General features: G+C 69.7%; 50 protein-coding genes (2 of these 50 running past the window's edge). 31 read left to right on the top strand and 19 right to left on the bottom strand.

What is annotated here, in order from left to right; translation table 11 throughout:
• From rplQ to H4F98_RS03760, 3 genes are all read left to right on the top strand, one after another.
• Positions 1-298, top strand: the 3' portion of a protein-coding gene (gene rplQ, locus H4F98_RS03750) for a 50S ribosomal protein L17 (RefSeq protein WP_182685298.1). Its footprint begins 80 nt before the window's first position; only the last 298 of its 378 coding nucleotides appear in the window; its start codon lies beyond the left edge, outside the window; the stop codon is at positions 296-298.
• Positions 299-460: 162 nt separating this feature from the next.
• Entirely contained in the window at positions 461-979 is a 519-nt protein-coding gene (locus tag H4F98_RS03755) for a disulfide bond formation protein B (RefSeq protein ID WP_182685299.1), read from the top strand.
• An 87-nt stretch (positions 980-1,066) separates the two neighbouring features.
• Positions 1,067-2,461: a class II 3-deoxy-7-phosphoheptulonate synthase gene (locus H4F98_RS03760; protein WP_182685300.1), complete on the top strand. Its 1,395-nt coding sequence runs from the start codon at positions 1,067-1,069 to the stop codon at positions 2,459-2,461.
• 39 nt (positions 2,462-2,500) lie between these two features.
• Here H4F98_RS03760 and H4F98_RS03765 read toward each other — a convergent pair whose 3' ends face one another.
• The 3 genes from H4F98_RS03765 to typA all read right to left on the bottom strand — a co-directional run bounded on the left by H4F98_RS03765 (position 2,501) and on the right by typA (position 7,230).
• Positions 2,501-4,192: an amidase gene (locus H4F98_RS03765; RefSeq protein ID WP_182685301.1), complete on the bottom strand. Its 1,692-nt coding sequence runs from the start codon at positions 4,190-4,192 to the stop codon at positions 2,501-2,503.
• 108 nt (positions 4,193-4,300) lie between these two features.
• The gene (locus H4F98_RS03770; RefSeq protein WP_182685302.1) at positions 4,301-5,356 is read right to left on the bottom strand and encodes a sodium:calcium antiporter; all 1,056 of its coding nucleotides are present in this window, start codon (positions 5,354-5,356) and stop codon (positions 4,301-4,303) included.
• A 32-nt stretch (positions 5,357-5,388) separates the two neighbouring features.
• Positions 5,389-7,230, bottom strand: coding sequence for a translational GTPase TypA (typA, locus tag H4F98_RS03775; protein ID WP_182685303.1), 1,842 nt, complete (start codon positions 7,228-7,230; stop codon positions 5,389-5,391).
• Positions 7,231-7,444: 214 nt separating this feature from the next.
• Here typA and H4F98_RS03780 point away from each other — a divergent pair, with 214 nt between their 5' ends.
• The 9 genes from H4F98_RS03780 (at position 7,445) to H4F98_RS03820 (ending at position 17,452) form a co-directional block, all read left to right on the top strand.
• Positions 7,445-7,951, top strand: a complete 507-nt coding sequence (locus H4F98_RS03780) for a peptidylprolyl isomerase (RefSeq protein WP_182685304.1) — start codon at positions 7,445-7,447, stop codon at positions 7,949-7,951.
• A 241-nt stretch (positions 7,952-8,192) separates the two neighbouring features.
• Positions 8,193-9,398: an aminotransferase class I/II-fold pyridoxal phosphate-dependent enzyme gene (locus H4F98_RS03785; protein ID WP_182685305.1), complete on the top strand. Its 1,206-nt coding sequence runs from the start codon at positions 8,193-8,195 to the stop codon at positions 9,396-9,398.
• Between the two features lie 105 nt (positions 9,399-9,503).
• Entirely contained in the window at positions 9,504-10,490 is a 987-nt protein-coding gene (locus H4F98_RS03790; protein WP_182685306.1) for a malate dehydrogenase, read from the top strand.
• A gap of 88 nt (positions 10,491-10,578) precedes the next feature.
• Positions 10,579-11,820, top strand: a complete 1,242-nt coding sequence (locus tag H4F98_RS03795; RefSeq protein WP_182685307.1) for a hypothetical protein — start codon at positions 10,579-10,581, stop codon at positions 11,818-11,820.
• Positions 11,821-11,836: 16 nt separating this feature from the next.
• Positions 11,837-12,466 carry an RluA family pseudouridine synthase gene (locus H4F98_RS03800; protein WP_182685308.1) on the top strand — a complete coding sequence of 210 codons (630 nt, stop codon included), beginning with the start codon at positions 11,837-11,839 and terminating at the stop codon, positions 12,464-12,466.
• Between the two features lie 101 nt (positions 12,467-12,567).
• The gene (gene prpE / locus H4F98_RS03805; RefSeq protein WP_182685309.1) at positions 12,568-14,460 is read left to right on the top strand and encodes a propionate--CoA ligase; all 1,893 of its coding nucleotides are present in this window, start codon (positions 12,568-12,570) and stop codon (positions 14,458-14,460) included.
• Positions 14,461-14,573: 113 nt separating this feature from the next.
• Positions 14,574-15,461, top strand: a complete 888-nt coding sequence (gene prpB / locus H4F98_RS03810) for a methylisocitrate lyase (RefSeq protein ID WP_220479080.1) — start codon at positions 14,574-14,576, stop codon at positions 15,459-15,461.
• A gap of 279 nt (positions 15,462-15,740) precedes the next feature.
• Positions 15,741-16,895 carry a bifunctional 2-methylcitrate synthase/citrate synthase gene (gene prpC / locus H4F98_RS03815; protein WP_182685311.1) on the top strand — a complete coding sequence of 385 codons (1,155 nt, stop codon included), beginning with the start codon at positions 15,741-15,743 and terminating at the stop codon, positions 16,893-16,895.
• Between the two features lie 68 nt (positions 16,896-16,963).
• Positions 16,964-17,452, top strand: a complete 489-nt coding sequence (locus tag H4F98_RS03820; RefSeq protein ID WP_343064721.1) for a potassium channel family protein — start codon at positions 16,964-16,966, stop codon at positions 17,450-17,452.
• A gap of 25 nt (positions 17,453-17,477) precedes the next feature.
• Here H4F98_RS03820 and H4F98_RS03825 read toward each other — a convergent pair whose 3' ends face one another.
• From H4F98_RS03825 to H4F98_RS03835, 3 genes are all read right to left on the bottom strand, one after another.
• Positions 17,478-18,089, bottom strand: a complete 612-nt coding sequence (locus H4F98_RS03825; protein WP_182685312.1) for a glutathione S-transferase N-terminal domain-containing protein — start codon at positions 18,087-18,089, stop codon at positions 17,478-17,480.
• Between the two features lie 88 nt (positions 18,090-18,177).
• The gene (locus H4F98_RS03830) at positions 18,178-18,657 is read right to left on the bottom strand and encodes a cell wall hydrolase (protein WP_182685313.1); all 480 of its coding nucleotides are present in this window, start codon (positions 18,655-18,657) and stop codon (positions 18,178-18,180) included.
• A gap of 444 nt (positions 18,658-19,101) precedes the next feature.
• Complete coding sequence (locus H4F98_RS03835; RefSeq protein WP_182685314.1) at positions 19,102-21,153, bottom strand: NADPH-dependent 2,4-dienoyl-CoA reductase; 2,052 nt, start codon at positions 21,151-21,153, stop codon at positions 19,102-19,104.
• 637 nt (positions 21,154-21,790) lie between these two features.
• Between H4F98_RS03835 and H4F98_RS03840 the strand changes: the two genes are divergently transcribed.
• From H4F98_RS03840 to H4F98_RS17010, 5 genes are all read left to right on the top strand, one after another.
• On the top strand, positions 21,791-22,900 hold the full coding sequence (locus tag H4F98_RS03840; RefSeq protein ID WP_182685315.1) for an OmpA family protein: 1,110 nt from the start codon (positions 21,791-21,793) through the stop codon (positions 22,898-22,900).
• 286 nt (positions 22,901-23,186) lie between these two features.
• Entirely contained in the window at positions 23,187-24,272 is a 1,086-nt protein-coding gene (locus tag H4F98_RS03845) for an OmpA family protein (RefSeq protein ID WP_182685316.1), read from the top strand.
• A 216-nt stretch (positions 24,273-24,488) separates the two neighbouring features.
• On the top strand, positions 24,489-24,998 hold the full coding sequence (locus tag H4F98_RS03850; protein WP_425487569.1) for a hypothetical protein: 510 nt from the start codon (positions 24,489-24,491) through the stop codon (positions 24,996-24,998).
• A gap of 71 nt (positions 24,999-25,069) precedes the next feature.
• Entirely contained in the window at positions 25,070-25,801 is a 732-nt protein-coding gene (locus tag H4F98_RS03855) for a pseudouridine synthase (protein WP_182685318.1), read from the top strand.
• A 133-nt stretch (positions 25,802-25,934) separates the two neighbouring features.
• On the top strand, positions 25,935-26,273 hold the full coding sequence (locus H4F98_RS17010) for a hypothetical protein (RefSeq protein ID WP_425487565.1): 339 nt from the start codon (positions 25,935-25,937) through the stop codon (positions 26,271-26,273).
• 80 nt (positions 26,274-26,353) lie between these two features.
• Here H4F98_RS17010 and kbl read toward each other — a convergent pair whose 3' ends face one another.
• Positions 26,354-27,556, bottom strand: a complete 1,203-nt coding sequence (gene kbl / locus H4F98_RS03865) for a glycine C-acetyltransferase (RefSeq protein ID WP_182685319.1) — start codon at positions 27,554-27,556, stop codon at positions 26,354-26,356.
• A 116-nt stretch (positions 27,557-27,672) separates the two neighbouring features.
• Here kbl and H4F98_RS03870 point away from each other — a divergent pair, with 116 nt between their 5' ends.
• Positions 27,673-28,368: a hypothetical protein gene (locus H4F98_RS03870; RefSeq protein WP_182685320.1), complete on the top strand. Its 696-nt coding sequence runs from the start codon at positions 27,673-27,675 to the stop codon at positions 28,366-28,368.
• Here the strand turns inward: H4F98_RS03870 and H4F98_RS16905 are convergent.
• From H4F98_RS16905 to H4F98_RS03880, 3 genes are all read right to left on the bottom strand, one after another.
• Positions 28,342-28,473, bottom strand: a complete 132-nt coding sequence (locus H4F98_RS16905; RefSeq protein WP_281368121.1) for a hypothetical protein — start codon at positions 28,471-28,473, stop codon at positions 28,342-28,344. The genes H4F98_RS03870 and H4F98_RS16905 overlap by 27 nt on opposite strands.
• A gap of 7 nt (positions 28,474-28,480) precedes the next feature.
• A complete protein-coding gene (gene tdh / locus H4F98_RS03875) occupies positions 28,481-29,515 on the bottom strand; it encodes an L-threonine 3-dehydrogenase (RefSeq protein WP_182685321.1) in 1,035 nt (344 codons plus the stop codon).
• An 82-nt stretch (positions 29,516-29,597) separates the two neighbouring features.
• Positions 29,598-32,447, bottom strand: a complete 2,850-nt coding sequence (locus tag H4F98_RS03880) for a winged helix-turn-helix domain-containing protein (protein WP_182685322.1) — start codon at positions 32,445-32,447, stop codon at positions 29,598-29,600.
• A 686-nt stretch (positions 32,448-33,133) separates the two neighbouring features.
• On the opposite strand from H4F98_RS03880, the gene H4F98_RS03885 reads away from it, so the two are divergent.
• The gene (locus H4F98_RS03885; protein WP_182685464.1) at positions 33,134-35,224 is read left to right on the top strand and encodes a S46 family peptidase; all 2,091 of its coding nucleotides are present in this window, start codon (positions 33,134-33,136) and stop codon (positions 35,222-35,224) included.
• Positions 35,225-35,329: 105 nt separating this feature from the next.
• Here the strand turns inward: H4F98_RS03885 and H4F98_RS03890 are convergent, their stop codons facing one another.
• On the bottom strand, positions 35,330-35,497 hold the full coding sequence (locus H4F98_RS03890) for a hypothetical protein (RefSeq protein WP_182685323.1): 168 nt from the start codon (positions 35,495-35,497) through the stop codon (positions 35,330-35,332).
• A gap of 294 nt (positions 35,498-35,791) precedes the next feature.
• Between H4F98_RS03890 and serA the strand changes: the two genes are divergently transcribed.
• Entirely contained in the window at positions 35,792-37,357 is a 1,566-nt protein-coding gene (gene serA, locus H4F98_RS03895) for a phosphoglycerate dehydrogenase (protein WP_182685324.1), read from the top strand.
• Positions 37,357-38,004, top strand: a complete 648-nt coding sequence (locus H4F98_RS03900) for a histidine phosphatase family protein (protein WP_182685325.1) — start codon at positions 37,357-37,359, stop codon at positions 38,002-38,004. The genes serA and H4F98_RS03900 overlap by 1 nt, the downstream gene beginning before the upstream one ends.
• A gap of 57 nt (positions 38,005-38,061) precedes the next feature.
• Here H4F98_RS03900 and H4F98_RS03905 read toward each other — a convergent pair whose 3' ends face one another.
• A complete protein-coding gene (locus H4F98_RS03905) occupies positions 38,062-38,280 on the bottom strand; it encodes a DUF6289 family protein (protein ID WP_182685326.1) in 219 nt (72 codons plus the stop codon).
• A gap of 215 nt (positions 38,281-38,495) precedes the next feature.
• Between H4F98_RS03905 and folC the strand changes: the two genes are divergently transcribed.
• The 5 genes from folC (at position 38,496) to H4F98_RS03930 (ending at position 43,775) form a co-directional block, all read left to right on the top strand.
• Positions 38,496-39,764 carry a bifunctional tetrahydrofolate synthase/dihydrofolate synthase gene (gene folC / locus H4F98_RS03910; protein ID WP_246372831.1) on the top strand — a complete coding sequence of 423 codons (1,269 nt, stop codon included), beginning with the start codon at positions 38,496-38,498 and terminating at the stop codon, positions 39,762-39,764.
• A gap of 106 nt (positions 39,765-39,870) precedes the next feature.
• Entirely contained in the window at positions 39,871-40,800 is a 930-nt protein-coding gene (locus H4F98_RS03915) for an SPOR domain-containing protein (protein ID WP_182685328.1), read from the top strand.
• A 43-nt stretch (positions 40,801-40,843) separates the two neighbouring features.
• Positions 40,844-41,467 carry a CvpA family protein gene (locus H4F98_RS03920; RefSeq protein ID WP_182685329.1) on the top strand — a complete coding sequence of 208 codons (624 nt, stop codon included), beginning with the start codon at positions 40,844-40,846 and terminating at the stop codon, positions 41,465-41,467.
• A 2-nt stretch (positions 41,468-41,469) separates the two neighbouring features.
• Entirely contained in the window at positions 41,470-42,939 is a 1,470-nt protein-coding gene (purF, locus tag H4F98_RS03925; RefSeq protein WP_182685330.1) for an amidophosphoribosyltransferase, read from the top strand.
• A gap of 32 nt (positions 42,940-42,971) precedes the next feature.
• Entirely contained in the window at positions 42,972-43,775 is an 804-nt protein-coding gene (locus H4F98_RS03930) for a ferritin-like domain-containing protein (RefSeq protein ID WP_182685331.1), read from the top strand.
• Positions 43,776-43,805: 30 nt separating this feature from the next.
• Here H4F98_RS03930 and lpxH read toward each other — a convergent pair whose 3' ends face one another.
• Positions 43,806-44,546: a UDP-2,3-diacylglucosamine diphosphatase gene (lpxH, locus tag H4F98_RS03935; protein ID WP_182685332.1), complete on the bottom strand. Its 741-nt coding sequence runs from the start codon at positions 44,544-44,546 to the stop codon at positions 43,806-43,808.
• Between the two features lie 110 nt (positions 44,547-44,656).
• Here lpxH and gltX point away from each other — a divergent pair, with 110 nt between their 5' ends.
• Positions 44,657-46,054: a glutamate--tRNA ligase gene (gltX, locus tag H4F98_RS03940; protein ID WP_182685465.1), complete on the top strand. Its 1,398-nt coding sequence runs from the start codon at positions 44,657-44,659 to the stop codon at positions 46,052-46,054.
• A gap of 21 nt (positions 46,055-46,075) precedes the next feature.
• Here the strand turns inward: gltX and H4F98_RS03945 are convergent, their stop codons facing one another.
• Positions 46,076-47,143 carry a linear amide C-N hydrolase gene (locus H4F98_RS03945; RefSeq protein ID WP_182685333.1) on the bottom strand — a complete coding sequence of 356 codons (1,068 nt, stop codon included), beginning with the start codon at positions 47,141-47,143 and terminating at the stop codon, positions 46,076-46,078.
• Between the two features lie 120 nt (positions 47,144-47,263).
• Between H4F98_RS03945 and H4F98_RS03950 the strand changes: the two genes are divergently transcribed.
• On the top strand, positions 47,264-47,761 hold the full coding sequence (locus tag H4F98_RS03950) for a transcriptional repressor (RefSeq protein ID WP_182685334.1): 498 nt from the start codon (positions 47,264-47,266) through the stop codon (positions 47,759-47,761).
• 34 nt (positions 47,762-47,795) lie between these two features.
• Here H4F98_RS03950 and H4F98_RS03955 read toward each other — a convergent pair whose 3' ends face one another.
• From H4F98_RS03955 to H4F98_RS03965, 3 genes are all read right to left on the bottom strand, one after another.
• A complete protein-coding gene (locus tag H4F98_RS03955) occupies positions 47,796-48,416 on the bottom strand; it encodes a hypothetical protein (RefSeq protein WP_182685335.1) in 621 nt (206 codons plus the stop codon).
• An 87-nt stretch (positions 48,417-48,503) separates the two neighbouring features.
• Positions 48,504-49,010: a DUF2938 domain-containing protein gene (locus H4F98_RS03960; RefSeq protein ID WP_182685336.1), complete on the bottom strand. Its 507-nt coding sequence runs from the start codon at positions 49,008-49,010 to the stop codon at positions 48,504-48,506.
• 12 nt (positions 49,011-49,022) lie between these two features.
• On the bottom strand, positions 49,023-51,200 hold the full coding sequence (locus tag H4F98_RS03965) for a TonB-dependent receptor (protein ID WP_246372833.1): 2,178 nt from the start codon (positions 51,198-51,200) through the stop codon (positions 49,023-49,025).
• A gap of 97 nt (positions 51,201-51,297) precedes the next feature.
• Between H4F98_RS03965 and H4F98_RS03970 the strand changes: the two genes are divergently transcribed.
• The gene (locus H4F98_RS03970) at positions 51,298-51,711 is read left to right on the top strand and encodes a MerC domain-containing protein (protein WP_182685338.1); all 414 of its coding nucleotides are present in this window, start codon (positions 51,298-51,300) and stop codon (positions 51,709-51,711) included.
• Between the two features lie 142 nt (positions 51,712-51,853).
• Positions 51,854-52,042: a 30S ribosomal protein THX gene (locus H4F98_RS03975; protein ID WP_141517330.1), complete on the top strand. Its 189-nt coding sequence runs from the start codon at positions 51,854-51,856 to the stop codon at positions 52,040-52,042.
• 959 nt (positions 52,043-53,001) lie between these two features.
• On the opposite strand, the gene hutI is transcribed toward H4F98_RS03975, so the two are convergent.
• Entirely contained in the window at positions 53,002-54,243 is a 1,242-nt protein-coding gene (gene hutI, locus H4F98_RS03980) for an imidazolonepropionase (protein WP_182685339.1), read from the bottom strand.
• The gene (locus tag H4F98_RS03985; RefSeq protein ID WP_182685340.1) at positions 54,240-55,592 is read right to left on the bottom strand and encodes a chloride channel protein; all 1,353 of its coding nucleotides are present in this window, start codon (positions 55,590-55,592) and stop codon (positions 54,240-54,242) included. The genes hutI and H4F98_RS03985 overlap by 4 nt, the downstream gene beginning before the upstream one ends.
• Positions 55,593-55,695: 103 nt before the next feature.
• Between H4F98_RS03985 and H4F98_RS03990 the strand changes: the two genes are divergently transcribed.
• Positions 55,696-56,744, top strand: partial view of a formimidoylglutamate deiminase gene (locus tag H4F98_RS03990; RefSeq protein ID WP_182685341.1) — the 5' portion only. The gene runs 301 nt beyond the window's last position; 1,049 of the gene's 1,350 nt are visible here — the first part of the coding sequence; the start codon lies at positions 55,696-55,698; its stop codon lies off the right edge, out of view.

Consider the following 56,744-nt stretch of genomic DNA (forward strand, 5'->3'; position numbering starts at 1 on the left):
GCTGATCAAGCACGGCCTGATCCGCACCACGCTGCCGAAGGCGAAGGAGCTGCGCCGCGTCGCCGAGCCGCTCATCACCCTCGCCAAGACCGATGGCGTCGCCAACCGCCGCCTCGCGTTCTCCCGCCTGCGCGACAAGGAAGCCGTCGGCACCCTGTTCGTCGAGCTGGGCCCGCGTTACCGCGAGCGTCCGGGCGGCTACCTGCGCATCCTCAAGTGCGGCTTCCGCGCTGGCGACAATGCGCCGATGGCCTACGTCGAGCTGGTCGACCGCCCGGAGGCGGCCGCCGCCGAATAAGTCGCGCGTGCCGGCGCGCCATGCCAGCGGCATGGCAGCGCGAAGCGCGTGACCGCGGAACCCCGGGAAACCCCCGGGGTTTCTTGCGTCTGGCGACAGGCGCGGCTGATCCGCCCGCTTGGGTGCTAGGCAGCCGCGCCGGCAGACCTTAAGCTGTCGGCCATGACGCGAACCTCACGCTTGGCCGCCGCTTCGTTCCGGACCCGTTTCCTGCTGGGCATGCTTGCCTGCGCCGCACTGCTGGCGTTTGCGCTCCATACCCAGTTCCGCGACATCAATCCGCTTGAGCCATGCCCGCTGTGCATCTTCCAGCGCGTGGCTTTCGTCGCGCTGGGCCTGGTGTTTCTGGTCGGCGGGCTGCATGCGCCCGGCTCGGTGTCGGGGCGCCGTGCCTACGGCGTGCTGGCCTTCCTCGCCGGTGCGGCCGGCATCGCGGTCGCCGGCAACCACGTCCGCCTGCAGCACCTGCCGCCGGACCAGGTCCCGGCCTGTGGCCCGGGGCTGGACTACATGCTCGATGCGATGCCGCTGACCGGCGTGATCCGCAAGGTCATGACCGGCTCGGGCGAGTGCGCGAACGTCGACTGGGCGTTCCTCGGCCTGTCGATGCCTGCGTGGAGCCTGCTGTGCTTCGTGGTATTGACGCTCTGGGCGCTGTATTCGGCGTTCCGCAAAGCCTGAACGCGCTCCTCGGTTGCGCACGCAACCGTTGCAGGGGGTGGACGCTTGGTCGATGATGTCGTGTCGCAACGCATCATTTCCCCCGACATGAACACTCAAGACCGCAAACTCCGTGCCGTGAAGCTTCCCAAGGACTGGGCGCCCTCCGGGTGGCGCAACCTCACCGCGCTGCAGCAGCCGACGTATCCGGATGCCGCCGCGCTGGAAGGGGTGCTGGAAGAGTTGCGGGCCCTGCCGCCCCTGGTCACGTCCTGGGAGATCCTGGCGCTCAAGCAGCAGCTGGCCGACGCGCAGGAAGGCAAGCGCTTCCTGCTGCAGGGCGGCGACTGCGCCGAGACCTTCGACGCCTGCACGCCCGACGTCATTTCCAACCGCCTCAAGGTGCTGCTGCAGATGAGCCTGGTGCTCGTCCATGGCATGCGCAAGCCGGTGGTGAGGGTGGGGCGCTTCGCCGGCCAGTACGCCAAGCCGCGCTCGGCGGACATGGAAACCATCGACGGCGTGAGCTTGCCGAGCTATCGCGGCGACCTGGTCAATGCGCCGGAATTCACCGAGGCCGCGCGGGTCCCGGACCCGCGACGGATGATCAAGGGGCACGCCCGTTCGGCGATGACGATGAACTTCGTCCGTTCGCTGATCGACGGTGGTTTCGCCGACCTCCACCATCCCGAATACTGGAACCTGGGCTGGGTCGGGCACTCGCCGCTGGCCGACGAGTACCGCCACATGGTGGCGGCGATCGGCGACGCCGTGCGTTTCATGGAGACCCTGTCCGGCCAGGAAGTGCACAACCTCAACCGGGTCGATTTCTACACCTCCCACGAGGCGCTGCTGCTGCCCTACGAGGAATCGCAGACACGGCAGGTGCCGCGCCACTGGGGCTGGTTCAACCTGAGCACCCATTACCCCTGGATCGGCATGCGCACCGCGGCGCTTGATGGTGCGCATACGGAGTACTTCCGTGGAATCCGCAATCCCATCGCGGTCAAGGTCGGTCCATCGGTCGAGCCCGACCAGCTGCTGAAGCTGATGGACGTGCTCAATCCCGAGGACGAGCCGGGACGCCTGACCTTCATCCACCGCATGGGGGCGAAGGCGATCGCCGAGAAGCTGCCGCCGCTGCTCAATGCAGTGCAGCGCGACGGCCGCCGGGTGCTGTGGGTCTGCGATCCGATGCACGGCAATACCGAAGCCACCAGCAACGGCTACAAGACGCGCCGCTTCCGCAACATCCGCAGCGAGCTGGAAGACGCCTTCGAGCTGCACGCAGCGGCCGGCACGCGCCTGGGCGGCGTGCACCTGGAGCTCACCGGCGAGGATGTCACCGAGTGCCTGGGCGGTGCCCGCGAATTGACCGAGAGCGATCTCGAGCGCGCGTACCACTCCACCGTGGATCCGCGCCTGAACTACGAACAGGCGCTGGAAGTGGCGATGCTCATCGTCCGCAAGCAGGCCCAGATCGGCGCCCCTTCCAAGGCCTGATGCCAGCGCCGCCGCCGACGCGGCGCCTTCGATCGGATGTCAGCGGCCGGCGCCCTGTGCGCCGGCCGTTTCGTTTTCGCCGACCCGTGGCTGGAGCGCGGCGGTCGACAGGAAGCGCGGCGGCGTGCGCGCCTTCGACAGTTGCTCGTAGGCGTGTCCCAGCGCGATCAGGCGCGGTTCGCTCCAGGCGGTGCCCATGAAGACCAGGCCGATCGGCAGGCCATGGCTCTGGCCCATCGGCACGGTCAGGCTGGGGTAGCCGGCGACAGCCGCGGCGCCGTATCCCGCGCCGGTGAAGTGATCGCCCAGCACCGGGTCGATGGGCCAGGCCGGCGAGGTCGCCGGAACGAGCAGGGCGTCGAGTTCCTGCGCCTGCAGCGCGGCATCGATGCCCGCCTCACCGGCCAGGCGACGCGCTTCGCGTCGCGCGTCCAGGTAAGCCTCTTCGTTCAGGGGACCCTTGGCGCGGGCCTGCTCGAACAGTTCCTGGCCGAACCACGGCATCTCGGTGTCGGCGTGCGCCTGGTTGTAGGCCATGAGCGCGTCAAGGGTCTTGACCGGGGCGTCGTGGCTGCGCAGGTAGTGCTCGAGGCCGTTCTTGAATTCGTAAAGCAGCACTTCGAACTCGGCCTGCCGCCATTCGCCGGCGGTGGGGATCTCGGCATCGACGACGGTGGCGCCGGCGGCCCGCATTGCCTCCACGGCGCGCTCAAGGGCGGCGTCGACGTCGGGATGGAAGCCCATGCTGCCGCGAAGCAGGCCGATGCGCGCGCCGCGCAGGGCATCGGGATCCAGGTGGGCGGGATAGTCGAAGACGGCGCGGCCGACACTGTTGCCGGTGGCGGCGTCGGCATCGTCGCGACCGGCCATCGCGGCCAGCAGGATCGCCGCATCGGCGACGCTGCGGGTCATCGGGCCGGCCGTGTCCTGGCTGCTGGAGATCGGGATGATGCCGTTGCGGCTGACCAGCCCGACCGTCGGCTTGAGTCCCACGAGCCCGGCGACCGCCGACGGACAGATGATGCTGCCGTCGGTCTCGGTCCCGATGCCCACCGCGGCAAGGTTGGCGCTGATCGCGCTTCCGGTGCCGGCGCTGGAGCCGCAGGGACTGCGGTCGAGCGCGTAGGGATTGAGCGTCTGCCCACCCCGGCCACTCCATCCCGAGCTGGAGCGGGTGGAGCGGAAGTTGGCCCACTCGCTCAGGTTGGTCTTGCCCAGGATCACCGCGCCCGCGGCCCTCAGCCGTTCGACCAGGAAGGCATCGCGCGAGGGCCGGTGTTCGGCGAGCGCGAGCGAACCGGCCGAGTTGACCATGGGCGTCGCGTCGATGTTGTCCTTGACCAGGACCGGAATCCCGTGCAGGGGGCCCAGTACCGGACCGGCCTTGCGCTGAGCGTCGCGGGCGGCGGCTTCTTCAAGGGCGTCGGGATTGATCTCGATCACCGCGTTGAGCGTGGGGCCGGCGTCGTCGATCGCGGCGATGCGGTCGAGGTAGGCCTGGGTGAGGGCCTGGCTGCTGGTCTCGCCACGCGCCATGCGCGCCTGCAGGGCCTGGATGTCGAGTTCGGCGAAGACGAAGCCATCCATGCCCGCGGCGGCTGCCGGCGTCGTGGCGACTGGCGCCGGCGATGCGTCCGCCGGCGGCGTCGCGGCCTGGACGTTGCCCGGTTCGCTGGCGGGTTGGCAGGCGGCCAGCAGGAGCAGGCCGGCGGTGGCAAGCATGGAGCGCATGGGCGATTCCCCGTCGCGGATGGCTGCCGTCGAGCATAGCGAGCCCCTGTCGCGACGGGTCCGGCGGATGGCGTGAGCGGTCGCTGGGGATGTCCCTGCGGCGCGGGCTCAGCTGCCCAGGCCCAGGGCGAGGGCGCCGATGCCGGCGATGTACGCCAGCAGCACCGTCCATGAGTCGAGGCCCAGGCCGGCAAAGCGTCGCCGCGGTCCCGATCGCATGCCGACGAGGTACGCGACGGTGAGTATCACCCCGAGCCCGGCAAGATAGGCGTCGCTGTCGCCCAGGCTCCCGAGCACCGGGGTGCCGGCGAGCACGGTAGCCAGCACCAGCAGGATCGGCAGGAAGGCATTGCCGCCGAAGATGTCGCTCATCGCCAGTTGCCATCGACGCATGCGGATGGACTCCAGCCCGCTGGAGACTTCCGGCAACGCGGTCGCGGCTGCAAGGACGGTGGCGGCGAAGACCACGCCGTCCATGCCGATGCGCCCGGCGATCGCGTCGCCGCACAGTTCCAGGCCGACGCCGGCGACCAGGGTAGCCAGGGACGCGAACGCGAAGTGGAAGAGGGTGCGCGCAGTGCCCGGCCCGGCGCTGGACTCCGGGTTTTCGACGCCGACCGCATCCGCACCGGGCGCATCCGGACCGGCGACACCGGCCTGCGGCGGCGTGGCGACCGGCAGGAAACGCATGGCCAGCAGTGCGCCCAGCCAGGCGAGCGCGAGCAACACCTCGGCCGCGGTCAGCCCCCTGGCGAATGGGGCGCTGTCCCAGCGTCGCCCCAGGATCACGATCCCCAGCATGACGACGACCAGCGCGGCTTCGAGCCGCAGTTGCGGCGAGTCGGCGAGCCGGGCCAGGGGAGCTTCCTCGCGCCGGCTGGCCGCGTCGAGCACGACCAGCACCAGGGTCTGGATGGCCACGCCGCCGAGCAGGTTGCCGACGGCCACCTCGATGCGACCCTGCAGCGAGGCGCTGGCGACGATGGCGATCTCGGGCAGGTTGGTGACGATCGCCAGCAGCACCATGCCGCCGACCGCCTGGCCCCAGCCGAAACGCCGGTCGAGCCGATCGGTGCTTCGCGACAGCACGATGCCGGCGCGCCAGACCACGCTGGCCGCCAGCGCGAACACCAGGCAAAGAAATGGCAGCGGGAGATGACTCACGCTGCCATTCTAGGGTGCCGCGGGCCGCAGGATCAGGCGGCGCGCGAGGCCCGCTTGCGATCGCTCTCGGTCAGGAACTTCTTGCGCAGGCGGATCTCCTTCGGGGTGATCTCGACCAGCTCGTCGTCCTCGATGAAGTCCAGCGCCTGCTCCAGCGAGTACTTGATCGCCGGGCTCAGCGCGATCGCGTCGTCCTTGCCCGAGGCGCGCATGTTGGTCAGCGGCTTGGGCTTGATCGCGTTGACGGTCAGGTCGTTGTCCTTGGAGTGGATGCCGACCAGCTGCCCTTCGTACACCGCGTCGCCCTCGGCCGCGAACAGCTTGCCGCGCTCCTGCAGCGGTCCGAGCGAATAGGCGGGGGTGGTGCCGGCGGCGTTGGCGATCATCACGCCGTTGATGCGCTTGGCGATCGCACCCTGCTCCTTGGGCCCATAGTGGTCGAACACGTGGAACAGCAGGCCCGAGCCCTGGGTGAGGGTCTTGAACTCGTTCTGGAAGCCGATCAGGCCGCGCGCCGGGATCATGTACTCCAGGCGCACGCGGCCCTTGCCGTCGGGCTCCATGTTCTTGAGCTGGCCCTTGCGGGTGCCGAGCTTCTCCATCACGCCGCCCTGGTGGACTTCCTCGACGTCGACGACGAGCTGCTCGATCGGCTCCATCAGCTGGCCTTCGATCTCCTTGATGATGACCTCGGGGCGCGACACCGCCAGCTCGAAGCCCTCGCGGCGCATGTTCTCGATCAGCACCGAGAGGTGGAGCTCGCCGCGGCCGGAGACGAGGAACTTGTCCGCGTCCTCGAGCTGCTCGACCTTGAGCGCGACGTTGTGCACGGTCTCGCGCTCGAGGCGGTCCTTGATCTGGCGGCTGGTCAGGAACTTGCCGCCGGACAGGTCCTTGTTGCCCGCGAACGGCGAGTTGTTGACCTGGAAGGTCATCGAGATCGTCGGTTCGTCGACGGTCAGCGGCGGCAGCGCCTCGGGGGTGTCGAGCGCGCAGACGGTGTCGGAGATCGTCAGTTCCTGGATGCCCGAGATGGCGACGATGTCGCCGGCCTGCGCGCTCTCCTGCTCGATCCGCTCCAGGCCCAGGAAGCCGAGCACCTGCAGGACCTTGCCCTGGCGCTTCTTGCCCTCGCGGTCGATCACCGCCACCGGCATGTTCTTCTTCAGGGTGCCGCGCTGGATGCGGCCGATGCCGATGACGCCGACGAAGTTGTTGTAGTCCAGCTGGCTGATGCGCATCTGGAAGGGGCCGTCGGGGTCGACTTCAGGCTTCGGCGCGTGCTGCATGATCGCTTCGTAGAGCGGGGTCATGTCGCCCGAGCGGACGCTGTCGTCGAGGCTGGCATAGCCGTTCAGCGCCGAGGTGTAGACGATCGGGAAGTCGAGCTGCTCGTTGGTCGCACCGAGCTTGTCGAACAGGTCGAACACCTGGTCGATCACCCAGTCGGGGCGTGCGCCGGGGCGGTCGATCTTGTTGACCACCACGATCGGCTTGAAGCCCATCGCGAAGGCCTTCTGGGTCACGAAGCGGGTCTGCGGCATGGGGCCGTCCATCGCGTCGACCAGGATCAGCACGGTGTCGACCATCGACAGCACGCGCTCGACCTCGCCGCCGAAGTCGGCGTGGCCCGGGGTGTCGACGATGTTGATCCGGTTGCCCTGCCAGGTGATGGCGGTGTTCTTGGCCAGGATCGTGATGCCACGTTCCTTTTCCTGGTCGTTGCTGTCCATCACGCGTTCGGCGAGGACGGTGCGGTCGGACAGGGTGCCGGACTGCTTCAGGAGGCAGTCGACGAGGGTGGTCTTGCCATGGTCGACGTGGGCGACGATGGCGATGTTGCGCAGGCGTTCGACGGAATTGGATGCGGACATGCGGAATGGACGCCGGCGAAGGCGTCAGGGTCGCGGAGGGAAGCCGACCATTATAGCGGGTGTTTGCGCCAGAATGAGGAAAATCACGGGCAATGGGGGGCGGCTGCGGTATCCTTGGCCGTCCCGCGTTCATCTCCCCGTTGGGCAGGGATGGGCGCACGCAACTCTGCCGGGCTCGCCAAGCGCCCGGTCATCCCCCACCAGGAGCCGTTCCATGAGCCTGATTGCTGTTTTCGAGACCGACCGCGGCCCGATCCGGGTCGAACTTGCCGCCGACAAGGCCCCGCTGACCGTCGCCAGCTTCGTCAACCTGGCCCGCCGCGGGTTCTACGATGGCCTGAACTTCCACCGCGTGATCCCGGACTTCATGGTCCAGGGCGGTTGCCCGCAGGGTACCGGCACCGGCGGACCGGGCTATCGTTTCGAGGACGAGACCGGTAACGGACTGACCCACGAGCGTGGCGTGCTCTCGATGGCCAATGCCGGCCCCGGCACCAACGGCAGCCAGTTCTTCATCACCCACGTGCCCTGCCCGTGGCTGGACGGCAAGCACACCGTGTTCGGCAAGGTGCTCGAGGGCATCGAGGCCGTGGACAAGATCCAGCAGGGCGACCTGATCAAGTCGGTCAGCATCGAGGGCGATGCCGACGCCGTGCTCGCGGCCAAGGCCGACCGCGTCGCCGACTGGAACAAGACGCTCGACGCCAACGCCCGCGCTTGAGCCTCGCCGGGGCGGACCACCGCTCCCGCCCCCGAAACCCCGGGCCGCCTGGTCCGGGGTTTTTGCCGTCGGGGGCAGCGGGCCTGGGCGGGACGGCGCAGGCCGGCGAAGCGCCTCGGGGCTGCGTGATACCATCACGGGGCTAAGCCTGGTGGGTCCCGACACGGGAGCCGGGCTGGCCCCGACCCCTGGTTTTCCCTGTCCCCCGCCCGTGTCACCAATTCCTGAGAGGTTATCCGCGATGCCCCAGCTCGCCAGCCGGATCGGCCGTGCCAAGCCCAGCGCGATCATGCAGATCGCCGAGAAGGCCAAGCGCCTGAAAGCCGAAGGCCGCGACATCATCAGCTTCTCGATCGGCGTGCCCAACTTCCTGCCCGGCGAGCATGTCTACGAGGCGGCGCGCAACGCGCTCGCGCACGACAGCGGCCAGTACGGCAGCAACCGGGGTGCCGACGCGATGATCGATGCGTTCCTCGAGCACATCGGCAAGCTGGGCCTGACCGGGTATGGCCGCGTGAACTGCGCCAGCGGCGTGGGCGCCAAGCACATCCTCTACAACCTGGGCGAGGCGCTGCTGGACGAAGGCGACACGATCGCCTTCCCGACGCCGTACTGGACGAGCTACCTCGACATCGCCGAGATCGTCAACGCGAAGGTCGAGCTGCTGCCGTGCCCGCCCGAGCAGGACTACAAGCTCACTCCGGCCCAACTGGACGCCGCGTTGGCGAAGAAGCCGCGCGTGTTCCTGTTCAACAACCCGTCCAACCCGACGGGCATGGTCTACTCCCGCGAGGAGATCGATGCCCTGGCGGAGGTCATCGCCAGGTATCCCGACACCTGGATCATCACCGACGACATCTACAACAAGATGGTCTTCGATGGTGTCGGCTACCACAACTTCGTGCATTCCAGGCCGGAGCTGAAGGACCGCGTGATCTTCGTCGACTCGCTGTCCAAGACCTACGGCATGCCCGGCTGGCGCGTGGGCTTCATGGCCGGGCCCGAGAGCGTCGCCCAGGCGGTGGTCACGCTGAATTCCAACCACATCACCAACATCCCGGAAATCGCCACCGCGGCCGCGGTCGCCGCCCTCACCGGGCCGCAGGACGTGCCCGAGGGCAAGTGCGCCGAGTTCCAGGCCAAGCGCGACCAGGTGATGGACGTGATGAACGCCATCCCGGGCGTGGTCTGTCCGCGGCCGCAGGGCGCCTTCTACGTCTTCCCGGACATCAGCTGCACCTTCGGCAAGACCCACGGACCGACCGGCAAGGCGATCGCCAACGACGTCGACTTCTGCAGCGTGCTGCTGGAGGCCAAGGGCGTGGCCTGCGTGCCCGGCTCGGCGTTCGGCGAGCCGCGTGCGATGCGCATCAGCTACACCTGCCCGACGCCCCAGCTGGCGCCCGGCATCGAGCGCATCCGCGAATTCTTCGCTGAGTTGCAGTGATGGGTGAAGGGTGATTCGCGGTTGGCCCGGGCCATCCGCGGATCGCCGCGCTTCGCTGCTTCTGCTCAACACCCACAACCAACCACGAATCTACGGAGTCACCCCATGAAAACTCCCGTCCGCGTTGCCGTCACCGGTGCTGCCGGCCAGATCGGCTATTCGCTCTTGTTCCGTATCGCTTCCGGCGAAATGCTGGGCAAGGACCAGCCGGTCATCCTGCAGCTGCTCGAGCTGCCGATGGAGAAGGCCCAGGCCGCGCTGAAGGGCGTGATGATGGAGCTGGAGGACTGCGCGTTCCCGCTGCTGGCCGGCATGGTCGGCACCGACGACGCCGAGGTCGCGTTCAAGGACGCCGACATCGCCCTGCTGGTCGGCGCGCGTCCGCGCGGCCCGGGCATGGAGCGCAAGGACCTGCTGCTGGAGAACGCCAAGATCTTCACCGCCCAGGGCGCGGCCCTGAACAAGGTCGCCAGCCGCGACGTCAAGGTGCTGGTCGTCGGCAACCCCGCCAACACCAATGCCTACATCGCCATGAAGTCCGCGCCCGACCTGCCGGCGAAGAACTTCACCGCCATGCTGCGCCTGGACCACAACCGCGCGCTGTCACAGCTGGCCAACAAGGCCGGCGTGGCCGTGGGCGACATCGAGAAGCTGGTCGTGTGGGGCAACCACAGCCCGACCATGTACCCCGACTACCGTTTCGCGACGGTCAACGGCGCGTCGCTGAAGGACAAGATCGACGACGCCGACTGGAACGCGAACACCTTCATCCCGCAGGTCGGCAAGCGCGGCGCGGCGATCATCGAGGCGCGCGGCCTGTCCTCGGCGGCATCGGCGGCCAATGCCGCGATCGACCACATCCACGACTGGGTGCTGGGCAGCAACGGCAAGTGGGTCACCATGGGCGTGCCCTCCGACGGCAGCTACGGCATCCCGGAAGGCGTGATCTACGGTGTCGCGGTGACGACCGAGAACGGCGAGTACACCCGCGTCGAGGGCCTGCCTGTCGACGACTTCAGCCGCGCGGCGATGGACAAGACCCTCGCCGAGCTGGAGGAAGAGCGCGCCGGCGTGGCCCACCTGCTGGGCTGATCCGAGCTTCTCGACGTTCAGGTTCCAGCCAGCGGATCGCCTTGCGGCGATCCGCTGGTGTCGCAAGGGATGGCAAATGGTGTATCGATTGGATGCGTGGCCCGGTGGCCTCGCCCGCATTGCTTCCGACCGGCGCTGGTTCTGGCTCGAGGCCTTCCTGCTGGTGGCCGTCGGCATGGCGCTGGCGCTTGCGCTGAGGCCCGAGCCGTTCAGCGACTGGCTCTATTACTGGCGTGCTGCGCAGGACCTGGGCAGGTACGAGCGTGGCGGTGCCATGCTGCTCCTGGTCTCGCTGCTGCGGCAGCTGCAATGGCCGCCCCATGCGACGATGCTGCTGCTCAACATACCGGCCGCGTTGGCGATACTGTTCGTGTCGCGGCGTATCGATCCCACCCGCGGGAAGTGGTTGTCGCACGTGGTGGCCGGCTATCTGTTGCTGCTGACCCCTTATTACGGGCTGGTCCAGCTGGATCTGCTGGCGGCGGCCTGCCTCGTCGCGGCCTGGGTGCTGCTGCTGGGCACGCCGGATCGGGCGGCTGGAGGTTGGCGCCCAGCGCTTGCGATGCTGGCGATCGCCGCGGCGGTGTCGACGCGACCGCAGTTCCTGCTGGTGCTCTTGGCGCTGGCGCTCCTGGTGGCGCTTGTCTGGGGATTTGCGCGCAAGGGCACCCATCGCGGGACCGCCATGCTGTTGGCCGTGCTGGTGGCGGGCGTCCTGTCCGGTTTTCTGCTGGATTCCGGCCTCAGGGCGCATGCGGAGCGCTCCGGCGCCCTGCGCACCAATTCGGCGGTGACCCTCTATTCCGGTCTCCTTGCGTCTTCCAGCTCGTATCCCGGGTGCGGTCACTGGTCGGAAGCAGCGACCCAGGCGATGCGGTCGGACCTTGGCAAGCCCCTGGCAGACGCCGTGTTCGATCGCCTGGAAAGCCGTTCCGTCTCGCATTGGGGAGCGGTCATGGCATGCAAGTCGAGGTATATCGTGGCTCCGCCCGCGTTCGCCTGGGGATGGCTGTATACATCACCGGGCGCGGAGGTGCGGCTGCAAGAGGCATCGCCCGCCATCGTCCCGCGGGTGGGCACTGGCGAGGCCTGGGCGAACAGGTTGTTGATCCTGGCGGTATACCTGTCCGCCCTGCTGACGGCCGTTCGATATGCGCGCTCGGACATGCTCGCATGGCTCCCCGTGGCATGGATGGCCGCTTTCTGGGCCGTGCACCTGGTATTCGAGGTCCAGGGTCGCTATTTCCTGTCGATGCTGCTGCTCGTACCCGTCTTGTGCGCATTGGTGATGGGTCGGCACCGGCGGGACGACGGCGCCGCGGCCACGTAACGCGAGGCAGGAGGTCATGGGCGAAACGCAGGACATCGAGGTCGTGCACGACGATGCTCACCTGATGGTCGTGGAAAAGCCCGCCGGCCTGCTGTCGGTGCCCGGCCGCCTGCCGGAGAACCGGGACTGCGTGACGTCGCGCCTGCAGCGGTCCCATGCCGACGTGCTCACCGTGCATCGCCTCGACCAGGTCACCAGCGGACTGATGCTGTTCGCGCGAGGCAAGGCCATGCAATCGGCACTCTCGGCCCTGTTCGAGCGCCGTCAGGTCGCGAAGGCGTACGAGGCGCGCGTCGAGGGGCGCGTGGCGGGCGACGCGGGCGAGATCGACCTGCCGCTGGCCTGCGACTGGCCCAACCGTCCCCGCCAGATGGTGGACCGGGTGCACGGCAAGCCGGCGCTGACGCGTTGGCGCGTGCTCGAGCGCGACGTGGCGGGGGCGTGGACCCGGTTGGCGCTGGAGCCGGTGACCGGGCGCAGTCACCAGCTACGCCTGCACCTGGCCAGCATCGGCCACCCGATCGTCGGCGACGCGATGTACGGTGCATCGCAAGCCTCCCGCGTGTGCCTGCATGCCACGCGGCTGTCGTTCGCGCACCCGGTCGGGGGCGCGTCGATGGCCTTCGAAAGCCCAGCGCCGTTCTGAGACGCGTTCGCAGGCGCTTGCCGGGGCTCGACCAAAGTCCGAATGAAGTACGCCTGGCGGAGGCCTAGGCTGGGCGCATCCCCCATCGCAGGACGGTCGCCATGCGCTACGAGGACTTCTACCAGCGTTCGATCGACGATCCGGAAGGCTTCTGGGCCGAGCAGGCACGGGCGATCCACTGGCACGTCCCGCCGCGCGCGATCCTGGAATACGGCGACCCGCCGTTCCGCAAGTGGTTCGCCGGCGGCACCACCAACCTCTGCCACAACGCCGTCGACCGCCACCTGGACGCGCGCGGCGACCAGTTGGCGCTGGTGGCCATCTCCAGCGAGACGGGCGAGACCCGCGAGATCACTTACCGCGAACTGCACGACGAAGTGAACGTCTTCGCGGCGATGATCCGCTCGCTCGGGGTGGGCCGCGGCGACCGCGTGGTCATCTACATGCCCAACATGGCCGAGGCGGTGTTCGCGATGCTCGCCTGCGCGCGCATCGGTGCGGTGCACTCGGTGGTGTTCGGTGGCTTCGCCGCCCACAACCTCGCCCTGCGCATCGACGATGCCCGCCCGAAGCTGCTGGTCTGCGCCGATGCCGGCATGCGCGGGGGCAAGGTGATCCCCTACAAGCCGCTCGTCGACGCCGCCTGCGAGAAAGCACGCCATCCGCCCGCGCACGTGCTCGTGGTCAGCCGAGGCCTCGCCCCGGAACCGGCCTGGGTGCCCGGTCGCGACATCGACCACGCCGCCTTGCGCGCGGAATTCAGGGATGCGCGCGTCGCCGTCGAGTGGATGGAGTCCAACGAGCCCAGTTACCTGCTCTATACATCGGGCACGACCGGCAAGCCCAAGGGCGTGCAACGCGACGTCGGCGGCTACGCGGTGGCGCTGGCCCTGTCGATGTGGGCGATCTACGACGTCCGCGCCGGCCAGGTGATGTTCTCCACCTCCGACGTGGGCTGGGCGGTCGGGCATTCCTACAACGTCTACGGTCCCCTCATCGCCGGTGCGACCTCGATCCTCTACGAAGGGCTGCCGACCCACCCCGACCCGGGCGTGTGGTGGTCGATCTGCGAGAAGTACGGCGTGCGCACCATGTTCTCGTCGCCGACCGGTATCCGCGTACTCAAGAAGCAGGACGCGGCCTGGCTGCGCAAGCACGACCTGTCGGTCCTGCAATGGCTGTTCCTGGCCGGCGAACCGCTGGACGAGCCGACGGCGCACTGGATCACCGAGGGCATCGGCAAGACCATCATCGACAACTACTGGCAGACCGAGACCGGTTGGCCGGTACTGTCGCTGATGCCCGGGGTGGACATGAAGCCGGTCAAGTTCGGCTCGCCCGGGTTGCCGATGCCGGGCTACCGGATCCGCGTGATCGACGAAGGCAGCGGCGAAGACGTCGCGCCGGGCGAGAAGGGCGTGCTGGTGATCGAACCGCCCTTGCCGCCGGGCTGCCTGACCACGGTCTGGGGCGACGATGCTCGGTTCATGGCCAGCTACTTCAGCCACTTCAAGGAACGTCTCTACAGCTCGCTCGACTGGGCGATCCGCGACGAGGACGGCTACGCCTTCATCCTGGGTCGCACCGACGACGTCATCAACGTCGCCGGGCATCGGCTGGGCACGCGCGAGGTGGAGGAGTCATGCTCGACCCATCCCGATGTCGCCGAGGCCGCGGTGGTGGGCGTCCGGGACGCGCTCAAGGGCCAGGTGCCGGTCGTCTTCGCGACCCTGAAGACCGCGGGCGAGGACGTGGCCGGCACGGCCGAGGCCATCCGCGCGCAGGTCGGCCGGCAATTGGGCGCGATCGCGCGGCCCGCCCGCGTCTACGTCGTCGGCGCACTGCCCAAGACGCGCTCGGGCAAGCTGCTCAGGCGCTCGCTGCAGGCGCTGGCGGAGGAACGCGATCCGGGCGACCTGTCGACCCTGGACGACCCGGGCGCGCTGGAGGAGGTCCGTCGCGCGCTCGGCCGGGGCGCCGACGCCGGCGGCTGAGCCGGCGGCCCATGGACGCAGCGGGGCGCAGCGGGGCGCGGGGGCGGCAGGCACGACCGGCACGGGCGGGCGCGGCCGCATCGGCTAAAATGGTGGGCCCACCAGGAGATGCCATGACCACCGTCAACTCCCGAGGCGCGCGCTTCCGCGCCGCCGTCGCCGAAGAATCCCCGCTGCAGGTGATGGGCGCGATCACCGCCTACGCCGGCCTGATGGCCAAGCGCACCGGCTACAAGGCGCTGTACCTGTCAGGCGGCGGCGTCGCCGCCAACTCGCTGGGCATGCCCGACCTGGGCATCAGCACCATGGAAGACGTGCTCACCGACGCCCGCCGCATCGTGGATGCCACCGACATGCCGCTGCTGGTCGACATCGACACCGGCTGGGGTGGCGCGTTCAACATCGCGCGCACCGTGCGTTCCTTCATCAATGTCGGCGTCGCCGCGGTGCACATGGAGGACCAGGTCGGCCAGAAGCGCTGCGGCCACCGCCCGGGCAAGGAAGTGGTGTCGCGCGCGGAAATGGTCGACCGCGTCAAGGCTGCCGTGGACGCCCGCACCGACCCCGGCTTCGTGGTCATGGCCCGCACCGACGCCGCGGCGGTGGAGGGCATCGACAGTGCCATCGACCGCGCCTGCGCCTACGTCGAGGCCGGCGCCGACATGATCTTCCCCGAAGCGATGAAGACCCTGGAGGACTATCGCCGGTTCAAGGCGGCGGTGAAGGTGCCGATCCTCGCCAACCTGACCGAGTTCGGCTCCACCCCGTTCTTCACCACCGACGAGTTGCGCGAGGCCGGCGTCGACATCGCCCTGTACTGCTGCGGCGCCTACCGGGCGATGAACAAGGCGGCCCTGAACTTCTACGAGACCGTTCGCCGCGACGGCACGCAGAAGCACATCATCGACACCCTGCAGACGCGCGCCGAGCTGTACGACTTCCTTGGTTACCATGCCTACGAGGACAAGCTGGACGCCTTGTTCGCGGACGGCAAGGACTGACATGGTCGGCCGACGGAGCGAGCAGGCCCTCGCCATGCGAGCCCCCTGTGCCCCCTCCGCCGGCGCGTTCGCTGGCCCGACCGCGTCGCCCCGCGCCGCGGTCGATCGGCCCTCGTCCAGGACAACGCGGCACGCCGGGGCGGACGGCCAGTTCTACCGGCGCGGAGCGGCTGCCGCCGCCCGCCCTTCACTCCACGACCGGGTGCGCATGCTTCTTGCCCGCGGGACCGTTCCCGCCGATGCGCATCCGGCACGCACGACACGCCCAGGAGATCCACGATGAGCGACACCGACAAGTCCACCCTGCCCAAGCCGAAGAAGTCCGTCGCGCTCAGCGGCACGGCGGCGGGCAACACCGCGCTTTGCACCGTCGGCCGCAGCGGCAACGACCTGCACTACCGCGGCTACGACATCCACGACCTGGCCACCCGTGCGACCTTCGAGGAAGTCGCGCACCTGCTGGTGCATGGCGTGCTCCCCACCACGTCGCAGCTGAAGGCCTACCGCGCCAAGCTCAAGCGTCGCCGCGGCCTGCCCGCCATCGTCCAGGAAGCCCTGGAGCTGGTGCCGGCCAACGCGCACCCGATGGACGTCCTGCGCACCGGCTGCTCCGTGCTCGGCACCGTGCTGCCCGAGCGCGAGGGGCACCCGGCCGCGGAAGCCCGCGACATCGCCGATACCCTGATCGCCAGCTTCGGCTCGATGCTGCTGTACTGGTGGCACTTCACCCACAACGGCCGCCGCATCGACGTGGAGACCGACGACGACAGCGTCGCGGCGCACTTCCTGCACCTGCTGCACGGCGAAGCCCCCAGCGCCCTGCATGCCGATTCGCTGGACAAGTCGCTGATCCTGTACGCCGAGCACGAATTCAACGCGTCGACCTTCACCGCGCGCGTGATCGCGGGCACCGGTTCGGACATGCATTCGTGCCTGACCGGCGCGATCGGCGCGTTGCGCGGCCCCAAGCACGGCGGCGCCAACGAAGTGGCGATGGACATCATCAGCCGCTACAACACCGCCGACGAGGCCGAGGCGGACATTCGTGCGCGGATGGAACGCAAGGAGATCATCATCGGCTTCGGCCACCCGGTCTACACCATCGGCGATCCGCGCAACCCGATCATCAAGGAGATCAGCCGCAAGCTGTGTACGGAGGGCGGCAACCCGACCCTGTTCGACGTGTCCGAGCGCATCGAGAACCTGATGATGGACACCAAGAAGATGTTCCCCAACCTCGACTGGTACAGCGCGTCGGCCTACCACATGATGGGCATCCCGACGGCGATGTTCACGCCGTTGTTCGTCATCGCCCGCACCACCGGCTGGAGCGCGCACGTGATCGAACAGCGCGAAGATGGCAAGATCATCCGGCCGAGTGCGAACTACACCGGGCCCGAGGATCGCGAGTACGTGGCGATCGACAAGCGCTGACCGCGTCGCCGGTTGGCGCGCGTCGCGAAAAAGGCCCGGGAATCCGGGCCTTTTTCATTGCCCCAGCAGTGCGAGGTGACGCACTGTACGAGGACTGGCCGACCAACATCATGATCGCGTGCGCCACCGTGGCCGCGGTGGGCCTGGTGATCGTCCTTCACTACGAAGTGCTCAGCCGCATCGTCGACCACAACCGGCACCATGCCGAGGGCGCCGGTCGCCGGCGCCTGGTCGCGGTCAACCTGTGGCTGCTGGCGCTGCACACGGTCGAGATCTGGATCTTCGGCGCCACCTACTACCTGCTGCTCAATCTCGCCGACGTCGGCGGCGTCCAGGGCATGCACGCGCACAGCATGCTCGACTCGGTCTACTTCTCGGCGATGGTCTATACCACCGTGGGCTTCGGCGACATGATCCCGGTCGGACCGATCCGCCTGCTGGCCGGGACCGAGGCGCTGGTGGGTCTCATGCTGATCACCTGGTCGGCATCCTTCACCTACCTGGAAATGACCCGGTACTGGAAAGAACGCCACGGCCTGGGGGGTGGGCAGGGTTGAACCCCGCCCGGGGCTGGCCGAGCGCCTAGTCCAGGCCTTCGACGGCGAGCGCGGCGCGCACGCCCGGATCGGCCTCCATGCGCTGCCTGAAGGCCTCCAGGTGCTCCAGGCCGGACAGGTCGACCTTCAGGCCGGTTGCCCAGCGCAGGGTCACGTAGAAGTAGGGGTCGGCGTAGCTGCGGAAGCCGGCCAGCCACTGCCGGTCGGCCAGGCGCTGGTCGGCGGTTTCGAACAGCCCGCGCAGGCGCTTGTGCGCGGCCTCGCGCAGCGCCGGGTACTGCGACTCGTCGGCGATGAAGGCGGCCGGGCCGAACAGGGGCTTGAAGGCGGGGTGCAGGTCGGAGTTGACGAAGGCCAGCCAGCGGTTGGCCTCCGCGCGCTGGCGGGCGCTGCCGTCGCCGGACAGGCCCGCTTCGGGGTAGCTGTCGGCGATGTAGCCCATGATCGCGGCGTTCTGGGTGAGGGTGAAGTCGCCGTCGGTGATCGCCGGCACCGCGCCGGTGGGATTGATCGCCCGGTAGGCGGGGGCCTGCATCGACGCCTTGTCCATCACCTCGACCTCGAACGGCTGGCCCGTCCATTGCAGCGCGATGTGGTCGGCGGTCGAACACGCGCCGGGCTTGCTGTAGAGCTTCATGCGGCCTCCTGGGGCTGGAACGGAAAACGGGTCGGCGACTATCGCCGACCCGTCGGGTCATTCTCAACGGCAGGGATGCAACACAGCGTCACGACGCCGGCTGCACGGGCTCCGGCTTGCGCGGCTTGAGGGTCTGCACCTTCAGGAAGGTGTGGTCGCCGATCTTGGCCACCTGGTAGGCATTGCGCCAGCTCGGGCTGGCGATGCTCGCGGCCAGGAAATGGCTGGCGCCGGGAACGATCTCCTTGCGCTCGCCGACCGGCAGCGCCCAGTTGCGCTCGGCTTCCAGGGCGACGCTCACCGCCTCGCCCCAGGCATCGACGTTGCTCAGGCGGGTGTTGGGCGACACGATGGTCGGCGCGAACTGCTTGCGGGCGGTGACCACGGAGCAGACATCGTCGCCCCAGAGGCCGCTGTCGCGGCGGCGCAGGGCGACTTCGGCGACGGCCTGCTGGCCCTGGACGGACTGGTCGCGGGCCTCGAGGTAAAGCGTGGTGCTGAGACAGAGTGAATCTGCGGCGTTGGGCGGCAATACCGATGCCAACCAGAGGATCCATGCCAACTTCATGTGAACTCCAACTTCGTTGCGTCGGACCGCACTCCAGCGTCCACCCGGAAAGGGCGGTGAAGCAGGGACTGGCCGACATGGCGTTTTTCTAAGCGGGGCGGTGCTGCCTGCCGCGCTTGGTGCGGGAATCGCATTACTGGAGGGCGGCGGCTCTGTGGCGCGCTTTGCCCCGATCACCGAGCCGCAGGATCGCGGGGCGGTGAGGGTGGCCGCGGGATGGGCGGCTGCAAAAGTTGGCGCAAGGTAGCCGCCGCTTATTAAACACAAGCTGAATAGCGTGCCCAAGTCCCGGATTCAATTCGGTTTATTTTTCGCTCAGATAATGCACAAAGCCTTGTACCGCAAGGCTTTGGAAGGGGCGGCGAGGGGCCGCCCAATGCTGAACGCACCGGTTTTGTATTAGGAAAAGCTCGACGACGCGCGCCGCAGTTTGCGTGACTGGCGTCACATGCTGGCAGCCAGCCGGCTGCCCTGGGCGATCGCGCGCTTGGCGTCGAGCTCGGCGGCGACGTCCGCGCCCCCGATCACATGCACCTCGATCGAGGCGGGCAACGCGTCGGCCAGCGGCTTGAAGGGTTCCTGTCCGGCGCAGACCACCACGTGGTCGACCGGGAGCACCTGCTCGACGCCTTCGATGCGCACGCGAAGGCCCGCGTCGTCCACGCCCAGGTACTCCACGCCACCGAGCATCCTGACCTGTCGCGACTTCAGCGTCGCGCGGTGGATCCATCCCGTGGTCTTGCCCAGTCGCCGGCCCGGCTTGCCGGGGCTGCGCTGCAGCAGCCATACCTCGCGCGCCGGCGGTTCCGGGCGCGGCGCGACCAGGCCGCCGCGATTGTCCCCGTAGGCCAGGTCCACGCCCCACTCGGCACGCCAGGCCTTGGCGTTGAGGCTGGGCGACCCGCCTTCCTGCACGAGGTACTCGGCGACGTCGAAACCGATGCCACCGGCGCCGATGATCGCCACCCGACGCCCGGGCACGACCCGACCGGTGAGCACATCCAGGTAGCTGACGACGCGCGGATCGTCGGCGCCGGGGAAGTCGACTTCGCGCGGCTTGATGCCAGTGGCCAGTACGACCGCGTCGAAGCCCGACAGCGCGTCGGCGTCGGCGCGGGTGCGCAGCCGCAGTTCCACGCCGGTCTGCTCGATGCGGCGCGCGAAGTAGCGCAAGGTCTCGTGGAACTCTTCCTTGCCGGGAATGCGCTTGGCCAGGTTGAACTGGCCCCCGATCTCGTCGTGCGCGTCGAACAGTACGACGCGGTGCCCGCGCTCGCCGGCAACCGTCGCGCAGGCCAGGCCCGCCGGCCCGGCGCCGACCACGGCGATGCGCCGCGGCGTCGTGGTGGCGGTGTAGTTCAGCTCGGTCTCGGCGCAGGCGCGCGGATTGACCAGGCAACTGGCATGCCGGTTCTGGAATACGTGGTCCAGGCAGGCCTGGTTGCAGGCGATGCAGGTGTTGATGTCGTCCGCGCGCTGCGCGTGGGCCTTGGCGACCCAGGCCGGATCGGCCAGCAGTGGACGTGCCATCGACACCATGTCGGCCTCGCCGCGGGCGAGGATCGCCTCGGCGACGTCGGGCATGTTGATGCGGTTGGTGGTGACCAGCGGCAGCGACACGTGCGGCTTGAGACGCCCGGTGATGCCGGTGAACGCGGCGCGCGGCACCGACGTCGAGATCGTCGGCACGCGCGCTTCGTGCCAGCCGATGCCGGTGTTGATGAGCGTCGCGCCGGCCGCTTCGATCGCCTGCGCCTGTTGCACCACTTCGTCCCAGGCCAGGCCGTTGTCGACTAGGTCGAGCATCGACAGCCGGTAGACGATGATGAAGTCGTGTCCGCAGGCCTCGCGGATGCGGCGGACGATCTCGACCGCGAAGCGCATGCGCCGGGTGGCGTCGCCACCCCATGCATCGTTGCGCTTGTTGGTGCGCGGTGCGGTGAACTGGTTGAGCAGGTAGCCCTCCGAACCCATCACCTCGACCCCGTCGTAGCCACCCTCGCGGGCAAGCTGGGCCGTGCGCACGAAGGCGGCGATCTGGCGCTCGATCCCGCGCGCGGAGAGGGCGCGCGGGGTGAAGGGATTGATGGGGGCCTTGAGCCGGGAAGGCGCGACCTGCAGCGGGTGGTAGCCGTACCGCCCGGAATGCAGGATCTGCAGGCAGATGCGGCTGCCGTGCGCATGCACGGCCTGGGTGACCTGGCGGTGCTTGCGCACTTCCCAGGGCCAGCGCAGCGTGCCGCCGAAGGGCTTGAGCCAACCGACGATGTTGGGCGAGAAGCCGCCGGTGACGATCAGGCCGACCCCGCCGGCGGCGCGCTCGCCGAAGTAGGCCGCCAGCTTCGGGAAGTCCGCGGCCTTGTCTTCCAGTCCCGTGTGCATGGACCCCATCAGGACGCGGTTGGGCAGGGTGCAGAAGCCCAGGTCGAGCGACTGCAGGAGGTGCGGGTAGAGCGGGTGGGGCGCGCTCGCGGCTGCGGGGCTGGCGGTCGTCATCGGGATACGCTTGCGTATGGAAGGGGCACGATGCCGTGCTTCGACGGTCAATACAACTGCCCGGCCGAAGCGGGACGGGCGGGGCCCAGTGTGCCGCTTGAAGGCGCCGCGCGGGAGCGCCATGGGCGACCCGCCCGAACAGAGCAGGCGTGGGACTGCGCTGAAGGATACGTCGGCCCGGTGCGCGCACATATCCCCGCGTGACTTAATCAAGCACTCACCCGGGAATATCGCCCGGCGGGTTCCCCGGGAATATGCCCGACGCGTCCAGTTGCGCCGGAACCGGTCCCGCGTCGTACGGCATCCAAGCGCGGAGGGGCAGAGATGGTCGGCGCGCCGACAGCTTCCGACGACCGGTCGCGCCGCCCCGGCGGATACCGGCGCGAAGCGCGTAAGCCTTGCAGGACAGGCGCTGCATGCTCTTCTTTGCGATCGTCAATGCGCGTTTTCCTGAATGGAGAATGAGCCGAAAATTCAGGCGCGGTTTTTCTATCGATTGTTAGTCGCTCGTTAACATGGCTTTCACGGCCCCGCGAATAACCTGCGCGTCGATGGCGTTCACCACGGACGTTCGTCCCCACGGCATGGATCCTCGCAGACGCGTGTTTCCACTATTTATTGACTTCAGGAGCTACATATGAATAAGAAACTCCTCTGCGCCGCCCTGCTGGGTGGACTGGGTCTGGCCCAGGCGGCCAGCGCGCAGGAATTCGACGATCGCTGGTACATCACCGGCGCTGCGGGCTTCAACCTGCAGGACAACGATCGCGAAACCCGCAATGCTCCGTTTGTCAGCCTCGGCCTGGGCAAGTTCGTGTCGCCCAACTGGTCCATCGACGGCGAGCTCAACTACCAGAACCCGAACTGGGACTACAACCAGGACCTGAACTGGAGCCAGTACGGCATCTCGTTCGACGCGCGCTACCACTTCATCGAGGAAGGCCGCGGCTGGAACCCCTACGTGCTGATGGGCCTGGGCTACCAGCGCGAGGAGATCGAGCTCGACAACTTCCCGAACCCCGACTCCCCGTACGAGGAAGAGGAAGGCGGCGCCGCCCTCAAGTTGGGTGCCGGTATCCAGGGCAACGCGGGCCGTGCGCGCCTGCGCGCCGAAGTCGCCTATCGCGCCGTCGGCATCAACGACACCCGCGCGCAGCTCTTCAACGACGACCCGCCGCCGGAGCGCAACGACGGTGAAGACTGGTACGGCGACGTGCTGGCCTCGATCGGCGTCGTGATCCCGCTGGGTCCCGAGCCCGTGGAAGCCCCGCCGCCGGCCCCCGTGCCGAGCTGCGCCGACATGGACGACGACGGCGACGGCGTGAACAACTGCGACGACAAGTGCCCGGGTTCGCAGGCTGGCCAGACCATCGGTCCGGACGGCTGCCCGGTGCCGGTCACCATCGACCTGAAGGGCGTGAACTTCGACTTCGACAAGTCGACGCTGCGTCCGGACGCGGTGGCGATCCTGTCGGAGGCGACGGAGATCCTGAAGCGTTATCCGGAGCTGCGCGTCGAAGTGGCCGGTCACACCGACCTGTGCGGTTCGGACGCGTACAACCAGGGCCTGTCGGAGCGCCGTGCGACCGCGGTGTACGACTACCTGAGCAGCAACGGCATCGACGCCTCGCGCATGGTGGGTCCGATCGGTTACGGCGAGAGCCGTCCGCTGGAGCCGACCGAGCAGACCCTGCCGGGCTGCAAGAGCGAGACCAACCGTCGCACCGAGCTGAACGTGCAGAACTGATCCATGCAAGGCGGGCTTCGCGGCCCGCCCCATGGTTCCTGGAAACCCGGCCTTGCGGCCGGGTTTCCTCGTTTGGAAGCCCCTTGCGGCAGGGCCGGTGGAAGAACGCCAACACGGCGTTAACCGGTTTTAACATTTGCGTTGACAGTGTATGATCTCGATCGCCAGTGACCACGGCGCAGGCTCGGAGCTCAAGCCGGACGTGTCCCTGAGTTGAAATGTGCCGTGAGAAATACTGAACCCGACCTGGTCCATGACGACCGATTCAATGAAAGGAGTGTGATAGATGAAGATCCGCTTGTTGAGCACTGCAATGCTCGCGGGCCTGGCTTTCTCGCAGGTCGCCAGCGCACAGGATTTCGATGATCGCTGGTACCTGACCGGCGGCGCCGGTTTCAACATCCAGGACAACGAGCGCGGCACGCGCAACGCCCCGTTCCTGACCGCCGGCGTGGGCAAGTTCCTGAGCGAGAACTGGTCGCTGGACGGTGAACTGAACTATCAGAACCCCAATGTCGATGCGAACCAGAACCTGAACTGGAGTCAGTACGGCATCTCGTTCGACCTGCGTCGCCACTTCACCCAGGAAGGCCGCAACTGGGCCCCCTACCTGCTGATGGGCCTGGGCATGCAGCGCGCCGAGGAAGAGTACGACGCCTTCCCGAGCCCGGATTCCCCCGGCCAGCGCGAGAACAGCAACTTCGCCGCCAAGCTCGGCCTCGGCGTCCAGGGCGACGTCGGCAGCCGCGCCAAGTTGCGCGCCGAAGTCGCCTACCGTGGTGACTTCGACGGCCAGAACGTCAATGGCGACCAGGATGCCGATTGGTTCGGCGACGTGCTGGCCTCGGTCGGCGTCGTGATCCCGCTCGGCACCCTCGCCGCTGCCCCGGTCGTGCCGGACGCTCCGGTCGCCACCTGCGCCGACATGGACGACGACGGCGACGGCGTGAACAACTGCGACGACAAGTGCCCGGGTTCGCAGGCTGGCCAGACCATCGGTCCGGACGGCTGCCCGGTGCCGGTCACCATCGACCTGAAGGGCGTGAACTTCGACTTCGACAAGTCGACGCTGCGTCCGGACGCGGTGGCGATCCTGTCGGAGGCGACGGAGATCCTGAAGCGTTATCCGGAGCTGCGCGTCGAAGTGGCCGGTCATACCGACCTGTGCGGTTCGGACGCGTACAACCAGGGCCTGTCGGAGCGCCGTGCGACCGCGGTGTACGACTACCTGAGCAGCAACGGCATCGACGCCTCGCGCATGGTGGGTCCGATCGGTTACGGCGAGAGCCGTCCGCTGGAGCCGACCGAGCAGACCCTGCCGGGCTGCAAGAGCGAGACCAACCGTCGCACCGAGCTGAACGTGCAGAACTGATCCATGCAAGGCGGGCTTCGCGGCCCGCCCCATGGTTCCTGGAAACCCGGCCTCGCGCCGGGTTTCTTCGTTTCGGCCCGCAGCTCCGCGACTCGATGAGCCAAACGTGACCGGCGCCGGTTGTCGCCACCCAAGGGCGGGCCTAAACTGCTGGAGACGTTCATGCGCCACGCATGAGCCTTGGCCCGTGCCAAAGGAGATCCCCCCATGCAGCGCATGCTCCCTGCCATTTCCCTGCTGCTGCTCGCCGGCGTCGCGAACGCCGCGCCGACGAGCGACTGCAACGCGCTCGTTGCGCCGCAACCGCTGCCGGTCCGACCCACCATCGTCGCCCCGGTGTCGTCCGAATTGACCGCGCCCAGCCAGCAGCTTGGCGCCCCCACCGGCGTGCTCGCGCACGCGTACGACGAAGCGCAGTCGGTGGACCAGGTGGTGTTCCGGCTCAAACTGGGCAACTGCCAGAGTGTGGCCAGTGCCATGCCCGCGGTGGCGCCTGCGGCGCTGGAAGCCAATGATCCGGCGGCCTACAAGCCGCGCACCGAGTTCGACAATGCGCCGTGGCGCTTCGACATGAACCAGAACGGCAAGCGCATGACGGCCGAGGAATTCGATGCCTGGATGAAGTCGCGGGGCGTACGGGTGGCCAAGGGCGCGCCCGCGCCCGCCGCGGCGCCGGCAGTTCCGGCGATCCCGAAGGAGGCCCCTGCCGAGGATGGAGACGAATAAGCCGTGTCGCCGTTTCCAGTGACCGGACGGCGGCCGCGCAAGCGGCCGTCTTTGTTTTGAGCGCCGTTCCCATGCGTGCTCCCGCCCGCCACGGCCTGGCCCGAGCACTCTCCAAGCAGGGCGTGTGCTCGCGGACCGAGGCGGCGCGGTGGGTCGTGGCCGGCCGCGTCAGCGTGGACGGCCGGGTCGTGCGCGACCCGGAGTTTCCCGTCGCCGGGCGCGACAACCGGATCGAGGTGGACGGCCGCGCGCTTGCCCCCCCGACGCGCACCTACCTCATGCTCAACAAGCCCCGGGGCCTGGTGACCACCGTCCGCGACGAGCAGGGCCGCGACACCGTCTACCGGTGCCTGCAGGGCGCCGCCCTGCCGTGGCTGGCGCCCGTGGGGCGACTGGACAAGGCAAGCGAAGGGCTCCTGCTGTTCAGCAACGACACCGGCTGGTCGGCGCGCATCGCCGACCCCCAGACCGGCCCCGACAAGACCTACCACGTGCAGGTGGGCGGGCTGCCCGCGGACGGGCTCATGGCCGCGCTCGTAGCGGGCATCGTGGAGGGCGGGGAGCGCCTTCACGCGCGCGATGCCCGCGTGCTTCGGCATGGAGCACGCAATGCCTGGCTGGAAATCGTGCTCGACGAGGGGCGAAACCGCCAGATCCGTCGGCTGCTGGCGGCATTCGACCTGCCCGTGCTGCGGCTGGTCCGGGTCTCGATCGGGTCCCTGGCGCTGGGCGAACTGCCCAAGGGCGAGTGGCGCCCGCTCAGCGAAGAAGAGGTCAAGGCGCTCGCCCGCCCCGGTCCGTGACGCCCAAGCGCCTTGCCGTCGGTCGGAAATCCCGCGGATTGTCGGGAACGTGCAGGCCTTCACGATTTCTCCACATGCACAACGCGCGTGCAGGGATTAATCTTCCGGTTACTTTTGTTGGGGAGTACTCGTGATGCGCAAGAATCCACTGATCGTGGCGGTTTCGCTCTGCCTGTTCGCTACCACCGCCCTGGCGCAGGATCCGGCTGCCGCCAAGCAGGACGCAGCCCAGGCCGAAGCGGCCGCGCCCGCGGCGGCGAGCCAGCTGCCCGATCCGAATACCTACAAGCCGCGTACGGAGCACGACAACACCCCGTACCGCTTCAACATGCACCAGGAAGGCCGGCAGATGACCGCCGACGAGTTCGATGCCTGGATGAAGGCCCGCGGCGTCCGCGTGGCACGTGGCGCGGGCCATCCCGCCCCGGCGCAGCCGGCGCCCCAGGCCGCCGAGGGCGGCGGCACGCCCTGATCGTGGAAGACGGTCGCGCCCCTGCCGGATGACAGGGGCGGTCCGCGCGGGGCGCCGCATGGCGGCGTCCCGCACCGGCGTCAGACCACGCCCAGCTCGCGTCCGATCCGGGTGAAGGCATCGATGGCCCGGTCGAGGTGTTCGCGATCGTGCGCCGCGCTCATCTGGGTGCGGATGCGCGCCTGGCCCTTCGGCACCACGGGGAAGAAGAAGCCGATCGCATAGATGCCTTCCTCCAGCAGCCGCTCGGCGAACTTCTGCGCCAGCGGCGCGTCGTAGAGCATCACCGGGACGATGGGGTGCACGCCCGGCTTGAGATCGAAACCCGCGGCGCTCATCTTTTCGCGGAAGTACGCGGTGTTCGCCGCGAGGCGCTCGCGCAGTTCGCCGGCGCTCGACAGCATCTCGAACGCCTTGATGCCGGCGGCGACGACGTGCGGTGGCAGCGAGTTGGAGAACAGGTAGGGACGCGAGCGCTGGCGCAGCATCTCGATGACCTCGCGCCTGGCGGTGGTGAATCCACCCAGTGCGCCGCCCATGGCCTTGCCGAGCGTACCGGTGATGATGTCGATGTCGGCCAGCACGCCCTTGATCTCGGCCGAGCCCTTGCCGTTCGCTCCCAGGAAGCCCGTGGCGTGGCATTCGTCGATGTGCACCAGCGCGCCGTACTGGCGGGCCAGCGCGGTGATCCGGTCGAGCGGGGCGATGAAGCCGTCCATCGAGAACACGCCATCGGTGGTGATCAGCTTGGTCCGGCAACCGGCGGCGTCGGCGGCCTGCAGCTGCGCCTCCAGGTCGGCCATGTCGCAATTGGCGTAGCGGAAGCGCTGGGCCTTGCACAGGCGCACGCCGTCGATGATCGAGGCATGGTTGAGCGCGTCGGAGATGATGGCGTCCTCCGGCCCCAGCAAGGGCTCGAACAGGCCGCCGTTGGCGTCGAAACAGGCGGCGTAGAGGATGGTGTCCTCGGTGCCGAAGAACGAGGCGATGGTCGCCTCGAGCTGCTTGTGCAGGTCCTGCGTGCCGCAGATGAAGCGCACCGAGGCCATGCCGAAGCCATGGCTGTCGAGCGCGGCCTTCGCCGCCTCGATGACGTCGGGGTGGTCGGCCAGTCCCAGGTAGTTGTTGGCGCAGAAATTGAGCACCTTGCGGCCATCGGCCAGGGTGATCTCGGCCGACTGCGGGCTGGTGATGATGCGCTCGGCCTTGAACAGGCCCTGCTCGCGGATGGCGTCGAGCTCGGCGGCGTAATGGGCGGTCAGCGGGGCGGTGTCGTTGGGCATGTGGGGCTCCGGCGCGCGCAGCGCGGCAAGGTCGTGTCACGGGGAAGCGCCCATTCTATCGGCTGGCGATGGGCGGGGCAGGGCACCCCGGCACCTGCATCGAATAGCATCGGGGGATGCGCCACGACGACGGACCCGGTCCGAAGCCCAGGCCGCCGTGCGGGTGGCTGCCGCTGTCGTGCGCCCTGCTGCCGTTCCTGGCCGGGCACCTGGCCCTGTACCTGTCGATTCGCGACGGCTGGGTGCCGGCCTGCCTGCCGCACCTGGAGGGCTGCACGTCGATCAGCCGCGCGGCCCGGCACGGGTGGGGCAATGGGGCATTCAAGGCCCTCATGGCGCCGGCGGCACTCCTGCAAGGCCTGTTTTGGTGGCGGATCGCGCCTTGGTTGAACCGACTGTCGGGCGCGCGCGCGCGGTCGGTGGCATGGCTGGGGCTGTTGGCCGCGGCCTTCCTGTTGCTGTACGTCGGCTTCCTTGGCAGCGAGGGCGGGATCTACCGCCTGCTGCGCCGCTACGGCATCACGGTGTACTTCGGCGGTACCTTCCTGGCGCTGATGCAGGTGCTGCGCGGGGTGGCCCGCGTGCGGCCCAGGCCCGCGATGGCGCGACCGCTCCAGGGCGTCGCCCTGGGCATGCTGGCGCTGGGGGTGGCCAGCGTGGCGGTGTCGGCGCTGGTATCCGACCCGGTGACGCGGGACCAGTGGGAGAACCGCCTGGAGTGGCAACTGGGGCTGTGGCTGACGGCGATGTTCGGGGTGTTCGCGTGGGCGTGTCGCCGCGCGCGCTCAAGCGCCGTCGTCGGTGGCCGATGAGCGCGGGCGCGGCCGGGACGGCAGGCGCGCGCCCCGGACCATGGTGGCGACCAGGCCGGCCAGCAGGAGGCCCACCAGCGCGGTCAGCAGCACCGTCGTCGACACGACCGGCTCAGTTCCAGCTCAGCACGACCTTGCCGGCCTTGCCCGACTCCATCAGGTCGAAGCCTTCCTGGAAGTCGTCGATCGGCAACTGGTGGGTGAGCACCTTGCCCAGCGGGAAGCCGCTGAGCACCAGCTGGGTCATCTTGTACCAGGTCTCGTACATCTTGCGGCCGTAGATGCCGTGCAGGGTGAGGCCCTTGAAGATGATCTTGTCCCAGTCCGCGCCCGCGCCCTTTGGCATGATGCCCAGCATCGCGATCTTGCCGCCGTGGTACATGCAGTCGAGCATGTCGTTGAAGGCGCGCGGGTTGCCGCTCATCTCCAGGCCGACGTCGAAGCCTTCCATGTGCAGGTCGGCCATCACGTCCTTGAGCGAGGTGTTGGTGACGTTGACCACGCGGGTCGCGCCCATGTCGGCGGCCAGCTTGAGACGGAAGTCGTTGACGTCGGTGACGACGACATTGCGCGCGCCGATGTACTTGCAGATGCCCGCGGCGATGATGCCGATGGGGCCGGCGCCGGTGATGAGCACGTCCTCGCCGACGACGTCGAACTCCAGCGCGCAGTGCGCGGCGTTGCCGTAGGGGTCGAAGAACGCCGCCAGCTCGCCGGGGATCTGGTCCGGGATCGGCCACAGGTTGCTCGAGGGCATGACCACGTACTCGGCGAACGCGCCGTCGCGGTTGACGCCGATGCCGATCGTGTTCGGGCACAGGTGCTGGCGGCCCGCGCGGCAGTTGCGGCAGTGCCCGCAGACGATGTGGCCCTCGGCGGAAACGCGCTGGCCGATGCGGTAGCCGGTGACGCCGGGGCCGATCTCGGCGATTCGGCCGACGAACTCGTGGCCGATCACCAGGCCCGGCTTGATCGTGCGCTGGCTCCACTCGTCCCACAGGTAGATGTGCAGGTCGGTGCCGCAGATCGCGGTCTTCTCGAGTTTGATCAGGACTTCGTTCGGGCCCGGCTCGGGTACCGGCACCTCTTCCATCCAGATGCCCTTTCCGGCTTCGCGCTTGACCAGGGCTTTCATCATTTGGCTCATCGACACCAGCCGCGCGCGGCGGCCCTTTGAAGGACGGCCTTCCATTATATCGCCGGCACCCGGCACGGGCCGCCGGGAGGGGTCAGGGCGTATCGTCGCCCTTCAGGCTGTCGCCGCCGGCGGGCGGCATCATCCAGTCGACCGAGACCCCGCGAAGCCCGGTGCGCGCGACCAGGGCCATGCGCGTGGTCGCGACGCGACCCGATGCCGTCGTGCCCTGGAGGGCGTCGAGCGCGCGCAGGCGGGCCAGCATGTCGTCGCGCGATCCGGCCTCGTGTTCCAGCGTGCGCAGACGAGCGTCCGCGCCGGCAGGGTCGCCGGCAAGGCGGGCCAGGCCCGCTTCCACCAGGTCGATCCGCTGGTCGACCAGCCAGATCGGCTCGGGCAGGCTGGCGCGCGCCTGCCCCGCCCAGCGCCGGCTCTCGTCCAGCTCGCCCCGCGACAGGGCCAGTTCGGCCAGGCCCACCTGGGCCATCGCGGTGAGCATGCCGTAACCGGCGCGCTGCACTTCCGGCAGGACGTCGCGGTTCAGTCGCTCGGCCTCCTCGCGCTCGCCGGCGGCGGCCAGCAGGGGCGCGATCTCCAGCTTCAGGATCCAGCGCCCCGGCGCCGTGTCCAGGTCCGGCAGCTTGCCCAGTGCGCGGTGCAGGCCAGCCAGGGCCGCGACGGTGTCACCGGTATCCAGGTCGACTTCCGCCAGGCCGATGATGGCGACCAGCTCCAGCGCCGGATCGGTGGCCGGGCAGCGGGCGTAGCTGGCGCGTGCGGCCTGCGGATCACCCATGGTGGTCTGGATCTGTCCGCTGGCGCAGGCGTAGCGGTCCCTCACCGATTGCGACGGCGACGGCAGGCCCGGGTCGTCCATCCGCGTGCGTCCGCGTTCGGCGGCGGCGAGGGCCCGCGCGTTGCGGCCCTGCATCTGGTCGATGAACACCTCGAACAGGCGGGCCCAGGTGACCAGTTCGCCCTGCTGGTCGTTGCCGGCCATGCGGGCGATGCGTTCGCCGGCCTGGGTGAAGCGCCCCTGCAGGTATTCCTCGTTGAGCAGGTCGCGCTCGATCGCGTTGGTGCTCCACGGGTCGTCCATCGATTCGGCGACGGCCATCGCCTGCATCAGCCGCAGGCGATAGGCCTGGATATTGCCCGCGCGATACTGCTGGAAGGCCGCGGCGCGCAGGGCGCCCAGCTCCAGTTGCCGCTGCCCGGCCGCGCGCGCCTGCGCCAGCCATTCGTCGAGGTAGCGGTACTGGGCCTTCGGCGGCCCCAGTACTTCGCCGAGGAAACGTGCGCGAAGGGCCGAGAACGCATCGCCGGCCTTCTCGAACTGGGCCGCCGCGGCCTCGAAGCCGGCGCGGGTGTCGCGGTCGGGTTCGCTGTCGACCTGCAGCTGGGCGAGCAGCATCAGCGTGTGGCCCCGGTCGTAGGCCCACTCCTCGCCCGCGGCGGCGGCCAGCGCGTCGGCCTTGCGGGCGCTCTCGATGGCGCCCTCCAGGTCGCCCAGGGGGGCCTGGAAGATCGCCCGGTTGAACCACTTCTGCATTTCCGTCGAGGCCGGCAGGGGGCGGTCCCATATCGGCGTCTGCATCAGCGCCAGCGCATCGGCGAAGCGGCCGGCGCGCCCCAGGGCACGGGCCTGTTGCTGCGCGAACCAGGTCTGGTCCGGGTAGCGCTGGGCGAGCCGGGCATAGGCCTCGGCCGCGGCGGCGTGGTCGTTCGACAGGGCCAGTTGCTGGGCCTTCAACAGGGCCTCGGCCTCGGCGGGCATCGGCTGCAGCAGCTCGCGTGCGGTCTCCAGGTGGCGGCGCGCTTCCGGCAATCGGCCGAGGGTCGCCTGGGCACGGGCCAGGTGCAGGTGGCCCAGGGCGAAATCAGGGGCCTCGCGGACCAGCGCGTCGCCGGCCTGGACTGCGTCGCCCCAATGGTGGGCACGTCGTGCCCGTTCCAGCGCGAGGAAGCCGGTGGCGGCCTCGGGCGTCACCCGCAGGGACGGCCATGCCTGGGGCGGGCGGTCCGGATAGAGCGCCGCGAGCACCGCGTCCGAGAGCCGGTCGACGAGCAGGGCGACATCCGCGGGATCGCCTTCCTGCTGCAGGCGATGGACTTCGCCGTCCTTCTCGAACCGGGCCCGCACGACACGCGTTTCGGGACCTTGCGGGGAGGGGCCGGTGGAGAGCAGGACCACGGTGTTGCGCGCCTGCGCGGCCGGATCGGCCGCCAGGTGGGCGGGGGTCAGCACGGTGACATCGGGCAGCGAGCCGAGCTTCCAGCCCAGCCAGGCATCGAGCAACTCCAGCGACGCCGCGTCGACGTTGTCCCGCCCGGGGTCCTCGACCGGGATCAGGGTCACCGACGCCGGCAGCGCAGGCGCATCGCCCGGCGTTGCGAGCCGGGGAAGCAGCCACCAGGCAAGGGTGGCCAGCAGGGCCAGCGCGGCCGCCGTGGCCAGGGTCGCACGCACCGACAAGGCGCGCCGCGACGCGGGCCCGGTGACGGCTGGCGCCGCCGGGTCGCGGACCTGGGCTTCTTCCTCCACGGCAACGCCCGCGACGGGCGCCTCGCCCGGCGCCCATGTTTCCAGCGCTTCGATGTCGAAGGGCGGTTCGAATACGTAGCCCTGCTTGGAGCGGGTGCGGATCCAGGTCTTGTGCGCCTCGCCCAGGGCCTTGCGCAGCACGCTGACGCTCTGGGAGAGGTTCGCGTCCTCGACGATGACCCCGGACCACACCCGGGCCAGCAGTGCCTGGCGGGTGTGCAGCACGTGCGGTTCGGCGGCGAGCAGCAGGAGCACGTCGAACACGCGCTGCGGCAACTCGGTCGCCTGTTCACCGTGCAGGACCCGGCGCAACGCGAGGTCGATCACGACGTCGCCAATGCGCAGGAAACGGATCCGGGGCGGCCACGACGGCGTGCTGGTCTCAGGAACTTCCGGCATCGAACCCCCATTGCGTGTCGGGAAAGCTGTCTGCGGCACCCACGCCCGGAGCCCGCGCGTGGTGCATGCGGCGGCACAGGCCGATGGCCCGGCCACGCCCGCGTTCCCTGACAGTCATGGGCCCCCTTGCCCGTGCCATGACTGTGCCATCGCCCGGCGGCGGCGGCCAGTGGTGGGGCGATGGGTGGCTGCCCGCGCGCGGCACGCGGGTCGCCCCGGCCCCCGGGATGGCTTGCGGATCAATGGCTTGCCTTTGGATTGCTTTAGAAAAATTGAGTTCTTTTTAGCGGCGTGACGAGGTTTTGTCTTCGCCGATCCCTCCAAATGCAGGCGAGCCATCGAGGCGGGCGCGGCGTCCAGGGCCCCGGCACGGCCGCGTGCACGCGCTGGCGACGATGGCTGAAGGCTGCTTGGGTCGCCCCCGGCAATGGGATGTGCAGGAGGGCGACGTCTTCAATGCGTGTCTGCGGCATTGTTGCCCGGCCCCCGCGGCCGGGCCTTCTTTCCGGCGGCTCCCGTCGAACGCACGCACCGGCGCCACCTGACTTCCGTCATGGCCGTGCTCGCGGCCCAGCCGCTACACTCCCGGGTCGAACAGCAGAAGGAGTGTGGGCATGCGTTATGGGGTGTTGGCCGCGGCCATCGCATTGACTGGCCTGGTCGGATCCGCGGTGGCGGGCGAGGGCATGTGGGTACCGCAACAGCTGCCGGAGATCGCCAAGCCGCTGCGCAAGGCCGGCCTGAAGCTCAAGCCCGAGCAGCTGGCCAACCTGACCGGCGACCCGATGGGCGCGGTCGTCTCGCTGGGCGGCTGTACCGCCAGCTTCGTGTCGCCGCAGGGCCTGGTGGTCACCAACCACCATTGCGCGTACGGCGCCATCCAGCTGAACTCCACCCCCGAGCGCAACCTGATGGCCGAGGGCTTCAATGCCGCGACGCCGGCCGCCGAGGTTTCCGCCGGCCCCAACGCGCGCATCTACGCGCTCGACGACATCCAGGACGTCACCGACCGGGTGAAGGCCGCCATCGGCGCCGCCCCGGATGCGCTGGGCCGCACCGAGGCGCTGGAGCGCATCGAGAAGCAGCTCGTCGCCCAGTGCGAGGCCGGCGAAGGCTTCCGCTGCCGCCTGTACAGCTTTTCCGGCGGCAACACCTATCGCCTGTTCCGCAACCTCGAGATCAAGGACGTGCGCCTGGTCTACGCGCCGCCCAGCAGCATCGGCAACTACGGCGGCGAGGTCGACAACTGGATGTGGCCGCGCCACACCGGCGACTTCTCCTTCTATCGCGCCTACGTCGGCAAGGACGGCAAGCCCGCGGCCTATGCCGAAGGCAACGTGCCCTACCAGCCCAGGCACTGGCTGAAGATCGCCAGCCGGCCGCTGGAAGCCGGCGATTTCGTCATGGTCGCGGGTTATCCCGGGCGCACGGCCCGTTATGCCCTGGCCGAGGAATTCGACGAGACCGCGAACTGGGCCTACCCGACGGTCGGCGCCCACTACAAGAAGCTCGTGGCCCTGGTCGAGGCCGCAGGCAAGCAGGACCCTTCGATCGAGGTCAAGTACGCGAGCACCATCCGGGGCTGGCAGAACGCGATGAAGAACTACGACGGCCAGCTCGAGGGCTTCCGCCGGACCCATGCCGCCGCGACCAAGCACGCCGGCGAAGCCGCGGTGCTGGAGTGGCTGCACGAGCAGGGCGACGAAGGCAAGGCCGCTCTCGAGGCGCACGCCACCCTGGTCGCACTGGACGAACAGGCCCGCGCCCAGCGCGACCGCGACCTGGTCCTGGGCCAACTGCGCCGGACCGGCACCATCGGCGCGGCGGTCCAGCTGTACCGCCTGGCGATCGAGCGCGACCGGCCCGACGCCGATCGCGAGCAGGGCTACCAGGACCGCGACCTGCCCGGCTTCGAGGGCGGCATGCGGCAGATGGAGCGTCGCTACGATCCGAAAATGGACCGCGAACTGCAGGCCTACTGGCTGCGCGAGTACGTGAAGCTGCCGGCCGACCAGCACGTCGAGGCGCTCGACGCCTGGCTGGGCGGCAACGACGAGAAGGCGATCGAGGGCGCACTCGACCGCCTGGCCAAGACCAACCTGGGCATCACCGAATACCGGCTGGGCCTGATGACGGCCGATCGGGCGGAGTTCGAGAAGAGCAAGGACCCGGCGATCGACCTCGCCGTCGCGGTCATGCCGACCCTGCTGGCGCTGGAACAGGAGGGCAAGGTGCGCGCGGGCGACGCGCTGCTGGCCCGCCCGGTCTACCTGCAGGCGGTGGCCGACTACAAGAAGAGCGAGGGCGAGTTCGTCTATCCCGACGCCAACTCCTCGCTGCGCATCACCTTCGGCAACGTCATGGGCTACACCAAGGTGGATGGTAGCAAGCAGGCGCCGTTCACCCGGCTCGAGGAGGTCGCGGCCAAGGCCACCGGCGAGGCGCCCTTCGATGCCCCGCAGGCCCTGCTCGACGCCATCGCGGCCAAGCGCTACGGCGGCCTGCAGGACAAGGACCTGGGTACCGTGCCGGTCAACTTCCTGTCCGACCTGGACATCACCGGCGGCAATTCCGGTTCGCCTGTCATGGACGCCCACGGCCAGCTCGTCGGCCTCGCGTTCGACGGCAACTGGGAGTCGGTGAGCAGCAACTGGGTGTTCGACCCGACGATGACGCGCATGATCGCGGTCGACCAGCGCTACATGCGCTGGATCATGCAGGAAGTCTTCCCGGCGCCGCAGATCCTGGCCGAGCTCGGGGTGCCGGCCAAGGACTGAACCGCACCGGCGGCGAAGACGACTGCAACGGGCCGGCATCGCCGGCCCGTTGCAGTCTGGAAGAGCCGGGCGTTCAAGAGGGGGGCGTTACCGCCGGCCCGCGATTCAGGCGTGGTGGGACATGCCGGCCTGTGCGCCGCCGGTGCCCAGGCAGCGTCGCCCCGCGCGCACGCCGGCCTGGACCAGGCGCACCGCGCCATAGCCGAGCAGCAGCAGGGCCGACGCCAGGCACAGCAGGACGGGGCTGTGGGCCAGCATGGAATCCAGGATCATGGCCGCGGTGCCTCCATGCCTCGAGCTTACGCCTCGGGGCGCCTGACTGCACGTGCCGCAATGGCGGCGGCCGGGGAGTGGTTTCGGAGGTAACGGTTGCGCGCCGGGTGGACTCTGCTAGTCTTGCCGGCATCGCGGATTCCCATGCCAGCCGGCCCCGTTTCCCGATCAGTGGCAGCAATGCCCGACCTGCAGCGTGTCGCAGGTCCCCCCGCACCCTTCGGTGCGGCGTCTCCATCCGAAGTGCCGGCTGCATGCGGACTCCGCGGGTTTCCCTACCCACTGGAGCATGCAATGAAAGTCCTGGCCTGTGATGGCATCCATGAAGACGGCCTGATCCTGTTCCGCGACGCGGGATGGGAGGTGGAAGTCGCCCCCGAACCGATCAAGGATCCCGACGCGCTCGCCGCCAGGCTGGCGGATTTCGACGCGATCCTGGTGCGCTCGGCCACCAAGGTGCCGGCCAAGGCCCTGGCCCAGGCCGACAAGCTCAAGGTGATCGGTCGCGCCGGCGCCGGCGTCGACACGATCGACGTGGACGCGGCGACCGCCCGCGGCATCGCGGTCATGAACGCCCCCGACGGCAACACCCTGGCGGCCGCCGAGCATGCGATCTCGCTGCTGTTCGCGCTGGCGCGCCACATCCCGCGGGCCGATGCCGGCATGAAGGCGGGCGGCTGGCCGAAGGCCGGCCTGACCGGGTTCGAGCTGGAGGGCAAGAAGCTCGGCGTGATCGGCCTGGGGCGCATCGGCAGCACGGTGGCGCGCAAGGCCGCCGGCATCGGCATGGAAGTCGCCGCGCACGATCCCTTCCTGCCGGCCGCCGCGGCCGCCAAGGGCAGCGTGAAGCTCAAGAGCCTGGACGAACTGCTGGCCTGGGCCGACATCATTACCCTGCACATCCCGCGCACCAAGGAGACCACCAACCTGCTGTCGGAAGCGCGCATGCGCACGATGAAGAAGGGCGCCTACCTCATCAACGCCGCCCGCGGCGGCCTGGTCGACGAGGGCGCGCTGATCCAGCTGCTCGACGAGGACCACCTCGCCGGCGCGGCACTGGACACCTTCGTGACCGAACCGCTTCAGGCCGAGTCGCCGCTGCGCGCCCATCCGCGGCTGATCCTGACCCCGCACCTGGGCGCGTCGACCAGCGAGGCCCAGCAGGCGGTCAGCACCATCCTGGCCCGCCAGATCATCGATTTCGTCGCCACCGGTGCGGTCGCCGGCTGCGTCAACCTGCCGCCGCTGACCGCCGAGGCGGCGCGCGAGGTCGGGCCTTGGATGCCGCTGATGTCCTCGCTGGGGCGACTGGCCTCGCGCCTGGTCCCGGCGCCCACGCGCCTGCACATCACCTACGCCGGCCGCACCGACGCGCTCGACACCCGGCCGCTGACGCGCCTGCTCGTCGCTGCGCTGATGGGCACGGCGTCGGGCCGGGTGACCCCGGTGAACGCGCTGCAGGAAGCCGCCGCGCGCGGCCTGACCGTGGCCGAGACGGTCGGCGGCGACAGCGACGGCTTCGACCGCCTGCTGCGCCTGCGCATCGAGAGCGACGAGCGTACCCGCGAAGTGGAGGCGACCCTGCATCGCGGGCCCCGAGTGGTGCGCCTGGATGGCGTCGAGATCGAGTTCGACCCGGCCGCGCCGGTGTTGCTGATGCGAAACGAGGACCGCCCGGGCATGATCGGCACCGTGGGTTCGAAGTTGGGCGCGGCGGGCGTGAACATCGTCAACTTCGCGCTCGGCGCCGCCGGCGACGGCCAGGCCCGGGCGGCGATCACCGTCGACCGTCCGGTGACCGACGAGGAACTCGCGGCCCTGGCCGCGACTCCCGGCATCCTCTCGCTGAGGCAGGTCTGATGCGCGTCCTGCTTGCCCGCCACGGGGAGACGCCGTGGAACGCCGAAGGTCGCTACCAGGGCCAGGAAGACATCCCGCTGTCGCCGGTTGGCGAAGCGCAGGCGCGGGCGCTGGGCCAGCGCCTGCGCGATGCCGACATCACCCGCGCGGTGGCCTCGCCGCTGGCACGCGCGCGGCTCACGGCGGAACTCGCGCTCGACGGGCGCTCGGGCATGCTGGAAACCGACCCGGGCCTGATGGAGATCGGCCACGGCGACTGGGAAGGGCTGCTGGCCAGCGAGATCCATGCGCGCGATCCCGAGCGCCTGCAGGCCTGGCGCGAGGCCCCCGAGACGGTGCAGATGCCCGGCGAGGGCGGTGAGTCGCTGCGGCAGGTGTTCGACCGCGCCTGGCCGGCACTGAAGCGCGCGGGGGATGGGCTGGGGACGGACGACACCCTGCTGGTGGTCGCCCACGACGCCGTCAACCGGGTGATCCTGTGCCACCTGCTGGGCATCCCGTTCAATCGGCTGTGGACCTTCCGCCAGGCCCCGACGACGCTCAACCTGCTGGAGGGCGACAGCGTCGAGCGCCTGGACATCGTGCGCCTGAACGATTGCAGCCACCACACCGCCCTGTTCGGCGAAGCGGTGCACCGGGCCCTTTGAGGGCGGGAGGCGGAAGGGCGGAAGCCACGCGCTGGCGTGGCTTCCGCGGGGTCGCGCTTACGGCAGGTTGCAGAACAGCTGGCCGTTGGCCAGCGAGTTGGCGGTCCGCGTCCCGCTGTAGCTGAAGACGCCGTCGCAGCTCACCGAATAGGTGCCGACCACGTTGCCGTCGGCATCCAGGTAGACGCCCAGCTCGCCGTTCCTCGGTTTCGCCATGGCCACGCCGGCGGCAATGGCGAGAACGAGTCCGAGTCCGAGCATCACTTTCATACGCATGGCATTCGCTCCTTGTATCGGGGATGTTCCCCGGGAATCCAGGTGTCGGCAGGCCGACACGGCATTCTTGGTCGCCGCCGGCGGCAGGCGTGTAAAGAACGGGTGAGCGTTGCGGCATTTCGGCGCCGCGATGCCCGATGTGTGCGGCATCGTCCATAATTCCCGTGAACCCGGTGCAATCCGCACTGCGAACTGCGCCTTTTTCATTCACGGAGTTGAACGTGCCAACGCTTGCCGAGTGGCTGGAGCGCATCGAGCGCCAGCATCCCCGGGCCATCGACATGGGACTCGAGCGCGTGGCGGAGGTGGCCGCCCGGATGGCGCTGTCCCGGCCGGCCGCCCGCGTGGTCACCGTGGCCGGGACCAACGGCAAGGGATCGACGGTCGCGTTCATCGAGGCCATCGTCCGCGCCGCCGGCCTGTCGGTCGGCGCCTACACCTCGCCGCACCTGCTCGCCTACAACGAGCGCGTGCGCATCAACGGCATCGATGCCGCGGATGCCGACCTTGTCGAGGCCTTCGAAGCGGTGGAGGCCGCGCGCGGCGCGACGACGCTGACCTATTTCGAGCATGGCACGCTCGCCGCGCTGTGGCTGTTCGAGCGCGCGGGACTGGACCTGGCCATCCTCGAGGTCGGCCTGGGCGGTCGCCTGGACGCCACCAACATCGTCGATCCCGACGTGGCCGTCGTCACCACCGTCGACCTGGACCACCAGGCCTGGCTCGGCGAGGACCGCGAGCGCATCGGACACGAGAAGGCCGGCATCGCGCGCGCCTGGAAACCGCTGGTGATCGGCGACGACGACCCGCCCTCCAGCGTGCTCCGGCATGCCTATGCCGTCGGCGCCCCGGCGATCCGGGTGGGCTGCGATTTCTTCTTCGAGCCTCCCGCCGGCGACGCGGCGTCCTGGTCGTGGCGCGAAGTGGGCTGCGAACTCGAACTGCCCTTGCCGCCCCTGGCGGCACCGGTGCAACTGCGCAACGCCGCCGTGGCGATCGCCGCGGTCCGCGCGCTGGACCTGCCGGTGGCCGCGCAGGACATCGAGCGGGGCGTGGCGACGGCTTCCGTCGCCGGTCGCCTGCAGCGCTTCGAACGCGAAGGCGTCGAGGTGCTGGTCGATGTGGGCCACAATCCGCAGGCGGCCGCGGCCCTGGCGGACTTCCTGGCCATCGGCGACGCGGGCGGGGCCGTGCACGCGGTCTACGCGGCGCTCGACGACAAGGACGTCGCTGGCGTGGTCTCGGCGCTGGCGGGCCGGGTGGGACGGTGGTACCTCGCCGGACTCGAGGATGCCGGCCCCCGAGGCCAGACCGTCGACGCGCTGGCCGAGCGCCTGGCCGGTACCGCGGCCGGACAGGCATCGCGCCATCCGGGCGTCGACGCGGCGCTGGCGGCCGCGCTGGCGGCCGCGGTGCCGGGCGACCGTGTACTGGCGTTCGGGTCCTTCCACACGGCGGCCGCGGCCCTGGCGGCGCTGGGCTGAGGCCGCCACGGCATGCGTGGGATGAACGAAGCGCCGCCGCCCGCTCGGGTCGCGGCGCCGGCGAGGGTATAATCGCGCCGCGACACGCCTTCGGCCTGCGAGACCCATGGAACCAGCCCTGAAACAGCGCTTGATCGGTGCGATCGTCCTGGTCGCGCTCGCCGTGATTTTCCTGCCCATGCTCATCAAGGGCCCTGCGCCCGAGAGCGGCGTGGCCGACCTGCCGCTGGACATGCCCGACGCGCCCCAGGGCGGGTTCGAGACCCGCGAACTGCCGCTGGTGACCCCGGGCGCCACGCCCGAGGGGGGCGCCGTGGGCATGTCGACCGATGGCGCGTTGCCCACGGTCGACACCCGCGACGCCGCCGCACAGGCGCCGGAGGGCGCACTGCCGGCAACGACCGCCGGTGGCGACTACGCGCTGGGCTTCGGCACCTACGCCAGCAGCCAGGATGCGGCGCGGGTCATCAAGGTCCTGGGCGACAAGGGGCTGCCCGGCTTCCAGGACACCATCGAGGGCGCCGACAAGCGCACCCTGTACCGCGTACGCATCGGGCCCTACGCGACCCGCGAGGAGGCCGAGGCCGCGCGGGTGGTGGCCGCCGGCGTCAATCCGCAGGTCGACGTCCGGGTGATCGTGCTCGATGCCGACGCCGCGGAACCCGCGCCGCCGGTCGCCGCAAAGCCCGAGCCCGAGCCGCAGGCGCCCAGCCCGGCGACCCCGGTCGCGACCGCACCGGCGACGCCCGCGCCGGCGCCGAAGAAGCCCGAACCGCCCAAGCCGGTGCCTTCTGCCCCCAGTGTGGGGTTCGCGGTGCAACTGGCTGCCTTCAGCCACGCCGAGGATGCGGCGAAGCTGCGCGACCGCGCCCGGGCCGCGGGCTTCAGCGCCTTCATCGAATCGGTCGATACCGACAAGGGCACCCTGAGCCGCGTGCGGGTCGGGCCGGTCGCCGACCGCGCCGAGGCCGAGGCGCTCAAGGCGCAGCTGGCCGCGCGCCTGGGCATCAGCGGCATCGTGCAAACGCATCCCTGATGGCATCGATCCAGCGGACAGGCGCGGGCGAGGCGGGCAGGGCATGACGGCCATCGACTGGGTCCTGCTGGCGATCCTGCTGATTTCGGCCCTGTTCGGCGCGATGCGCGGCCTGGTCGGCGTCATCGCGTCGCTGGCGGCCTGGCTGCTGGGCGGGTGGGCGGCCTTCCGCTTCGGCGGCGACGTGGCGACCCTGCTCGCCGGTGGCGCCGCGCCCGGGACCGGGCAGCTGTTCGCCGGCTACGCGCTGTGCTTCCTGGGCGTGATGATCGTGGTCGGCCTGGTCGGCTGGCTGGTCCGCAAGCTGTTGCACTCGGTCGGCCTGTCGGGCCTCGACCGCACGCTCGGGCTCGTCTTCGGCCTCGTCCGGGGCGCGTTCGTCGCCTGCGTGCTGGTGCTGCTGCTGGGCTTCACCTCGATGCCGCGGGAGCCGGAATGGCAGGCGTCGCGGCTGGTGCCGCTGGTGCTGCCGGGGGCGCAGTGGCTGCGCGCCTGGCTGCCGGACTGGGCCTCGCAGGAGATCGATTTCAGCGGCGTCGCGCCGGTCCTGCAGGGATTGCAGGAGCTGCAGGGCCCGGCGGCGCAGGACAACGAACCCGGCACGGCGCTTCCCGCGCCGTTGCCACCGGCGGCCGCGGCCGCGGATGAACAACCCCAGGATCCATAACGATGTGCGGCATTATCGGTATCGTCGGCCATAACGACGTCGCAGCGCAGTTGTACGACGGCCTCACGGTCCTCCAGCACCGGGGCCAGGATGCGGCCGGCATCGCCACCGCCAAGGGCACGCGCCTGCGCGTGCACAAGGGCAACGGCCTGGTGCGCGATGTCTTCGACCAGGCCTCGATGCAATTGCTGCAGGGCAACCTGGGCATCGGCCATTGCCGCTACCCGACCGCGGGCAGCGAGGGCCACGACGAGGCGCAGCCGTTCTACGTCAACTCGCCCTACGGCATCGTGCTCGCGCACAACGGCAACCTCATCAACACCGAGGCCCTGCGCGACGAGGTCTTCGCCGAGGACCGCCGCAACGTCAACACCGAGTCCGACTCCGAAGTGCTGCTCAACGTGTTCGCGCACGAGCTGGACACGCGCAAGGGCCTCACGCCGGAGACCGTGTTCACCGCCATCGAAGGCGTGCACCGGCGTTGCGAGGGCGGCTACGCGGTCGTGGCCGCCGTCCTGGGCCTGGGCCTGGTCGCGTTCCGCGATCCCAATGGCATCCGCCCGCTGGTCCTGGGCAAGCGCACCCGCGACGGCCGCGACGAGTACGCCGTGGCCAGCGAGTCGGTCGCGCTCGACCTGACCGGCTTCCAGCGCGTGCGCGACGTGCGCCCGGGCGAAGGCATCGTCATCACCGGCGAAGGCGAACTGCACGAACGCGCCTGCGCCGAGCCGCGGCCGCACACGCCGTGCATCTTCGAGTACGTCTACTTCGCCCGGCCGGACTCGATGATGGACGACGTCTCGGTGCACAAGGCGCGCATGCGCATGGGCCAGAAGCTCGGCGAGAAGATCCTGCGCCTGCGCCCGGACCACGACATCGACACCGTGATCCCGATCCCCGACTCCTCGCGCGACGCGGCCCTGGAGGTCGCCAACGTGCTGGGCGTGAAGTACCGCGAGGGCTTCATCAAGAACCGCTACGTCGGCCGGACCTTCATCATGCCGGGGCAGGGCGAGCGCGCGAAGTCGGTGCGCCGCAAGCTCAATCCGATCCCGCTGGAATTCCGCAACCGCGTGGTCCTGCTGGTCGACGACTCCATCGTCCGCGGCACCACCTCGCAGCAGATCGTGCAGATGGCCCGCGAGGCCGGCGCGCGCAAGGTCTACCTGGCCTCGGCCGCGCCGCCGGTGCGCCATCCCAACATCTACGGCATCGACATGCCCACGCGCGAGGAGCTGATCGCCTACAACCGCGACGAGAAGGAGGTCGAGTCGATCCTGGGCTGCGACTGGCTGATCTACCAGGACCTGGAGGACCTGAAGGAAGCCGTGTCCGGTCCCAAGCAGCGGATCGCGCAGTTCGACTCGTCGTGCTTCAACGGCGAGTACGTCACCGGCACCGCGGAAGACTACTTCGAGCGCATCAAGCACCTGCGCTCGGACGAAGCCAAGCGCCAGCGCCGCGCCTCCTGAGGCGCGGGACCGGGCGACGCGCAGCCGCGGGCATGGCATCCCTCTTCGACGCGGCGCGCGACTGCCTGCAGGCCGATTCGCCCGGGGCCAAGCTCGCCGCCACCGCCGACGCGGCGGCGGCCTTCCGGCGCGGCCGTCTCGGGATCCCGGCCGACGCGCCGCCGCCGGCGCCGATCCGCATGCCCGGTCGCCCCGCGCGACCGCGCCTGGTGCACCCGCGCGGGTTGCCGCGTCGCGGCCTGGGCTCGGACGAGGGGCGCGCGGCGTTCATCCACGCGATCGCGCACATCGAGTTCAACGCCATCGACCTGGCCTGGGACGCGGTCTACCGCTTCCGTGGCCTGCCCGACGACTTCTATGCCGACTGGGTCGCCGTCGCCGACGACGAGGCGCGGCATTTCCGCATGTTGCAGGTGCGGCTGCGCGAACTCGGCCACGACTACGGCGATTTCGACGCGCACAACGGCTTGTGGGAAATGGCCGAGAAAACCGCCCACGATGGTCTCTCGCGGATGGCGCTGGTGCCGCGCGTGCTGGAAGCCCGTGGTCTCGACGTCACGCCGGGCATGATCGTCAAGCTGCGCGCGCTGGGCGACGACGCCACCGCCGATATCCTGGAGGTGATCCTCCGCGAGGAGGTGGCGCACGTCGCGGCGGGCTCGCGCTGGTTCAACTGGTATTGCGAGCGCGCCGGCGTCGAACCGGCGCCGAGGTTCCGCGAACTGCTGGTCGAGTACGCGCGCGCGGTCCTGCACGGACCCTTCAACCTGCCCGCGCGCAGCGCCGCGGGCTTCAGCGAGGAGGAACTCCAGGCCCTGTCCCAGGCCATGGAGTGAGCGTGGCGCGGGCAGGCGCCGCGAGGTGCCTCAGGCCAGTGGCAGCGCCTGCAGTGCGTGTCCGTCGTCGGCGACGCGCAGGACCGAACCCTGTTCGTACCAGTCCCCGAGCACGATGCGCTCGGCGCGCGCGCCATCGAGTTCGAGCGCGTGCACGGCGGGGCGGTGCGTGTGGCCGTGCACCAGGGTCCCGATGCCATAGCGGCTCAGCGTGTCGGCGACGGTGGCGGGCGCCACGTCGGTGATCGATTCCATCGTCCCTTCGTCCTTCAGGCCCGACTGGTGGCGGGCGCTGGCTTCGCGCGCCTGCCGGGCGAACGCCAGGCGGGCGGGCAGCGGTTGCGCGAGGAACTGCGCCTGCCAGCGGGGGTCGCGCACCTGGGTGCGGAACTGCTGGTAGGCGGCATCGTCGGTGCACAGCTGGTCGCCGTGCGACAACAGCACCGGGCGGCCGTGGAGCATGACGACGGCCGGGTCGGGCAGCAGGGTCATGCCCGCCCGCATGGCGTAGTCGGTGCCGAGCAGGAAATCGCGGTTGCCGTGCATGAAGAACACCGGCACGCCCGATTCGACCAGGGCGCGGACCTCGCGCGCGACGGTGGCGCCGACCTCGGACGGATCGTCGTCGCCGACCCAGGCCTCGAACAGGTCGCCGAGGATGTACAGCGCGTCCGCGCCGCGCGCCTCGCCGCGCAGGAAGCGCACGAACAGCTCGGTGATGCGCGGGCGCTCGGGATCCAGGTGCAGGTCGGAGATGAAGAGGGTGGCCATGGGGGAATTGTAGGGGACCGCGTGCTCGCCGCCACTCGGCCGAGCGGGCGCGGCATGCAGGCCGCCCCTTCCGGTAAAATGCGCGATCCGCCCGCATGACCGAGTCCCGCATGAGCTGCCGCACCCGCTTCGCCCCCAGTCCCACCGGCTACCTGCACATCGGCGGCGCGCGCACCGCGCTGTACTGCTGGCTGGAGGCGCGTCGACGCGGCGGCGCGTTCATCCTGCGGGTGGAGGACACCGACCAGGAACGCAGCACGCAGGCGGCGATGGATGCCATCCTCGCGTCGATGGCCTGGCTGGGCCTGGACTACGACGAAGGCCCGTTCTACCAGACCCAGCGCCTGGCGCGGTATCGCGAAGTCGCCGAGAAGATGGTCGCCGACGGCACCGCGTATTACGCCTACGAGACCAAGGAAGAGCTGGAGGCCATGCGCGAGGCGGCCATGGCCGCCGGCGGCAAGCCGCGCTACGACGGCGCTTATCGCGACCGCGGCGAACCCTTGCGCGAGGACCCGAACCGGGTGATCCGGTTCAAGAATCCGCTGGACGGGACGGTCGCCTGGGACGACAAGGTGAAGGGCCGCATCGAGATCAGCAACGAGGAGCTCGACGACCTGGTGATCTTCCGTTCCGACGGCTTCCCCACCTACAACTTCGCGGTGGTGGTCGACGACCTCGACATGGGCATCACCGATGTCGTCCGTGGCGACGACCACGTCAACAACACCCCGCGCCAGATCAACATCTACCGGGCCCTGGGCGCGGAGGTGCCGCACTTCGCCCACCTGCCGATGATCCTCGACCCGGAGGGCGCCAAGCTTTCCAAGCGCACCGGCGCGGCCGACGTCATGCAGTACCGCGACGCGGGCTACCTGCCGCACGCACTGCTCAATTACCTCGTGCGGCTGGGCTGGTCGCACGGCGACCAGGAGATCTTCTCGATCGAGGAGATGACGCGCCTGTTCGACCTCAAGGACGTCAACGCCAAGGCTTCGCGCCTGGATCCGGCCAAGCTCGGCTGGCTCAACCAGCAGTACCTCAAGACCGACGATCCGGCGGCGGTGGGCCGGCACCTGGAGTGGCACCTGCTCGACCAGGGCTACGACCTCGCGCGCGGTCCCGCGCCGGCCGACATCGTGGTGGCCCTGCGCGACCGCGTGCAGACGCTGAAGGACATGGCCGAGCGCGCACGCGTCTGGTTCGTGCCGCTGGAGACCTACGACGACGCGGCCGTCGCCAAGCACCTGACCGACAAGGCACGGGCGCCGCTGGCCGGGGCGCGCGAGCGCCTGGCGGCCCTCGCCGACTGGAACGTCGACGCCGTCGCCGAAGCCCTGCAGGAGACCGCGACGGCGCTCGAACTCGGCATGGGCAAGGTCGCCCAGCCGATGCGCGTCGCGATCACCGGTACCCAGGTGAGCCCGGACATCTCCCACACCGTCTACCTGGCCGGTCGCGACGAGGCGCTGGCGAGGATCGACGCGGCGCTCGCGCGCATTGCCTGAGCGGGGGCGTTCCGCAGCGGGTCAAAGGCCCAGGAATTCAAACGGCGGCGTTTCCACGAAGTCGTCGTTGGCCCGCCCCGAATAGGTGCGCGTCTGGTTGGGGCCGAGGTCGAGCTTGCGCACGGTGCCGCTGGTTTCGGAGAAGTCGACCGCGTCCAGGTCGACCCAGAACGTGTTTGGCGTCAGCGCCGACTCGAAGAAGTAGCGTCGTAGCTTGTGGTCGGCCACGGTTCGCCAGCGGGTGGAGGAGATATTGGGCTGGCCCGGGGTGCTGATGCCGTAGGGCACCGAGACGTTCCGGATCACGCTGAACACGCTGGCGACGGCCTCCACCGGATCTTCCGACTTCGGGATCGCCTCGACGTAGAACGCAGCGCGAGCGAAGCGGTCGGAGGCGCGGTTGGTACCCGGCAACATCACCGTTCCACCGATCTGTTTCCAGTAGGCATTGAGCGCGAGTTGCTCGTCGAAGGTCGGCGAGTTCGTCATGACCTGGTACTGGCGCCCATGGTGGATGACCTGGCGCCCGCCGATGTACTCGACGATCGCGCTGTCGCCACTGGCGTCGGAGATCGCCAGGTGGAGCGTGGCCAGGCGCGCCTGGCCCGGGACGTTGTCGGTGACCAGGATGAACGGCTCGCGCGACATCGCGTCGACCGCTTCGGCGACCGTCGCGAAGTTGTCCAGCACCCACTGGGCCCACAGAGAGATCGCCAGACCGGGCTTGCGGCCGTCCGGCCGCGGATATTCGGACTCCACCAGCCACAGCACGGCCGCGTGCAGGCCGGCTTCGTTGAGGCCGTCGGTGGTGGAGATGTCGTAGCCCGACGCGATGACGCTGCCGTACTTCGACCGCCAGGCGAGCGAACCCGGTCCCGCCTGGCCGCTGCGCGCCATGCCGCGCGGGAACATCCACAAATGGGTGGTGATGTCGCTGCTCCAGTCCATCGAGCGCGCGGTGATCACCCGTCCATCCGCGCCCATGTAGACCAGGCGCGTGCAGGCCGTCGAGGACGCGGGCGACAGGAGGATGCCGAGCGCCAGCACGAGGGCCAGCACGAGCGATGGTGGGCGCGGGAGGGACGACATACGGATTGCCTCGGGCGAGCGCTGGAGGGACCGGCGGAATGCATGCGATGCATCGATGGCCCACTCTAGACCCGCCGCGTGACGGTTGAATCAGCATGCCCCGGGCACCATCATGGGGACATGGCCACGTCCCCGCATGCCTGCACCGATCCCAAGCACCACGTCCACGACGCCGCCGGCTTCGTGCGCGAGGTGGAGCTCCAGTGCGAGCGGCGCGGATTGCGGCTGACGCCGATCCGCGCGCACGCGCTGCAGCTGATCGCCGACGCCGGACGGCCGATGAAGGCCTACGACCTGCTCGACCAGATGAAGGCCACGCACGACGCCGCGGCGCCGCCGACGATCTACCGCGCGCTGGACTTCCTGCTCGAGCACGGCTTCATCCACAAGCTGGCGTCGATCAACGCCTTCGTCGGCTGCCACCATCCCGGCGCCGAGGCGCACGCGGTGCCGTTCCTGATCTGCGACCAGTGCCAGTCGGCGACGGAGCTGGAGGACGAGGACATCGTCGCTTCGCTCGACCGGCGCGCCCGCGCGCTGGGCTTCGTGCCGCAGGCGCAGACCCTCGAGGTCCATGGCGTCTGCGCCGATTGCGCGGCGGACGCCGCGCGGGGCTGAGTTCCCGCCACCCGGGGGCATCGCTGGTCGGTTGTCAGTAGCCCTGAACGGCCTCGTGCAGCTCCGGCTGGAAGTCCGCGCCGACGCAGTCGGCCCGGCGCTGGCGGATCGCCTCCCGCGTGCAGGTATCGCGCCCGCCGAACAGGCCCAGTGCGACCCGCACCGCGACATGGTCTTCCTTGAGCTTCTCGACGAGATCGCCGTCGGTGGCCCAGTCGTCGGCGAAGCGCGTGGTCCCGGGATCGAGGATCGTCGCCCGCCGCGCGACGCCGTTGTCCGCCTGGAAGTCGATCGGCACGTAGTCGTCGGGCAGGCTCAACGTGGAGGGCGGCGTTCGAGGTAGCTCGACGACGGCCAGGCCGCTTTCACCCGGCGCCGGCGTCGAAGCCGTGGGCGGGACGAGGGGGACCTGCCCCGACGGGCGCGGCGCATCGCCATGGACCGGCACGGGCGTGGCGGGGTCGCGGGCCACGGGTGCCGGCGCCGGACGGATGAAATGCACCTGCGTGACGTCCTCGCCGAGGGCCTCGGGGCGGGGCAACGCGTGCCTGGCCGACAGTAGCCACGACACCGCCCAGGCATGCAGCAGCAATACACCCAGCGCGATCCATGCGCGTTCGTCCGGGGCGTGGCGGAAACGTGGGGTCGCGGGCATCCATGCACCTTGGCGTGAGTCCGTGCGGGATTCTGCCGCGGCGACGCCTGCGAGGTGTTAGCGATCCGTTTGCGTTGCCCGGGCGCTTCAGCTCCCGCCGGCGAGCGCGCTCGCGGTCCATGCGCCGGCATACAGGCCCAGCCCGAACACGCCATGCGTCGACAGGCTGCGCATGCGGGCGCGCCCCGGCGACGGCGTACGCGATGCCGCAATGCCCAGGCCCAACGCCGGCTGCATCAACACGAAGGGCACGACAACGGTCGCCAGGCCCATCGCCACGCAGGGCAGCAGCGTCGGTGCCTGCCGCCACGCGGGGCCCATGACGGCCAGCAGCACGCCCGCGAACGCGATGCCCGTGGCGTAATGCAGGCCCCAGCCCAGCATGCGTTCGCCGCGGACCGGCGTCGCGCGCGCGATGGCGTCATGGGCGAATCGTCCATGGCGCATGTGCCCGATCCAGCGCCCGGCCAGCGCCCAGTCCAGCGACGGTACGCTGGCAAGGCGACGCAGGGCCGCCGTCCACAGGTCGAGCAGGGCCGTCGCCACGATGCCGGCGACGACGGCCTGGAGCAGTACGATGGCGGCCTCGTCCATGCGGCGCCGGCCTCAGAAGAACGCGCGCACGCCGAAGGCCACGCCACGTCCCGGCAGCGGCGCGAGGTCCTTCAGGAACGAGGTGTGCACGCGTGCTTCCTCGTCGAGCAGGTTGCTGCCGTCCAGGAAGACCTCCCACGCGCCGCCGGCCGCGGTGTCCAGGTGCCAGGCCAGGTGCGCGTCGACCAGGGTGTAGCCCGGCGTCGGCGACTCGCCCTGGGCGACGTCGTCCTGCTCGGCGTAGCGGATCGCGCCCAGCGATGCGCGCCAGGCGTCGCGCTCCCAGCGCAGCTCGCCGCCCAGGCGGGCCGGGGCGATGCGCGGCAGGTTGCCGCTGCGGGCCAGCGAGACGGTGTAGTCGTGGTCGTGGTCGCCATGCGGCACGGCGATGTCGATGTCGCGGGTGCCGCTGCCGGTCAGCTCGGCATCGACGATGTCGCCGAACACGCGCACGTCCCAGCGCCCGCTGGCATTCTCGGCGAAGGCCCAGCTGGCCTCGGCCTCGGCGCCGTTGAAGCGGGCGTCGTCCTGGGTCCAGGCGCGCACGGGCCCACCGTCATCCACGCCGGTCTCGGCGAGGTAGATGAAGTCGTCGTAGCGCACGTGGTAGATCGAGGCGCCCAGCTTGAAGGGACCGTGGTGCCAGTGAAGCCCCAGCTCGGCGCGGTTCGCGGTCTCCTCGTGGAGGTCCGGGTCGCCCAGTTCGACGCTGCCCGTCGCCACGTGCAGGCCGTTGGAGTACAGCTCCTCCGCCACCGGCGTGCGCTGCGCATGGTCGAGGCCGATCGACAGGTGCAGGTCGGGGTTGATGTTCCAGCGCATCGAGGCGGACAGGCTGGTGGCATCGAACGTGCGGTCCGGTCCGATGGCGCGGGCCTCGTCGACGTCGATCCGGTTGCGGTCGTGGCGCGCGCCGACCTCGAACTTGAGCGGACCGGCCTCACGCCGGCCGATCCAGAAGATACCGGTGTCGCGCGTGGCCGATGCCGGCACGAAGGCCTCGTCGCCGATCGCGCGGAAGTCGCGGTCGGCCCACTGCAGGCCGATCGCACCATCCCAGCCGAGCAGCGGGCGATGCGTCAGCTCGATGCGGGCCTCGGTGCTGTCGTTGTCGAACACCGTGCCGACCTCTTCGCCTTCGTACTCGGTGTGCGTGTACTCGGTGCGTGCCAGCTTGACGCGCATCGACGCGAAGGGGCCGACATCCTGGAGGCCGCCCCGCAGTTCGCCACGGCGCTGGTCCATCACGATGCTGACCGGGCCTTCTTCCTCGTGGGCATCGTCGTCGTGGCCATGGTCGTGGTCGTCTTCCTCGCCGTGCGAGTGGCCGGGCACGCCGTAGCGGCTGTTGAACAGGCTGTAGCCAAGGCCGACGAATCCGCGTTCGCCCACCCACGACACGCCCAGCGCCGCGGCATCGGTGCGCAGGGCGCTGTTGGGCAGGGTGCCGCTGGCGCCTTCCTCGTCATGGCCGGGCTCGGCCTCGTGCGCGTCTTCGCTTTCGGCATGGCCCGGGATGTCGTAGTCCCCGGTCTCGCGATGCAGGGCGTCGAAATGGAAGACCAGGTGGCCGTCCGACGATGTCCCGTCCAGGCGGGCCATGCCGGTGCGCTCGTCGTTGACCGTGCCCCCGCGCAGTTCGGCGCGGCCTTCCAGCGGCGTGTAGGTGGCTTCCTCGGGGATGCGGCCGTCCACCACGTTCACCGCGCCGCCGATCGCACCACTGCCGTAGAGCAGGGTGGCCGGGCCCTTCAGCACTTCGACCTGGTTGGCGAGGAAGGGTTCGATGCTGACGGCGTGGTCGACGCTGACGGTCGATACGTCGCCGGCGCCGAGGCCATCGTTGAGGACCTGCACGCGCGCGCCGTCGAAGCCGCGCACGATGGGGCGGCCGACACCCGGTCCGAAATAAGACGACTGCACGCCTGGCAGGCGCGACACGGTCTCGCCCAGGGAGTTGGCCTTGGACGCGTCCAGGCGCTCGCCGGCAAGCACTTCCACCGGGCGGGTGAGTTCTTCCGCGGTGGATGCCAGTGGGCTGGCCCGGACCTGGACCGAATCCAGGTCGACCGCGTCGTGCTCATGCGTGGGCGCGGGTTCCTCGGCATGGGCCAGCGGCAAGGCCAGGGCGAGCGCGACGACGAGTGGGAGGCGGCGGTGCCGGCGGCTGAACGGAGCGGTGTTGGGCATGGGCATCGGAATGGGGATCGGCTAAAGTGGCAGCAGGAAGTTACGGAATGTTATATTATAACAATCCAGTGTCCAGCCCCTCCCATTCGTCATGGCCATGTCGCCCCCATCCCCCCGCCACCGCCTGCTCGACCGCCTGGGTGCCTTCGGCTCCCTGGTCTGCGCCGCCCACTGCGCGCTGTTGCCCCTGCTGATCGCGACCCTGCCCAGCCTGGGCGTGTCGGGCTGGTTCGACGACGGTTTCGAGCTTGCCTTCGTGGTATTCGCCACCTGCCTGGGCCTGTTCACCCTGGTATGGGGCTACCGCCGGCACCGGGCCGTGCGGGCGTTGTCGCTGCTGGTGCCGGGCCTGCTGGTGCTGTGGATCGGGGTGCTCTACGGCCCCCTGCACGAGAGCGTGTTGCCGCATGCGGTGGCGATGACCTTCGGCGGCACCCTGGTCGGCCTCGCGCACCTGTCCAACCTGCGCCTGAACCACGGCCACGTCCACGACGCCACCTGCTCGCATTGAGCCGCCCGGCGGGTAGGCTTGGCGGGCGCGGGTCTCGTGCATGGTAGAATTCGCGACCTCGCGACGTGACCGAGTGTCCACCCGTCCGCCCGCGCGGCATGGGTTTCGATAGATTCTTTTCTACAGTTCCAGGAGCAAGAACATGGGTAAGGGCGACCGCAAGACCGCCAAGGGCAAGCGCTACAACTCCAGCTACGGCAACGCCCGTTCGCACACGGCGGTGACCAAGGCCACCGGTGCGGCTTCCGCGCCTGTCGCCAAGAAGGCCACCAAGGCGACCAAGGCGCCGGCCAAGAAGGTCGTGGCGAAGAAGGCTGCCACCAAGGAGTGAGCGCCCCGCGCCATCCGTGGTACCGGAAAGCCCCGCTCATGCGGGGCTTTTTCTTGGTTCTTCATCCAGGTCCGGGGCGCACATGTCAGGTCGCGAAATCCCGGGTGCCGTGTTTGCCAGCGGGCCATCGATCCGGCCAAGGCATCGCACTCAGGATCGGGATGTCCCTCGTGCCACGCGGCCGGGACTTCCAGCATGACGGCCCATGGGAGAGGCGATACCGTTCGCAGGGTGGGTAGAGCCGAAGGCGAAACCCACCGTCACGCAGCCGTACGCATGACGCACGATGGGTTTTGCTTCGCGCTGCCCATCCTCCGGTGCTCGACCGGAACCCAAGGAAAGGTCAAAGGCTTCCGCACTTTGGGCGGGTTCCTTTTGTCTTGTCAAAAGGAACCAAAACCGCCGGCTCCATCGGCCGCCGGTCCGGCTTCGCCGCACCGGTCCCCTGTGCGCCTCGGCCGCGGCGGCACGGCGCCCAAACTCGCTGCGCTCAGACAAGGGCGCCTCTCCGGCCGCCACGGCCTGCGGTGCTCGACGGCCTCAAAGTCGCGAGATCAAGACCTAAAGCAACGGCAACGGCAACACGCCGCGTAGCCCGGGTAAGCGAAGCGCACCCGGGGCCCGGTAAGTCCGAGGCTGGATCCCAGCGTGCTGCGCTGGCCCGGGGGGAAATCTGCCCAGCCCAGCCAAAAGCTGGATCCCAGCGTTCGCTGGGATGACGGTTCGTGTGGGTTGCCGGACGGGGATCGGCTGCGGCGTCGCCGCAGGATGGGTCGAGCCGAAGGCGATACCCGCCGTGGCGTGCTCGCATGCACGACGAATGATGGGTTTTGCTTCGCGCTACCCATCCTACGACGTTGGATCGGAAGCCAAGGCAAGATCAATGGCTTCCGCCCTGTGGGCGTGTTCCTTTTCCTTGGCCGGCGTGCCCGGCCTGGGGTCGCCCGGGCCGCGATCGCTCAGGCGATCCGTCGCCCGCCGGCGTAGGTCGCGCGGGCCAGGCGGCCACCCAGCCAGTAGCACAGCTCGGAAGGATGGCGGATGTCCCACAAAGTGAAGTCCGCCCGGGCGCCGGACCGCAGCACGCCGCGGTCGTGCAGCCCCAGCGCATGGGCCGCGTTGACGGTCGCGCCGCGCAGGCTCTCCTCGGGGGTGAGGCGGAAATGGGTGCAGGCCAGCTGCATGGCCTGGCGCACCGACATCAATGGCGCCGTGCCGGGATTGCAGTCGGTGGCGACGGCCATTGCCACCCCATGCGCGCGGAAGGCCTCCAGCGGCGGCAGGCGGGTTTCACGCAGGACGTGGAAGGCGCCCGGCAGCAGCACCGCGACCACGCCGGAGGCCGCCATCGCCCGCACGCTGGCCTCGCTGCTGTATTCCACGTGGTCGGCCGACAGGCCGGCGAACTCGGCGACCAGGCCGGCGCCGCCGAGGTCGCTCAACTGGTCGGCATGCAGCTTGACCGGCAGGCCGAGCGCGCGGGCGGCCTCGAACACGCGTCGCGTCTGCGCCGGGGAAAAGCCGATGCCTTCGCAGAAGGCGTCGACGGCATCGACCAGGCCCTCGGCATGCAGCCGTGACATCCAGTCGACGACGGCATCGATGTAGTCGTCCGGGCGGTCGGCGAATTCCGGTGGCAAGGCATGCGCGGCGAGGTAGGTGGTGCGTACCTCGATGCCGGCCAGTTCGCCCAGGCGTCGGGCGACGCGCAGCATCTTGCGCTCGTTCTCGAAATCCAGGCCATAGCCGGACTTGATTTCCAGCGTCGTCGCGCCGTCGGCCACCAGCGCGCGCGCGCGCGGGAGCGACTCGCGCAGCAGGCCGTCCTCGTCGATGGCGCGCACTGCGCGCACGCTCGACAGGATGCCGCCGCCGGAGCGCGCGATGTCCTGGTAACTCGCGCCCTGCAGGCGCATCTCGAACTCGCGCGCGCGATCGCCGGCGAAGACGAGGTGGGTATGGCAGTCGACCAGGCCGGGGGTGATCCAGCCATCGGTCTCGATGACCTCGTCGGCCAGCGACGCGGGATCGTCGGGCAGTTCGTGGCGCGGACCGGCGTATGCCAGCACGCCATCTTTCCAGGCCAGCGCCCCGTCGGGCACTTCGCCATAGCCGCGCGTGGCATCCAGCGTGGCGAGCGAGGCGCCGAGCACCAGGCCGTCCCATCGGGGCTGTCGGATTGGATCGTCGCGGTCGGTCATGGCGGTGGGGGAGGCGAAGGCGGCGGTGGTGGCGTGAGCCGTGGCACCAGGCGCTGGGCCAGCGCCTTGTAGATCGGGGTGGGGCAGCACAGGTTGGAGCAGGCGCGGGCCAGCAGCACGGTCGCCAGGATCGGCAGCATCAACGCATGGTTGTCGGTCAGTTCGATCGAGATCACCGCCGAGGTCAGCGGGGCCTGGGTCACGCCGGCGAGGTAGGCGCACATGCCCAGCAGGACGACGGCCGAGGGGTCCACGCCCGGGAACAGGTGCGACAGGTTGTCGCCCAGTCCCGCGCCCACCGCCAGGGCCGGCGAGAACAGGCCGCCCGGGATGCCGGCGACGTAGGACACCAGGTTGGCGAGGAACTTGGCGATGCCGAACTCGGCGCCGGGCGCATCGCTGCGCAGCAACAGCGCGTGCGCCTGCTCGTAGCCGGTGCCGAACACCGTGCCGCCCAGTGCGATGCCGAGCAGGGCGAGCGACAGTCCGCAGGCGGTCGCGAACAGCACCGGGTGCGCGCCGCGCAGGCGACCCAGCCAGCGCGGTCGCCCGTCGGCGGCCGCGACCACGATGCGCGCGAACAGGCCGCCGAGTACGCCGCAGACCACGCCGCAGGCGAGGATCGCCAGCCAGCCTTCGCCGAGCGGGATGCGCGCGGCGATGTGGCCGAAGTAGGCGTAGTCGCCCAGCAGGCCCATGGACACGACGCCGCCGACGATCACCGCGGTCAGCAGGGTGCCGGAGAAACGCTGCTCGAACGCGCCGCTCAGCTCCTCGATCGCGAACACCACGCCGGCCAGGGGCGTGTTGAAGGCCGCGGCGATGCCGGCGGCGCCACCGGCGAGCAGGAAGCGCGAGGCCTGGTAGGGATCGCTGTAGCCGAGGCGACGACCGATCGCATGCATGATGCCGGCGCCCACGTGCACGGTCGGCCCTTCGCGCCCGACCGACGCGCCGCCGAACAGGGCCAGGATGGTGAAGCCCATCTTGCACAGCGACACCCAAAGCGAGAGCTGGGCGGCACGGAAATCGTCGCGCGCGACCTGCAGGGACGCGATCACCTGGGGGATGCCGCTGCCGCGCGTGGGCGCGAGCTTTCCGCGCGTGGCCCAGGCCAGGATCGCGAACGACAGCGGCGTCAGCAGCAATGCCCACCAGGGCGAATGGGCGGTGATGCCGAGGAAGCTTCGATATGCGGCATCGCCGATCTTGGCGAACACGATCGCGGCCAGTGCCACCGCGACCGCTCCGCCCCACAGCGCGATGCGGCGCTTCCAGGCCTCGCGTGACCAGAGCTGGGCCGGACCCGATTCGTCCGGGTCTGGCGAAGGAGGAACGCTTGGGGTCATTCCGCCATTGTAGTCGATGGCCGTGGTCGCCAGCCCGGCGCGTCCGCGCGACAATGGCGCACATGGCCCGTGGATGCGGGCCGGGCCCGCCACGAGGATCGAGATGAGCACACGCGCGCTACCCGATGGATCGCTCTGGACCCCCGCCGGCTGGCAGCCCGCGCGGCGGGTGCAACTGGACGCGCACGGCCATGTCGCCGGCGTGGTCGACGGACGCGACACGACGCGCCGGCTGGTGCCTGGCATCGCCAACCTGCATTCGCACGCGTTCCAGCGCGCGATGGCCGGCATGGCCGAGCGCCAGACCGACCCGGCCGATTCGTTCTGGACCTGGCGCGAGACCATGTACCGCTTCGCCACGCGCTTCTCGCCCGACACTCTCTATGCCGTCGCCGCGCAGCTCTACGCCGAGATGCTGGAGAGCGGTTACACCAGCGCATGCGAGTTCCACTACCTGCACCACACGCCCGGCTGCGGCGCCTACCGCGACCCCTCGGCGATGTCGCAGGCACTGGTGGCGGCGGCGCGCGACACCGGGATCCGCCTGACCCTGCTGCCGGTGCTCTACATGAGCGGCGGCTTCGATGGCCGCGCCCTGGACGCGCGACAGCAGCGCTTCGGGCATGCGGTCGACGACTACCTCGCGCTGGTCGATCGCCTCTGCGAGGACGCCAACGACATGCTGCACGTGGGCTGCGCGCTGCACAGCCTGCGCGCGGTGCCGCCCGACGCGATGGCCACCGTCCTCGACGCACTGCCGCCGGCCATGCCGGTGCACATCCACATCGCCGAGCAGGTCGCCGAGGTCGAGGCGTGCGTCGAGGCCCGCGGCGCGCGCCCGGTGGCGTGGCTGCTCGACAACGCCGCGGTGGACCGCCGCTGGACCCTGGTCCATGCCACCCACCTGGACGCAGGGGAAGTCGCGGGCATCGCCCGCAGCGGCGCCACCGTGGCCCTGTGCCCGACCACCGAGGCCAATCTCGGCGACGGCCTGTTCCCGCTGCGCGACTTCCTCGACGCGGGCGGGGCGTGGGGGATCGGCTCGGACTCGCACATCTCGGTGTCGCCGGTCGAGGAACTGCGGTGGCTGGAATACGGCCAGCGCCTGGCGACGCGCCGGCGCAACATCGCGGTCGGCGCCGACACGCCCAG

Origin of the sequence: Marilutibacter spongiae, from assembly GCF_014145325.1 — a bacterium.
In the GTDB taxonomy this organism is placed as follows: domain Bacteria; phylum Pseudomonadota; class Gammaproteobacteria; order Xanthomonadales; family Xanthomonadaceae; genus Marilutibacter; species Marilutibacter spongiae.

Excerpts from the sequence above, each read along its gene's own strand:
- H4F98_RS03970 (WP_182685338.1), top strand. The coding sequence starts at position 51,298 with ATGTCGCCCCCATCCCCCCGCCACCGCCTGCTCGACCGCCTGGGTGCC.
- lpxH (WP_182685332.1), bottom strand. The coding sequence starts at position 44,546 with ATGGCCACCCTCTTCATCTCCGACCTGCACCTGGATCCCGAGCGCCCG.
- H4F98_RS03825 (WP_182685312.1), bottom strand. The coding sequence starts at position 18,089 with ATGAAGCTCTACAGCAAGCCCGGCGCGTGTTCGACCGCCGACCACATC.
- hutI (WP_182685339.1), bottom strand. The coding sequence starts at position 54,243 with ATGACCGACCGCGACGATCCAATCCGACAGCCCCGATGGGACGGCCTG.
- H4F98_RS03830 (WP_182685313.1), bottom strand. The coding sequence starts at position 18,657 with ATGAAGTTGGCATGGATCCTCTGGTTGGCATCGGTATTGCCGCCCAAC.
- H4F98_RS03960 (WP_182685336.1), bottom strand. The coding sequence starts at position 49,010 with ATGGACGAGGCCGCCATCGTACTGCTCCAGGCCGTCGTCGCCGGCATC.
- H4F98_RS03850 (WP_425487569.1), top strand. The coding sequence starts at position 24,489 with ATGCTCCCTGCCATTTCCCTGCTGCTGCTCGCCGGCGTCGCGAACGCC.
- prpB (WP_220479080.1), top strand. The coding sequence starts at position 14,574 with ATGACCACCGTCAACTCCCGAGGCGCGCGCTTCCGCGCCGCCGTCGCC.
- H4F98_RS03765 (WP_182685301.1), bottom strand. The coding sequence starts at position 4,192 with ATGCGCTCCATGCTTGCCACCGCCGGCCTGCTCCTGCTGGCCGCCTGC.
- H4F98_RS03785 (WP_182685305.1), top strand. The coding sequence starts at position 8,193 with ATGCCCCAGCTCGCCAGCCGGATCGGCCGTGCCAAGCCCAGCGCGATC.
- H4F98_RS03835 (WP_182685314.1), bottom strand. The coding sequence starts at position 21,153 with ATGACGACCGCCAGCCCCGCAGCCGCGAGCGCGCCCCACCCGCTCTAC.
- H4F98_RS03965 (WP_246372833.1), bottom strand. The coding sequence starts at position 51,200 with ATGCCCAACACCGCTCCGTTCAGCCGCCGGCACCGCCGCCTCCCACTC.
- H4F98_RS03755 (WP_182685299.1), top strand. The coding sequence starts at position 461 with ATGACGCGAACCTCACGCTTGGCCGCCGCTTCGTTCCGGACCCGTTTC.
- prpC (WP_182685311.1), top strand. The coding sequence starts at position 15,741 with ATGAGCGACACCGACAAGTCCACCCTGCCCAAGCCGAAGAAGTCCGTC.
- H4F98_RS03900 (WP_182685325.1), top strand. The coding sequence starts at position 37,357 with ATGCGCGTCCTGCTTGCCCGCCACGGGGAGACGCCGTGGAACGCCGAA.
- typA (WP_182685303.1), bottom strand. The coding sequence starts at position 7,230 with ATGTCCGCATCCAATTCCGTCGAACGCCTGCGCAACATCGCCATCGTC.
- H4F98_RS03955 (WP_182685335.1), bottom strand. The coding sequence starts at position 48,416 with ATGCCCGCGACCCCACGTTTCCGCCACGCCCCGGACGAACGCGCATGG.
- H4F98_RS03800 (WP_182685308.1), top strand. The coding sequence starts at position 11,837 with ATGGGCGAAACGCAGGACATCGAGGTCGTGCACGACGATGCTCACCTG.
- purF (WP_182685330.1), top strand. The coding sequence starts at position 41,470 with ATGTGCGGCATTATCGGTATCGTCGGCCATAACGACGTCGCAGCGCAG.
- H4F98_RS03945 (WP_182685333.1), bottom strand. The coding sequence starts at position 47,143 with ATGTCGTCCCTCCCGCGCCCACCATCGCTCGTGCTGGCCCTCGTGCTG.
- H4F98_RS03885 (WP_182685464.1), top strand. The coding sequence starts at position 33,134 with ATGTGGGTACCGCAACAGCTGCCGGAGATCGCCAAGCCGCTGCGCAAG.
- tdh (WP_182685321.1), bottom strand. The coding sequence starts at position 29,515 with ATGAGCCAAATGATGAAAGCCCTGGTCAAGCGCGAAGCCGGAAAGGGC.
- serA (WP_182685324.1), top strand. The coding sequence starts at position 35,792 with ATGAAAGTCCTGGCCTGTGATGGCATCCATGAAGACGGCCTGATCCTG.
- H4F98_RS03845 (WP_182685316.1), top strand. The coding sequence starts at position 23,187 with ATGAAGATCCGCTTGTTGAGCACTGCAATGCTCGCGGGCCTGGCTTTC.
- H4F98_RS03975 (WP_141517330.1), top strand. The coding sequence starts at position 51,854 with ATGGGTAAGGGCGACCGCAAGACCGCCAAGGGCAAGCGCTACAACTCC.
- H4F98_RS03905 (WP_182685326.1), bottom strand. The coding sequence starts at position 38,280 with ATGCGTATGAAAGTGATGCTCGGACTCGGACTCGTTCTCGCCATTGCC.
- H4F98_RS03870 (WP_182685320.1), top strand. The coding sequence starts at position 27,673 with ATGCGCCACGACGACGGACCCGGTCCGAAGCCCAGGCCGCCGTGCGGG.
- H4F98_RS03930 (WP_182685331.1), top strand. The coding sequence starts at position 42,972 with ATGGCATCCCTCTTCGACGCGGCGCGCGACTGCCTGCAGGCCGATTCG.
- H4F98_RS03915 (WP_182685328.1), top strand. The coding sequence starts at position 39,871 with ATGGAACCAGCCCTGAAACAGCGCTTGATCGGTGCGATCGTCCTGGTC.
- H4F98_RS03780 (WP_182685304.1), top strand. The coding sequence starts at position 7,445 with ATGAGCCTGATTGCTGTTTTCGAGACCGACCGCGGCCCGATCCGGGTC.
- H4F98_RS03760 (WP_182685300.1), top strand. The coding sequence starts at position 1,067 with ATGAACACTCAAGACCGCAAACTCCGTGCCGTGAAGCTTCCCAAGGAC.
- H4F98_RS03920 (WP_182685329.1), top strand. The coding sequence starts at position 40,844 with ATGACGGCCATCGACTGGGTCCTGCTGGCGATCCTGCTGATTTCGGCC.
- H4F98_RS03880 (WP_182685322.1), bottom strand. The coding sequence starts at position 32,447 with ATGCCGGAAGTTCCTGAGACCAGCACGCCGTCGTGGCCGCCCCGGATC.
- H4F98_RS03790 (WP_182685306.1), top strand. The coding sequence starts at position 9,504 with ATGAAAACTCCCGTCCGCGTTGCCGTCACCGGTGCTGCCGGCCAGATC.
- prpE (WP_182685309.1), top strand. The coding sequence starts at position 12,568 with ATGCGCTACGAGGACTTCTACCAGCGTTCGATCGACGATCCGGAAGGC.
- H4F98_RS17010 (WP_425487565.1), top strand. The coding sequence starts at position 25,935 with ATGCGCAAGAATCCACTGATCGTGGCGGTTTCGCTCTGCCTGTTCGCT.
- H4F98_RS03950 (WP_182685334.1), top strand. The coding sequence starts at position 47,264 with ATGGCCACGTCCCCGCATGCCTGCACCGATCCCAAGCACCACGTCCAC.
- kbl (WP_182685319.1), bottom strand. The coding sequence starts at position 27,556 with ATGCCCAACGACACCGCCCCGCTGACCGCCCATTACGCCGCCGAGCTC.
- gltX (WP_182685465.1), top strand. The coding sequence starts at position 44,657 with ATGAGCTGCCGCACCCGCTTCGCCCCCAGTCCCACCGGCTACCTGCAC.
- H4F98_RS03985 (WP_182685340.1), bottom strand. The coding sequence starts at position 55,592 with ATGACCCCAAGCGTTCCTCCTTCGCCAGACCCGGACGAATCGGGTCCG.
- H4F98_RS03840 (WP_182685315.1), top strand. The coding sequence starts at position 21,791 with ATGAATAAGAAACTCCTCTGCGCCGCCCTGCTGGGTGGACTGGGTCTG.
- H4F98_RS03890 (WP_182685323.1), bottom strand. The coding sequence starts at position 35,497 with ATGATCCTGGATTCCATGCTGGCCCACAGCCCCGTCCTGCTGTGCCTG.
- H4F98_RS03855 (WP_182685318.1), top strand. The coding sequence starts at position 25,070 with ATGCGTGCTCCCGCCCGCCACGGCCTGGCCCGAGCACTCTCCAAGCAG.